Annotated in this window: 51 protein-coding genes and 4 pseudogenes (1 of these 55 running past the window's edge); 38 read left to right on the top strand and 17 right to left on the bottom strand. The window is 58.8% G+C overall.

The annotated features are described in order from the left end of the window. The 4 genes and pseudogenes from VH564_RS24475 to VH564_RS24460 form a co-directional block, all read left to right on the top strand. On the top strand, positions 1–712 hold the 3' portion of the coding sequence (locus tag VH564_RS24475) for an MFS transporter (protein WP_423342453.1). 623 nt of this gene lie to the left of the window's left edge; the window shows 712 of its 1,335 coding nt (coding positions 624–1,335); the start codon falls outside the window, past its left edge; it ends in the stop codon at positions 710–712. A 17-nt stretch (positions 713–729) separates the two neighbouring features. Then, complete coding sequence (locus VH564_RS24470; protein WP_423342452.1) at positions 730–1,500, top strand: alpha/beta fold hydrolase; 771 nt, start codon at positions 730–732, stop codon at positions 1,498–1,500. A gap of 189 nt (positions 1,501–1,689) precedes the next feature. Further along, positions 1,690–2,114, top strand: a pseudogene (locus VH564_RS24465) (ABC transporter permease subunit); the annotation flags it as partial. Next, positions 2,111–2,428, top strand: a pseudogene (locus tag VH564_RS24460) (ABC transporter permease subunit); the annotation flags it as partial. The pseudogenes VH564_RS24465 and VH564_RS24460, both read left to right, overlap by 4 nt. A gap of 188 nt (positions 2,429–2,616) precedes the next feature. Here VH564_RS24460 and VH564_RS24455 read toward each other — a convergent pair. Together VH564_RS24455 and VH564_RS24450 are read right to left on the bottom strand one after the other, a co-directional pair. Beyond that, positions 2,617–2,745, bottom strand: a pseudogene (locus VH564_RS24455) (type II toxin-antitoxin system RelE/ParE family toxin); the annotation flags it as partial. A 117-nt stretch (positions 2,746–2,862) separates the two neighbouring features. Further along, complete coding sequence (locus VH564_RS24450; protein ID WP_423342451.1) at positions 2,863–3,420, bottom strand: TetR/AcrR family transcriptional regulator; 558 nt, start codon at positions 3,418–3,420, stop codon at positions 2,863–2,865. 102 nt (positions 3,421–3,522) lie between these two features. On the opposite strand from VH564_RS24450, the gene VH564_RS24445 reads away from it, so the two are divergent. The 6 genes and pseudogenes from VH564_RS24445 to VH564_RS24420 all read left to right on the top strand — a co-directional run bounded on the left by VH564_RS24445 (position 3,523) and on the right by VH564_RS24420 (position 9,213). Then, positions 3,523–4,107, top strand: a complete 585-nt coding sequence (locus VH564_RS24445) for a sugar O-acetyltransferase (RefSeq protein WP_423342450.1) — start codon at positions 3,523–3,525, stop codon at positions 4,105–4,107. Between the two features lie 123 nt (positions 4,108–4,230). Beyond that, a pseudogene (locus tag VH564_RS24440) lies at positions 4,231–4,814 on the top strand (DUF1349 domain-containing protein). Positions 4,815–5,558: 744 nt separating this feature from the next. Next, positions 5,559–6,005, top strand: a complete 447-nt coding sequence (locus VH564_RS24435; protein ID WP_423342449.1) for a DoxX family protein — start codon at positions 5,559–5,561, stop codon at positions 6,003–6,005. A gap of 264 nt (positions 6,006–6,269) precedes the next feature. Continuing rightward, positions 6,270–6,668 (top strand): hypothetical protein, encoded by a 399-nt coding sequence (locus VH564_RS24430; RefSeq protein WP_423342448.1) that lies wholly within the window; start codon positions 6,270–6,272, stop codon positions 6,666–6,668. A gap of 324 nt (positions 6,669–6,992) precedes the next feature. Continuing rightward, positions 6,993–7,502: a cytochrome P460 family protein gene (locus VH564_RS24425; protein WP_423342447.1), complete on the top strand. Its 510-nt coding sequence runs from the start codon at positions 6,993–6,995 to the stop codon at positions 7,500–7,502. Between the two features lie 130 nt (positions 7,503–7,632). Further along, positions 7,633–9,213 (top strand): ABC-F family ATP-binding cassette domain-containing protein, encoded by a 1,581-nt coding sequence (locus VH564_RS24420; protein WP_423342446.1) that lies wholly within the window; start codon positions 7,633–7,635, stop codon positions 9,211–9,213. 59 nt (positions 9,214–9,272) lie between these two features. Here the strand turns inward: VH564_RS24420 and VH564_RS24415 are convergent, their stop codons facing one another. Further along, positions 9,273–10,028, bottom strand: coding sequence for an alpha/beta fold hydrolase (locus tag VH564_RS24415; RefSeq protein WP_423342445.1), 756 nt, complete (start codon positions 10,026–10,028; stop codon positions 9,273–9,275). A gap of 40 nt (positions 10,029–10,068) precedes the next feature. Next, a complete protein-coding gene (locus tag VH564_RS24410; protein WP_423342444.1) occupies positions 10,069–11,841 on the bottom strand; it encodes a cytochrome c biogenesis protein DipZ in 1,773 nt (590 codons plus the stop codon). 316 nt (positions 11,842–12,157) lie between these two features. On the opposite strand from VH564_RS24410, the gene VH564_RS24405 reads away from it, so the two are divergent. From VH564_RS24405 to VH564_RS24390, 4 genes are all read left to right on the top strand, one after another. Beyond that, entirely contained in the window at positions 12,158–13,204 is a 1,047-nt protein-coding gene (locus tag VH564_RS24405) for an alpha/beta fold hydrolase (protein ID WP_423342443.1), read from the top strand. Positions 13,205–13,294: 90 nt separating this feature from the next. Continuing rightward, a complete protein-coding gene (locus tag VH564_RS24400) occupies positions 13,295–14,035 on the top strand; it encodes a response regulator (RefSeq protein WP_423342442.1) in 741 nt (246 codons plus the stop codon). Further along, positions 14,032–15,342 (top strand): ATP-binding protein, encoded by a 1,311-nt coding sequence (locus VH564_RS24395; protein WP_423342441.1) that lies wholly within the window; start codon positions 14,032–14,034, stop codon positions 15,340–15,342. The genes VH564_RS24400 and VH564_RS24395 overlap by 4 nt, the downstream gene beginning before the upstream one ends. 141 nt (positions 15,343–15,483) lie before the next feature. Further along, positions 15,484–15,900: an organic hydroperoxide resistance protein gene (locus VH564_RS24390; RefSeq protein ID WP_423342440.1), complete on the top strand. Its 417-nt coding sequence runs from the start codon at positions 15,484–15,486 to the stop codon at positions 15,898–15,900. Positions 15,901–16,079: 179 nt separating this feature from the next. Here VH564_RS24390 and VH564_RS24385 read toward each other — a convergent pair whose 3' ends face one another. After that, entirely contained in the window at positions 16,080–16,979 is a 900-nt protein-coding gene (locus VH564_RS24385; RefSeq protein WP_423342462.1) for a LysR family transcriptional regulator, read from the bottom strand. Between the two features lie 115 nt (positions 16,980–17,094). On the opposite strand from VH564_RS24385, the gene VH564_RS24380 reads away from it, so the two are divergent. Together VH564_RS24380 and VH564_RS24375 are read left to right on the top strand one after the other, a co-directional pair. Beyond that, complete coding sequence (locus tag VH564_RS24380) at positions 17,095–18,513, top strand: aldehyde dehydrogenase family protein (protein ID WP_423342439.1); 1,419 nt, start codon at positions 17,095–17,097, stop codon at positions 18,511–18,513. A 328-nt stretch (positions 18,514–18,841) separates the two neighbouring features. After that, positions 18,842–20,071 (top strand): epoxide hydrolase family protein, encoded by a 1,230-nt coding sequence (locus VH564_RS24375; RefSeq protein ID WP_423342461.1) that lies wholly within the window; start codon positions 18,842–18,844, stop codon positions 20,069–20,071. Positions 20,072–20,124: 53 nt separating this feature from the next. Here VH564_RS24375 and VH564_RS24370 read toward each other — a convergent pair whose 3' ends face one another. The 7 genes from VH564_RS24370 to VH564_RS24340 all read right to left on the bottom strand — a co-directional run bounded on the left by VH564_RS24370 (position 20,125) and on the right by VH564_RS24340 (position 28,098). Further along, on the bottom strand, positions 20,125–20,814 hold the full coding sequence (locus VH564_RS24370; RefSeq protein ID WP_423342460.1) for a methyltransferase domain-containing protein: 690 nt from the start codon (positions 20,812–20,814) through the stop codon (positions 20,125–20,127). Between the two features lie 29 nt (positions 20,815–20,843). Beyond that, complete coding sequence (locus VH564_RS24365) at positions 20,844–21,518, bottom strand: YbhB/YbcL family Raf kinase inhibitor-like protein (RefSeq protein WP_423342438.1); 675 nt, start codon at positions 21,516–21,518, stop codon at positions 20,844–20,846. Between the two features lie 126 nt (positions 21,519–21,644). Then, the gene (locus tag VH564_RS24360) at positions 21,645–22,538 is read right to left on the bottom strand and encodes a helix-turn-helix domain-containing protein (protein ID WP_423342437.1); all 894 of its coding nucleotides are present in this window, start codon (positions 22,536–22,538) and stop codon (positions 21,645–21,647) included. 582 nt (positions 22,539–23,120) lie between these two features. Continuing rightward, positions 23,121–25,481: a hypothetical protein gene (locus tag VH564_RS24355; protein ID WP_423342436.1), complete on the bottom strand. Its 2,361-nt coding sequence runs from the start codon at positions 25,479–25,481 to the stop codon at positions 23,121–23,123. An 11-nt stretch (positions 25,482–25,492) separates the two neighbouring features. Beyond that, on the bottom strand, positions 25,493–26,206 hold the full coding sequence (locus VH564_RS24350; protein ID WP_423342435.1) for an ABC transporter permease: 714 nt from the start codon (positions 26,204–26,206) through the stop codon (positions 25,493–25,495). Positions 26,207–26,271: 65 nt separating this feature from the next. Next, the gene (locus VH564_RS24345) at positions 26,272–27,270 is read right to left on the bottom strand and encodes an ABC transporter substrate-binding protein (RefSeq protein WP_423342434.1); all 999 of its coding nucleotides are present in this window, start codon (positions 27,268–27,270) and stop codon (positions 26,272–26,274) included. A gap of 12 nt (positions 27,271–27,282) precedes the next feature. Further along, complete coding sequence (locus tag VH564_RS24340; RefSeq protein ID WP_423342433.1) at positions 27,283–28,098, bottom strand: ABC transporter ATP-binding protein; 816 nt, start codon at positions 28,096–28,098, stop codon at positions 27,283–27,285. Positions 28,099–28,243: 145 nt separating this feature from the next. Between VH564_RS24340 and VH564_RS24335 the strand changes: the two genes are divergently transcribed. Further along, positions 28,244–28,957, top strand: coding sequence for a GntR family transcriptional regulator (locus VH564_RS24335; RefSeq protein WP_423342432.1), 714 nt, complete (start codon positions 28,244–28,246; stop codon positions 28,955–28,957). 181 nt (positions 28,958–29,138) lie between these two features. On the opposite strand, the gene VH564_RS24330 is transcribed toward VH564_RS24335, so the two are convergent. The 3 genes from VH564_RS24330 to VH564_RS24320 form a co-directional block, all read right to left on the bottom strand. Further along, a complete protein-coding gene (locus VH564_RS24330) occupies positions 29,139–29,330 on the bottom strand; it encodes a hypothetical protein (RefSeq protein WP_423342431.1) in 192 nt (63 codons plus the stop codon). A gap of 363 nt (positions 29,331–29,693) precedes the next feature. Further along, positions 29,694–30,272, bottom strand: coding sequence for an RBBP9/YdeN family alpha/beta hydrolase (locus VH564_RS24325; protein ID WP_423342430.1), 579 nt, complete (start codon positions 30,270–30,272; stop codon positions 29,694–29,696). A 225-nt stretch (positions 30,273–30,497) separates the two neighbouring features. Further along, a complete protein-coding gene (locus tag VH564_RS24320) occupies positions 30,498–30,671 on the bottom strand; it encodes a hypothetical protein (RefSeq protein ID WP_423342429.1) in 174 nt (57 codons plus the stop codon). On the opposite strand from VH564_RS24320, the gene VH564_RS24315 reads away from it, so the two are divergent. After that, on the top strand, positions 30,670–31,023 hold the full coding sequence (locus VH564_RS24315) for a hypothetical protein (protein WP_423342428.1): 354 nt from the start codon (positions 30,670–30,672) through the stop codon (positions 31,021–31,023). The genes VH564_RS24320 and VH564_RS24315 overlap by 2 nt on opposite strands. A gap of 257 nt (positions 31,024–31,280) precedes the next feature. On the opposite strand, the gene VH564_RS24310 is transcribed toward VH564_RS24315, so the two are convergent. After that, complete coding sequence (locus VH564_RS24310) at positions 31,281–32,657, bottom strand: FAD/NAD(P)-binding protein (protein ID WP_423342427.1); 1,377 nt, start codon at positions 32,655–32,657, stop codon at positions 31,281–31,283. Between the two features lie 440 nt (positions 32,658–33,097). On the opposite strand from VH564_RS24310, the gene VH564_RS24305 reads away from it, so the two are divergent. From VH564_RS24305 to VH564_RS24210, 20 genes are all read left to right on the top strand, one after another. Further along, positions 33,098–33,931, top strand: a complete 834-nt coding sequence (locus VH564_RS24305; protein WP_423342426.1) for a transporter substrate-binding domain-containing protein — start codon at positions 33,098–33,100, stop codon at positions 33,929–33,931. Positions 33,932–33,957: 26 nt separating this feature from the next. Further along, positions 33,958–34,704, top strand: a complete 747-nt coding sequence (locus VH564_RS24300; RefSeq protein ID WP_423342425.1) for an amino acid ABC transporter permease — start codon at positions 33,958–33,960, stop codon at positions 34,702–34,704. After that, the gene (locus tag VH564_RS24295; RefSeq protein ID WP_423342424.1) at positions 34,701–35,483 is read left to right on the top strand and encodes an amino acid ABC transporter permease; all 783 of its coding nucleotides are present in this window, start codon (positions 34,701–34,703) and stop codon (positions 35,481–35,483) included. Before VH564_RS24300 ends, VH564_RS24295 begins: the two co-directional genes overlap by 4 nt. 13 nt (positions 35,484–35,496) lie before the next feature. Then, positions 35,497–36,285, top strand: coding sequence for an amino acid ABC transporter ATP-binding protein (locus tag VH564_RS24290; protein ID WP_423342423.1), 789 nt, complete (start codon positions 35,497–35,499; stop codon positions 36,283–36,285). Positions 36,286–36,294: 9 nt separating this feature from the next. Continuing rightward, positions 36,295–37,641: an MmgE/PrpD family protein gene (locus VH564_RS24285; protein ID WP_423342422.1), complete on the top strand. Its 1,347-nt coding sequence runs from the start codon at positions 36,295–36,297 to the stop codon at positions 37,639–37,641. A gap of 25 nt (positions 37,642–37,666) precedes the next feature. Further along, a complete protein-coding gene (locus tag VH564_RS24280; RefSeq protein WP_423342421.1) occupies positions 37,667–38,977 on the top strand; it encodes an LLM class flavin-dependent oxidoreductase in 1,311 nt (436 codons plus the stop codon). 318 nt (positions 38,978–39,295) lie between these two features. After that, a complete protein-coding gene (locus tag VH564_RS24275) occupies positions 39,296–39,880 on the top strand; it encodes a TetR/AcrR family transcriptional regulator (protein ID WP_423342420.1) in 585 nt (194 codons plus the stop codon). After that, a complete protein-coding gene (locus tag VH564_RS24270) occupies positions 39,877–40,479 on the top strand; it encodes a 2-hydroxychromene-2-carboxylate isomerase (protein WP_423342419.1) in 603 nt (200 codons plus the stop codon). Before VH564_RS24275 ends, VH564_RS24270 begins: the two co-directional genes overlap by 4 nt. A 70-nt stretch (positions 40,480–40,549) precedes the next feature. Next, positions 40,550–41,428, top strand: coding sequence for a 3-mercaptopyruvate sulfurtransferase (sseA, locus tag VH564_RS24265; RefSeq protein WP_423342418.1), 879 nt, complete (start codon positions 40,550–40,552; stop codon positions 41,426–41,428). Beyond that, entirely contained in the window at positions 41,425–42,801 is a 1,377-nt protein-coding gene (locus VH564_RS24260) for an FAD-binding oxidoreductase (RefSeq protein ID WP_423342417.1), read from the top strand. Before sseA ends, VH564_RS24260 begins: the two co-directional genes overlap by 4 nt. A 43-nt stretch (positions 42,802–42,844) precedes the next feature. Beyond that, on the top strand, positions 42,845–45,163 hold the full coding sequence (locus tag VH564_RS24255) for a molybdopterin guanine dinucleotide-containing S/N-oxide reductase (protein WP_423342416.1): 2,319 nt from the start codon (positions 42,845–42,847) through the stop codon (positions 45,161–45,163). 220 nt (positions 45,164–45,383) lie between these two features. Continuing rightward, entirely contained in the window at positions 45,384–47,036 is a 1,653-nt protein-coding gene (locus VH564_RS24250) for an ABC transporter substrate-binding protein (protein ID WP_423342415.1), read from the top strand. A 38-nt stretch (positions 47,037–47,074) separates the two neighbouring features. Continuing rightward, a complete protein-coding gene (locus tag VH564_RS24245) occupies positions 47,075–48,085 on the top strand; it encodes an ABC transporter permease (RefSeq protein ID WP_423342414.1) in 1,011 nt (336 codons plus the stop codon). Next, positions 48,082–48,930 (top strand): ABC transporter permease, encoded by an 849-nt coding sequence (locus VH564_RS24240; RefSeq protein ID WP_423342413.1) that lies wholly within the window; start codon positions 48,082–48,084, stop codon positions 48,928–48,930. Before VH564_RS24245 ends, VH564_RS24240 begins: the two co-directional genes overlap by 4 nt. Then, positions 48,909–50,639, top strand: coding sequence for a dipeptide ABC transporter ATP-binding protein (locus tag VH564_RS24235; RefSeq protein ID WP_423342412.1), 1,731 nt, complete (start codon positions 48,909–48,911; stop codon positions 50,637–50,639). Before VH564_RS24240 ends, VH564_RS24235 begins: the two co-directional genes overlap by 22 nt. Beyond that, positions 50,636–51,727 (top strand): LLM class flavin-dependent oxidoreductase, encoded by a 1,092-nt coding sequence (locus VH564_RS24230; RefSeq protein WP_423342411.1) that lies wholly within the window; start codon positions 50,636–50,638, stop codon positions 51,725–51,727. Before VH564_RS24235 ends, VH564_RS24230 begins: the two co-directional genes overlap by 4 nt. Before the next feature lie 168 nt (positions 51,728–51,895). Continuing rightward, positions 51,896–52,999 carry an LLM class flavin-dependent oxidoreductase gene (locus VH564_RS24225; RefSeq protein ID WP_423342410.1) on the top strand — a complete coding sequence of 368 codons (1,104 nt, stop codon included), beginning with the start codon at positions 51,896–51,898 and terminating at the stop codon, positions 52,997–52,999. A 97-nt stretch (positions 53,000–53,096) separates the two neighbouring features. Beyond that, complete coding sequence (locus tag VH564_RS24220; RefSeq protein ID WP_423342409.1) at positions 53,097–54,278, top strand: acyl-CoA dehydrogenase family protein; 1,182 nt, start codon at positions 53,097–53,099, stop codon at positions 54,276–54,278. Between the two features lie 11 nt (positions 54,279–54,289). Further along, positions 54,290–55,261, top strand: a complete 972-nt coding sequence (locus VH564_RS24215) for a ketopantoate reductase family protein (RefSeq protein WP_423342408.1) — start codon at positions 54,290–54,292, stop codon at positions 55,259–55,261. Positions 55,262–55,307: 46 nt separating this feature from the next. Beyond that, entirely contained in the window at positions 55,308–56,270 is a 963-nt protein-coding gene (locus VH564_RS24210) for a C-terminal binding protein (protein WP_423342407.1), read from the top strand. Between the two features lie 216 nt (positions 56,271–56,486). On the opposite strand, the gene VH564_RS24205 is transcribed toward VH564_RS24210, so the two are convergent. Then, positions 56,487–56,852: a hypothetical protein gene (locus tag VH564_RS24205; protein WP_423342406.1), complete on the bottom strand. Its 366-nt coding sequence runs from the start codon at positions 56,850–56,852 to the stop codon at positions 56,487–56,489. Between the last annotated feature and the right edge of the window lie 576 nt (positions 56,853–57,428).

Here is a 57,428-nt window from a genome sequence, read left to right as displayed (position 1 = left end):
CGCCCGCTGGTTGAGCGACCCGCAGAAGGAATGGCTTTCAGGGCAGCTCGCGGCAGATCGTATCGGTGAAGAGCAGTTGGAGAAGCCTTCGGTCTGGTTTGTCCTGCGACATACGTGGGCCGTCCCGCTTGCCCTCGTCTACTTCGGCGGCACGTCAGTGAACAACGGCGTCGTGCTGTGGCAGCCACAGATCATTAAGACCTTTGGACTTACCGACATGCAGGTCGGTCTCGTGACGGCGCTGCCGTTCGCGATCGGCGCAATTTGCATGATCACCTGGGGTCTATCCTCCGACAGACGCCAGGAACGCGTCCTTCACGTCGCGTTGCCGCTTGCTGCAGCGGCAATCGCGCTCGGCTGCAGTACAGCGACAGGCGGACTGGTAGGGCTCGTGCTGATCCTCTGCGTCACGATCGCGGGGTCCTACAGCTTCCTCGGCCCGTTTTGGGCACTTGTGTCAGAAAGGATCCCACCCGCTAGCGCTGCTATCGCGATCGGTCTGGTCAACTCTCTGAACCAGCTCGGTAATTTCGGCGCGACGTGGATCATTGGCTATGTCCGCACCACAACAGGCGATTTTCGCTTTGCGTTGCTGCCACTCATCGGCTTTGCCACGCTCGGTTTTGGAACAGTTCTTTGGGTCGGCCTTGCCAACCGGCGACAGGGCGCGGCTCTTGGCAAGCCAAACGCCGACAGCGCAACTCTCCATTGACCAAAGACGAAAGTACCATGCAAAATAAGTCACTTTCAACGCCCGATCGGCAGCCGACAACCATCGTAAGCGCACCCGATGGAACCGGTCTGGCGACCCATGAATTCGGCAATCCGGACGGGCCCGAAATTCTCTTCGTTCATGGCTTCTGCCAATCGCATCTGTCTTTCCGGAGACAATATATGAGCGAACTGGCGGAGCGGTTCAGAATCGTGTCGTTCGACCTGCGCGGGCACGGCGCTTCCGACAAGCCGTGCGAAATCGAATGTTACCGCTCGGATTCGATTTGGGCGCAAGATGTCGCCAGCGTCATTGCAGCCAAAGCACTGCGCAATCCGGTACTCGTTGGCTGGTCTATGGGCGGGCGCGTCCTACGGGAATACGTGCTGGCGAACCCGAAAGCGCCGATCGCCGGCATCAACTTTGTCAGCTCACAGGTTATTCAAGACGCTCGGTGTCGGGGACCGGCCGCACCCAAAGTGTTCCCTGAGACCTATTCGCTTGAAGCTGAAATCGAGTGGGCGATCACATTTCTGGAGAATTGCTACGGCAAGGCACCCGCAGAAAGGGATTTCCGGATTGAGCTGGCCTACAACATGAGGATACCGGACCCGATCCGTCGCGCAATTGCAGGCTGGCTCTCGGATCCGGCCAAGGCGATCGATCGGCTGAGAACGATCGGAATCCCGATCATGTTGTCCCACGGTCGAAAGGATCAGGTTGGTCCTTCCGTTTGCCTCGCAGCTAGCAGCCGAGACAATCCCGGCGGCAAAGATCTCGTGGTATGACGAATGCGGGCATTGCCCCTTCGCCGAAGATCGCGACCGGTTCAATAGGGAACTGGCTGATTTCGTTTTGTCCTGCAACCGCGTGATTTGACGTACCTTGATGCTGATCTGATCTTAGACGCGGGTCCCTCCCCCAATCCAGAGAACCGCTCCCTAGTCGCGTATAACGGTACCTTGTTACCTATATGGCAAGCCAGCACACTGTCGCCTTTCTTCTGGGTGGGGGCGTGGTCGGACTGCACGTCGCGGCCCTGCATGCCGAAGCCATCCGCGCCGGCATCGAGGCCGTTCCGGCGTCCACAGTGGAGGCAGCGCGCGGCATTGGTTTCACCCAGTTTGAGATCCTGCGCTTCGTCGAGATGCCGCTTGCCCTTCGCGCATCGCTGCCGGCCATCGTCAACAACCTCATCAACCTGGTGAAACTGACGACGGTCGGCAATGCGATCGCCGGTAGCGAAATCACCTACGCTTCGATCATGGTCTGGACCCAACGCGACCATGTCGTCGCACTGATGATCGTCATCCTGCTGTTCTTCAGCGCCATCAACTTGCTCGTTGCCCGCCTCGGCCGCTGGATCGAGCGCCGGCTGGCCGTTCCGGGGTATGGCCTATGAACGTTTCCACAGTTGCTTCGCGGACCCAAAATCGACTCCGATCCCGCATCGTCGTCGTCGGCGCGCTCATCATCGCCCTGCTACTATGGGTGTCGCTGGACCTCAGCCTTGGGCGAACCACGGTCGAGTGGATCCCGTATCTGGCCAGCGGCTTTCTGATGAACATCGTTATCAGCCTATTAGCCATGACGATCGGCACGGCGTTCGGCGTCCTCCTCGGCGTTCTGCAACTGACGCCGTTCCGGCTGGTTCGCTACCTCGTCGTGACTTATGTGCAGATTTTCCGCAATGCGCCGCATCTCGTGCTGATGTGGGAAGCGTCGAAATCAAGTAACGGCTTAAAAGCACTTCGCACATAGGTGGTTTGCTCTTAAAGGGTATCGAACCTGCGTTTCTCGTACCAGAGCGGGAAATAATTTCCGCTTAAGGCGGCCCCATATATGGGGGTCTTGAACCAATTCGAACCAAAGGCACACCAAACGCCACAGCTCCATACGCGGCGCTACATTGAAATACCTGCCCAATCTTCATGCGCGTGGCGAATTCGCACTACGAAAATTTCCTCTTCGTGTTCAACCCGATAGCCGATGAGATGTGCTTTGAATGGGTGAATTCTGACTGGCGGCTCTAGCGGCAGTGGCGGGCCTGGGTTTCACGCTCACCATCGCCTTAATGACGCTATCGCGGAAAGCGTAACACGCGCCCGATCGAAGCGCCGTCATCGATATGCACGTATGCTGGGGCATCCTCAAGCCAATTTGTCGATCATATCCTGCATCTCGTCACGCGAAATGAGGTGTGGGCTTGTTGCGTTATGAATAGTAACGCCTTCAATTATGGCGTCGATCGATCGTGCTTCGGCAGGGGTAAAGTGGAGTTCTAGGGCTCGGCGGCTCGCTTCCAACCACTCCAGCATGATACCTTTGAAAAACGTGCGGCGAGAAGCGTAAGCGTAGAGCTCAAAGCTTAACACCATTTCCTGTTCTTTGTGCTCAGTTTCATCCGCCAGAAAGTCGACCACGGCGATTTTCGCTTCTTCACGGTTACGCGCATTCGACAAGACCTCATATAACCGTCCGGAAACGCTTTTTGCAAATTTGCTGAAGGCCTCGCCAAATATCTCGTCCAATCCAGAAAAATAATAGGTCAAGGAGCCCAAAGGGACACCGGCTTCTTCAGCGATGCTGCGATGGTTGGTGTCGGAAACACCCAGCCGCGCAATCGTGAGAAGCGCCGCAGAAATTATGCGGTCCCTTCGCCCCGGATCGTTCGGTCGACGCCGACTTTTTTCTGACTTCTCATTCATCCCCGCTCACCTCACCTCACATTATTGACGTTGTGTACTTTTGTACATATATCTCCACTCGCCATTCCGGGCCATGAGCCGTGCAAAAATGAAGGAATAATCGTGAACGAAATCGAAAAAGCCGCTGCGGGCCTGCTGTATGACGCCAACTCCGATCCGGAAGCAATAGCGCAGCGTGATACTGCAAAGAACGCTCTTTTCGAGTTCAATCACACGCCACCGAGCCAGATTGAAAAGCGCCGAAATATCCTCCGGTCGCTTATTGGCAGGACGGGCAAAAGCTTCATTATCGAAGCGCCGTTTCATTGCGATTACGGTTACAATATCTCGTTAGGCGAGAACTTCTATGCCAACGTGAACCTCGTGATCCTGGACTGCGCCAAAGTGACGATTGGCGATAGCGTCTTCGTGGCACCAAACGTCCATGTCTGCTGTGCTGGACATCCCCTTGACGTTGAGCGTCGCAACAAGGGGCTTGAGTACGCCTATCCGGTCGTGATTGAGGACGATGTTTGGATTGGTGCTGGAGCGCAAATTCTTCCGGGCGTCACGGTGGGAAAGGGAAGCGTCATTGCTGCCGGAGCGATCGTGATCCGTGATGTTCCACCAATGACATTGGTAGCTGGAAATCCCGCACGGATCATCAGGAAGATTACCGATGCCGACGTCTTGAAGTATCGCGAATGAGCGTGCCCCAAGAGGGCGATTGCACATCGGCTGACGGAGATCGATCCGGGTATCGCAGAGCGCTTCTATCACTTCAACGCCGTCGCTGCTTACAGATTGAGCGACCAGAAAATGGAATACCTGATGAGCATCGATTTTAAGAATGGAATCTGGCTGAACGAACCTAATGACTGGAAGGCGGACGAAAGCCACTTGACCATGACGACGGACGCCAAGACCGATTTCTGGCGCGAAACCTATTACGGCTTCACCCGCGACAGCGGTCATTTTCTTGGCTTTGCCGCTGGCGACAGCTTTACCGCCACGATCCGCATTCGCGGGGAATTTCGCACGCTCTACGATCAGGCCGGCCTGATGGTGCGCATCGACGACACCAAATGGGTCAAGACCGGCGTCGAGTTCACCGATGGCGAGCTTTTCCTCTCGACTGTTGTCACCGACGGCAAATCGGACTGGTCGGTATCGCAGCCGTTCAAGGAACTTGAGGATTTCTACATCCGCGTCACTGTCAACAACGGTGCCATGCGCATCCGGCTTCGCGCGACGGCAAGTTCTGGCCGCTGCTGCGGCTCGCACACTTCCCGCTCGCGGCACGATATCAGGTGGGGCCGACCGCCTGCACGCCGGAGCGCAGCGGCCTGTCCGTCAATTTCTCCGAATTTACGATCGGTCCGGCGATAACTACCGATCTCCACGATCTGAGCTAAGGATTTCCCATACTGATAGGTATCGACCCCATTCTGAACGCCGATATCAGGCAACACCCTTCTACGGCAATGTCATCATCCGCAACAGCACGGTGAGCCTCGGCAATAATTGACCAAAAGATTGATGAGCCCTGATTCCTCGAGAATTGTTAGAACCCACCATTTAAAAACTGAAGGGAAGTTGGGGCTCAGGTCGATCGGGCTGCTATGGCAGCGATGGTGTATCTTATCTCAAGTGGTTGTTCGTGCCGTTCAATTTCACGACGTATAGGCCGTACTCATGCGCTCCTCGATTTCCCTGCTTCTGCTTGTAGTTATTGCTCTTGGCCTCGTCTTCACTGCGGAAGGCGTGTTTGAAGCCACCAGCAGCGCCGGGGTAACAACAGGCTCCCGTCCCGAACAGGTTATAATTAACGCATGTATCTATAACACACAGCGTGATGCTGTCGTTCCGAGAGGTTCGCCTTCGATCGATACGAACTGTCTCACGAAGGCAATAGTAGTTCAATCGACATCACTTAGCGTTCCAACGGCTTGCCGCGCCATTGTCTTCGGATCCGTTTCGTTGGATTGGTCCAGTTGGACACCGGCCATCCCTGTTCGACCTCCGAAGTCTTTAGGCTGAACGCGCACCGCGCGGAAAAAATACCTTAAACTCCCAGCCCAAATTTGGTCGTAACCCGCCGCAAGCAACTGGCCGGCCGGTCTGTGCGCCTGAAAGGCGCTTTATGAACAGGATCATCAATGTCCAGCCCCACCCCCCGCAACTCACTTTTTATTCCGATGCTCGGAGGTCTCTATTCTCGCCTTGATGCAAGCGCCGAGACGTTACTGCGTGTCATCTGCGGCCTCTTACTCGTCACCCACGGCCTTCCCAAGATGATGAACCCGTTCGGTACCATCGACATGGTCGAAAGCTTAGGTTTTTACCCGGGTACCCTATGGTCGCCTCTGCTCGCCGCCACCGAGTTCTTCGGTGGTTTGTTCCTAGGGCTGGGTCTTCTCACCCGCCCTGCCGCATTGGCGACGACGATCGTCCTTCTCGTCACCGTCTGGTTTAACGGGGTGGTTCAAGGCGGAGGATACTCCGGCTCCGAGACATCGATTCTTTGGGCCGCGATAGCTCTGTTTTTTGCAATCCGTGGCGGCAATAGACACTCGGTAGATGCCTTAATCGGCCGCAGTTTCTAAACCACTGTAACGTTCCACCGTCGTCCTACGTCTTTGCGGCGGCGGTGGAGTGAGTATTTACGCGGATCCTGGCAGAGCGGACGTCATTCCTTCGAGTGTCGTGTGATGCGACGGTCCTATGGGTGGGACCGCTCAAACCAATCAACATGGCAAATTTGTAAATAGACCACCCCGCATGGAGCCAGTCCCCTCCCAAACTATGCGGGGGGCCGGATCCGGAAAACCGATAATTTATCCAAACCGAAATCTTATGGAAATGTAAAAATGAAAACGGTAGCGATACTGCTTATGCTGTCCCTGGTCACCGGCTGCGCCACAACACAGCGGCAAGAATTCACGGCGGATCTGCAGAAATTACGCGGAGATCCGCAACAGACTGCAGTCAAGGTGTTCGGAGAGCCGAATAAAACCGTCAGAAATGGCGGTGGGGCGTCGCTCTACTGGTTGAAGGTCCGTGTGGAGGACTATGCGGGGCCTAGCAACATCAGAACAATTACGGAACAGGACGGCAAGCGTATCGTCAGCGAGACGTATGGGATGAAGATGAAGCAGCATCGGTACGATTGTATCGTGAAAATCGACGTCGACACTGCCTCGGTTATCCAGAATGCCGAAGTGATAGGCGATGTCAGAGGGTGCGAGCCGGAGACTCCGGGCAAGTGAATTGGGCATTGATCGTTCGCTTCGCCTTGGGAGGTGCTTGCGGGTCTCAAAGCCTACGACGCGCGACCAGTTAGGGAGAGCAAATAAGAAAGCCAGTTGTCGAAACGATTTCTCGTTCCTGTGCTGGAATCCGAGGCCGATATGCATAGGTCCGGATTCAACAGGTAAACATCTTTCGCCTTGAACCACATTGGACCGTTGACCAACCAGTCGGCGCGGCGATGTGCAGCACTACAATACGATACACTAAAGTTGATTTCTGAAATATCCGGGACACTTGAGCCGGTAAATACTGCCTGAGAAAACTCAAAAGGCAGGACTGTCATGAAGGGCTCACTGTTGTTTGCGATCGCAATGTCGATCACGGGTGTCGGCATCGCCGCTGCTTACTCAGCAGCCGCAGAACGTCAGCCAGAAAACGCGTCACCGATCTATGGTGTCACGCTTCCCGAGGGTTATCGGGACTGGAAGTTCATCGCGGCTGCGCAGGAAGCGCCTCCTCTGGACGAATTGCGGGCTGTTCTCGCAAACGATATTGCTGTCGATGCCTACAAGAAGGGGACACTGCCCTTCCCTGATGGCTCTGTCCTCGTAAAGCTTGCCTACAAACGCCAACAGTCGACGGAATTCCCGCCGGCAACGGTGCCTGGAACTCCGACCACTGTTCAGGTCATGGTGAAAGACTCGAAGAAATATCCGGACAGCCATGGATGGGGCTTCGGTCGTTTTGTCAACGGCAAGCCCGTTGACGTGGCGCAGCATGAGACCTGTCTGTCGTGCCACGTAGGCAACGTCAAGGATCACGACTACGTCTTCACGCGCTATGCGCACTGAGCTCCTGACAATTTCATGCCATTTTTCATTTGTAAGGCAAAGCGAGCAGAAACACGCGCAGGATGGTGAACCATGGATTTGAACCCGATCACAAAGCCAAACAGCCTTGTCATATCGGGAAATCGTACCCATGCCTCACTTCATTACCCTGTCTCACATCTCATGGTCTACGCCTGACGGTCGACCACTTCTCAAAGATATCAACCTCCGCTTCGGGCAAGAACGTGTTGGTTTGGTCGGCCGCAACGGCGCGGGTAAAACAACGCTGCTCAAGCTGATTTCGGGCGAATTGGCTCCTTCCGACGGCTCGATCGTCATCTCCGGGGCGCTCCATGTCCTTCGGCAAAGCCTTCAGGTCACGGCGGGCGAAACCGTCGGTGATCTCTTTGGCGCGCGTGATGCTCTCGACGTGCTTGCAAAAGCACAGGCCGGACACGCGACGATAGAAGAACTTGGCGACGTTGACTGGCTGTTGGAGGATAAGATTGCTGAAGCGACGTCTCGCTTCGGTTTAGATGCATCGCCTGCAACTCCGCTCTGCGAACTCTCAGGTGGCCAGCGGACGAAGGTCGCGCTAGCCGCGTTGAACTACGTGTCCCCTGATATCATCCTTCTTGATGAGCCGACCAATAATCTCGATCATGAGGGCCGCAGGGCGGTAGCCGAATTCCTCCATGCCTGGCGCGGTGGTGCCATCGTTGTCAGTCATGATCGTCAATTACTCGACACCATGGACGCGATCGTTGAGCTGACATCACTTGGAGCGAGCCGGTACGGTGGCAACTGGAGCCTCTACAGGCAAACCAAGGAGTTGGAACTCGCGTCCGCGCAACGCGACCTGGACACTGCAGAGAAAAGCGCTTCCGATGCCAAACAAAACGCGCAGGATGCCTTGGAACGCAAAGCCCGTCAGGATCGCGCCGGCTCCAGAAAAGCTGCCAAAGGAGACATGCCTCGCATCGTTGCCGGAGGGCGGAAGATGGCTGCGCAACAAACAAGCGGTAAAACTGCAAACAGGACTGCTCAACAGCAGGGCGAGGCAGCGCAGCAGTTGCAGAAGGCGCGCGAGCGCATGGAGATCCTGCAGCCGCTGACCATTAGCCTGCCGAGCACCAAGCTGGCTGCTACAAAAGTCGTTCTCAAGTTGATGAATGTCACGGGGGGCTTTGCGGCGGAAGCTCCCGTCATCCGTGATTTTTCGTTCGAGGTCAGAGGTCCTCAAAGGGTGGCAATTACCGGGCCGAACGGCTCCGGCAAGACGACACTCCTGTCGCTGATCACCGGTGGGCTTCCACCCTGTCAGGGCGAGGTGAGAGTGGGCGTAGATCTGGCGTACCTGGATCAGGATGTGAGCATTCTTGATCGGCAAATGTCGATCAACGACAATTTCCTTCAACTGAATCCGGAAGCGGAAGAGAACCAATGCCGAGCTGCACTGGCCCGCTTTATGTTCCGCGCTGACGCTGCTCTGCAACGTGTCGAGTCGTTATCTGGAGGACAGATATTGCGAGCAGGGCTTGCCTGTGTCCTCGGAGGCCCTGCTCCCCCGCAACTGCTTGTCCTGGACGAGCCGACCAACCACCTTGATCTTGACGCCATTGCTTCGGTCGAGGCGGGACTGACAGCCTATAACGGTGCCTTATTGGTGGTAAGCCACGATGAGGTGTTCCTGTCCAACGTTGGGATCGACCGGCGCCTGGACCTTGGCTGATTTCCCCCGCTCAGCCGCTCCGAAACGGAGCGGCTGAGGTTCAATGCTTTTGCCTGTTGCTACTTCCCGGATTGCCGAGCAGCTTCTTCGATCACATCAGCGACTTTTTCCGGCTGAGACGCGAAGACCGCATGGCTTGCATCGACTTCCGTTACCAGGCTGCCGGCGCGTTTGGCCATATCGCGCTCGAGCTCGGGGTTGATCGAGCGATCCTGCGTTGCAACGATCGACCAGCTCTTTTTCGACTTCCATGCCGGTTCGCCAACCTTTGCGGCGAAAGCTTCCTTAGCTGCGAATACCTGGCTTTTCGCGAGGAAGGCCGCATCCTCCTTAGGCAGATCAGCGGCAAAATCCATAGCGAAGGCTGCGGGATCGAGGTACAGGAATTTGCCATCCTTGGTCTGTTTGATGGAGTTCCCTGCAGGCGGCCTTGATCCGGCAAGGTCGAGGAGGCTTTCGCCCTTTTCAGGCTGGAACGCGGCGACATACACCAGTCCGGCTACATCCCCCCTGTTTCCTGCCTCTGAGATCACCATGCCGCTATAACTGTGGCCGACGAGCAAGCTCGGACCATCCTGAAGATCCAATACCCGATTGGTCGCGGCAACGTCGTCGGCAAGTGACGTTATCGGTTCCTGAACGATGGTGACATTGAAGCCGCGGCCTTCGAGAATTTCCGTAGCTTTGCGCCAGCCGGAACCGTCGGCGAGGGCGCCATGGACAATGACGATATTCTTCACATCGGCGGCCTGTGCCGCAAAAGCGATGATACTGGTGGCGAAGACGAGAGCGAGCGTTGACACGAGTCGTTTCATCAGAGTTCTCCTTAGGTTGATGAGTGTGGTTGATCCGGCTTCAGCCGAAGGTGAAGGCGTAGGCCTGCACGCCAGGATCGAGGAAGCGGATGGCGAAGGTTTTTTCCTCGGCGTCGCCGGCCTGGCGGACGAGTTGATAAAGCCGAGTTGACGAGACGATGCCGTTACCGTTGGCGTCGATATCGGCGCCATGATCGCGACCGGGCGGGTGACCATCGATCGTTACCTGGAACCGAACTGGCTTGCCATCAGCACTTGGCCCGATCACCAGATGCAGATCGCGAGCGCTGAACTGGTAGGTGATCCCGCCATCGGCCGTGTCGAGCGTCGCCGCTTCAGCACCGACTGTCCAGGTGCCAAAGAGGCCCCACTCGTTCAGGCCTGGAGCCGCAATCGAATAGTCCCGGGATTGGTTTGCGCGCAGGCTCTCTTTCGAAGCAAAGCCGGTGGCTTGTTGGTAGCCTATATAGGTCTCGCCGGAGCGGATATGCTTGAGGTCCGGACTGGCTTCGGCGCCTTTTGCCTCCGGAGTGACCGGTGCGCTTGCCGTTGCAGTACTGCCAGCCTCGCGCAGCAGATCCTGAATCGCCTGCTCGGTCTGTTGATAATTCCCTTCACCGAACTGGTGGTAGCGGATCTGACCCTTTGCATCGATCAAATATTGCGCTGGCCAATAGCTGTTGTCGAAGCTGCGCCAAAGCTTGTAATCATTGTCGATCGCGATGGGGAAACCGATCTTGAAGTCACCGATGGCCTTCCTGACATTGTCGACCTTTTTCTCAAAGACGAATTCAGGAGAGTGCACGCCGATGACAACAAGTCCCTGGTCCGTGTGTTTTTCCGCCCAGGCACGGACGTAAGGGATGGTTCGGATGCAGTTGATGCAGGAATAGGTCCAGAAGTCGACAAGTACGACCTTGCCACGCAACTGTTCGGTGGTGAGCGGCGGCGAGTTGAGCCATTCGACCGCACCATCCAGGGATGGTGCGCGGCCCTCAATGGTCAGTTTCGATCTGAATGGGGCAGCGTTCGCAGGAAGAGCATTGGAATTGCTCGCCATTTCAGTCGCCGGCTCGACACCCTGGCCGGCATGAAAACGATCAAGAACAGCTTGTTCGATCGATGCGGTGCTGGCGTAAGACAATTGCGCGAGAGCGCCGGTATCCAGTCCAAGTGCGATAGCCATGACACCCGCAAGAACCGCTACGCCGACGAGCTGTCGGACGCGCTCGCTAAAACCGAGGGAACGCTTTATGCCTGTAAAAACCTTGCCTCCAACCAGCAAGGCTATCGCAAGCGAGGTCGCTGTGCCGCTGGCATAGGCGGCGAGCAACAAGCTTGTTTCGAGATTGGCACCCTTGAGCGCGGCTCCCGTGAGCACGAGGCCCAGGATCGGCCCTGCGCAGGGTGCCCAAAGAAGACCGGTTGCAATACCCAGCACCAGAGAGCCCGCAATGGTCGGGATAGTCCCCGGCCGCCCGGAAGCATTGGCAAGACGGTTGCCCAGCTCGACGATTGGTAGGGTGACGATGCTGGCCGCACGTGGTGAGATCAGGCTGACACCAAAGATCGCAAGAAGCGCGAGAGCGGCAAGCCGCCCATATTCGTTCGCGTTGATTGCCCAGCTTCCGCCCACTGCAGCGAGTGTTGCAATGGCGGCGAACGTGGTCGCCATGCCTGCGAGCATAGGCAACGTGCTGCGAAGAAATGACTGCCCCGCACGTGCAAAAACGAAAGGGAGGATGGGCAGGATACAGGGGCTGAGGATGGTCAGAGCCCCTCCCAGATAGGCAATGATCAAGAGCGTCATCATCTTTTCCTTTGCAAGAAGATTTCGGGGCCCTGGACGGCGATGGCGCTGCCAGCGATGGTGCCAGTCTCTTGACCTCACGTATCTCGAGTGTGTCTGGGGGTGGTGGGATTTGTACCCAAATGTAGAAGAGGCGCCTGGGCGAATGTCCGCGCATGCTGAGCCATCGCCCTTTGTCCCAAGAGGAAGAATTGTATCTGAGTGTATCCGGGGAGCCGGTTGCTACAGAAACATTCACAATCGATCTGCTCAAGACACATCGATGATACATGTGCCAGGCTTCTTGCCCACCGTATCAACATGGATCGGAGAGAACACCATGAGCAATCAGATTGATCTTCAACGCCGCCGCTTTTTCGGCATTGCAGCCATGACCGTTGCGGCCGTCGAACTCGGCGCTACCGGACGGGCTAACGCCAAAGCACCCGCAGCGACGGTTCCAGCAACATCCAAGTCTGGCGGACACACGTCCTTCGGCTCATTGAAACAGATCGACGCCGGGGTCCTCAATATTGGCTACGCAGAAGCGGGCCCAGCTGACGGCCCCGCCATCTTGCTCCTGCACGGCTGGCCTTATGACATCTATAGCTATGTCGACGTCGCACCCATTCTCGCCTCGGCAGGATATCGCGTGCTCATCCCTTATCTGCGCGGCTATGGCACGACCCGCTTCCTTTCGGCTGACACCCTGCGCAACGGCCAACAGGCCGCGCTTGCGGCGGACATGATTGCTTTTCTAGACGCGCTCCAGATTAAACAAGCCGTCGTGGCAGGCTACGACTGGGGTGCTCGCACCGCTGACATCATGGCGGCTCTTTGGCCGGAACGTTGTAAAGCTCTGGTTTCGGTGAGCGGCTACCTCATCGGCAGCCAGGAGATCAACAAGAAGCCGCTTCCTCCCAAGGCAGAGCTTTCCTGGTGGTACCAGTTCTATTTCGCAACGGAACGCGGTCATGCCGGTTACGCGGCGAACACCCTCGACTTTGTCCGCCTGATCTGGGAGACGGCATCGCCGACCTGGAAGTTCAGCGACGAGACCTTCATGCGCTCAGCGTCGGCCTTCGACAATCCTGATCACGTGGCTATTACCATCCATAACTACCGTTGGCGGCTCGCTTTGGCCGATGGGGAGACCAGGTATGATGCGTATGAGCGGCAGCTTGCCAAACTGCCGGTGATCGCAGTTCCGACGATCACCATGGAGGGCGATGCCAATGGCGCGCCTCATCCCGCGCCCTCGGCATATGCTTCGAAATTTTCCGGCAAATACGAACATCGTGATGTCACCGGCGGCATCGGCCATAATCTGCCGCAGGAAGCACCCGAAGCCTTCGCCAAGGCCGTGCTGGACGTTGCCAGGCTTTGATCTTGCCTACGCTCGCGAACCGTTATCTTACTGCGATCTAAAGCGGGTCTGTTCGCGGGCCCATTATAGCTTGGGGAGTGAAAGCTTCGAATGGAACACATCGATCATATTCTTGTCGTTGATGACGACAGGGAAATCCGAGAACTGGTCTCAAGCTACCTGAAGAAGAGCGGTTTGCGCGCGTCGGTAGCCGCCGACGGGCGACAGATGAGAACGTTTCTGGAGGGGAATGCTGTCGATCTCATCGTGCTTGATGTGATGATGCCGGGTGATGACGGCCTAGTCTTGTGCCGCGAACTACGTGCTGGCAAGCATAAAGCCACACCAGTCCTGATGCTGACCGCCCGTGATGACGAAATGGATCGCATCATCGGGCTAGAAATGGGCGCCGATGACTATTTGTCGAAACCATTCGCGGCGCGCGAACTTCTTGCACGGATAAAGGCGGTGTTGCGTAGAACACGAATGCTGCCGCCCAATCTTCAAATCAGCGAGGCTGGCCAGCTCTTGAGGTTTGGCGACTGGCGTCTGGATACCGTGGGCCGACGCCTGTTGGACAACGAGGATACGGAAATCACCCTGAGTGGCGCCGAATATCGCCTTCTCAGAGTCTTCATCGACCATCCACAGCGCGTCTTGAATCGCGATCAGTTGCTCAACCTCACGCAAGGGCGCGACGCCGAGGTCTTCGACAGGTCGATCGATCTTCTGGTGAGCCGCGTGCGCCAAAGGCTGGGTGATGACGCGCGTGAACCGACCTATATCAAGACTGTACGCGCCGAAGGTTATGTGTTTGCGGTTCCGGTCGAGATCTCGGAGCCGCGATCATGACATCTCCTCAAATTGGGCTGTGGCCGCGGTCGTTACGGTCCCGGTTGTTTCTGATCCTTTTTGTCGGCCTTGCCATTGCCTATGGTCTGTCATTCAGCATCTTAGTTGCAGAGCGCTACATGTCCGCCAAGGCGGTTATGCTCGGTACGTTGGAAAGCGATCTGGCCACCTCAATCGCTGTGATTGATCGCCTACCCGCAGACGAACGGCCAGATTGGGTCGATCGTCTTAGCCGTGGCAATTATCGACTGGTTCTCGGGCCCGGGCTTCCGGGTATTTCCGACATATCCGGCCGCGGCGCCGAAATCGCAGAACGGATCGAAGAAGCAGCCGGTCACAAGTTTCCCATAAGGGTTGAATCCATCCCGGGCGACAGCAAACGGCTTCAGGCCCATCTAACGTTGTCCGACGGCGCGCCGCTAACGATCGATGTCACTCCGCGTGGTGTAATGCCGCTGGCCGAGTGGTTGCCGTATGTCTTTGCGGCGCAGATGGCGCTTCTGGTTCTGTGTACCTGGTATGCGGTGCGGCAGGCGATCCACCCTTTAAGCGTGCTGTCAAATGCCGCGGAGGCACTGGATCCGAGTAAGCAGGGATTACCGATGAGCGAAAGCGGACCAACCGAAGTCGCCCAAGCGGCTCGCGCCTTCAACGCCATGCGCGACCGGATTGCCCATTATCTGGAGGAGCGGATTCAAATTCTTGCAGCGATCTCGCATGACCTGCAGACACCAATCACCCGTATGCGGCTACGCGCCGATATGGCGGATGATACACCGGAAAAGGAAAAACTCGTGAGCGACCTGCGTGAGATAGAACGGCTCGTGCAGGATGGTATCGCCTACGCCCGCAGTTCGCATGGCAACGGAGAGAAGACAGCGCGGATTGACCTTGCTTCCTTCATCGACAGTATCGCCTATGACTATCAGGACACCGGAAAGGCAGTGTCGGTGCTTGGCGTTGTAAAGGGTACGGCGACCACCAAACCGCACGCGCTTCGCAGAATTCTGACAAACTTTATAGACAACGCGATCAAATTTGCAGAAAGCGCAGAAATCTCCGTCACAAGGGGTGACGAAGGCGAGGTCATCGTGACGGTGCTTGATCGCGGACCGGGTATCCCGTCCGATATGCTCGAAAGTGCCATGCAGCCGTTCTTCCGGATCGAGACTTCGCGAAACCGCGACACAGGCGGAACTGGTCTCGGGCTTGCGATTGCCCATCAGCTCGCCGCGACCATTGGCGGCTCCGTGCGCCTGTATAATCGGGAAGGCGGCGGCCTGGCGGCTGAGGTAAGCTTCCGTTGATCAGAAGAGATGGAGAAGGCATCCGACCTGTGGCTACGTTTCGATACATTTCCGCAGTTTTGAGAAACATGCCCGATACGCTGGTCCCGCAGAACAAGGGTGTCAACAGCGCCGCCAGGCGGTTAGCGAAAGGAGCCCACTATGACCACCATCGACAAAGTCCTCTATACCGGCAAGACGCACACGACCGGCGGTCGCGACGGAGCGGCACGCAGTGAAGATGGCGCGCTGGAAATCAAGCTCTCTCCTCCAGGGAGTGGAAAGCCCGGCACCAATCCCGAGCAGCTTTTCGCGGCGGGCTGGTCGGCCTGCTTTCTCGGTGCGATGAGCCGGGCCTCCGGCAAGCATCAGGTCAGGCTGCCGGCTGACACCTTCGTTGATGCCGAAGTCGACCTCGGCACGACGGATGGGGAGTTCTTTCTACAAGCTCGTCTTACTGTCACGCTGCCAGGCGTCGAGCGTGACGTCGCGCAGGCGATCATTGCCGACGCTCATCAGATCTGCCCGTATTCGAAGGCGACGAGAGGAAATATCAATGTCGAGTTCAAAGTCGGCTAAGGCAGTGCTTAACCGGCGAGCAATTGTCATTCTCGTGATGGCCGCAGCGATATTTGCAGCACCATGCGTCTACGATGTTGCATCCACAGAGCCCTCACCCTTTGTGGGTATTCTAACCGCCGTATCAGCAATATAAATGCACGGGAGAACGGCTCAACCATAGGCTCAAGCCGTTCTCCTCAGGCATTTTCTCGCCTGACCCCCCTGATCAGTTCGACAAACGTCCTCAACTTCGCCGGCACGTGACGGCGGCCGGGATAATACAGGCACAGCCCCGGATATGGCACGGTCCAGTCTTTGAGCACCCTTTTTAATCGCCCGCTCGCAAGATCATCCGCAACCTGCCACTCATTCAAGTAGGCCAACCCGGCCCCTTCCCTTGCTGCCCGTAACATCAGGTCACTGTCATCGAGCGTGAGCATGCCGGGAACGGCAAGGCTGAACTGCTGTCCCCGACGTTCGAATTCCCAGCTATACAAGCCTCCATTGGCCATTCGCGCGCGGATGCATTGATGAGACTGAAGATCCGCCGGGACCATCGGTAGGCCGTGCTTGTCAAAATATTCCGGCGAGCCGACAATCGCTGGATGAATGCTGTCGCTGATGGGTACGAGAACCATATCGGGAGGTACCGCCTCGCGCACGCGGATTCCTGCATCGAACCCTTGAGCATTGATGTCGATGAGTGCGGCATCCGTCATGATCTCCACACCGACTTTTGGAAATCGACGCATGTACTCGACCACCAGGGGCGCCAATATCATTCTGATCGCGCCGATTGAACTGTTTATGCGCAGCGTTCCCGCAGGCTCAAGCCGATGTTCATCCACTTGATCGATCGCGTTGCGGATCGCGGCAAGAGCCGGGGTGATCTCGGCAACAAACCGCTCGCCGGCTGCCGACAAGACAACGCTACGGGTCGAACGATTGAAGAGCCGGAGGCCGATCCGAGCCTCCAGGGTCATGATCTGTTGGCTTAGCGCAGATGAGGAGATGCCGAGGTCACGAGCGGCGGCACGAAAGCCTCCGCGCGCTGCAACCGCCACAACAGCTTCAAGTTCCGAGAGAGACCCTCTCATCATTGTCCGCAATTCCTTATCAGCCTGTGCGATTTTGATCGTCTTATCTACGCAATCGGTCAAGCTAAAATTGAAGTCAGCAAAAACCCTATTCCGAACATCTTGAGGCCTGATCATGCGATCGATCGAACACATTTACATCAACGGAAAATTCGTGGTGCCCCACGGGGAAGATCGGCTGGACCTTATCAACCCTGCCACTGAAGAAAGAATTGGCGATGTCCGTCTGGGCAATGAAAATGACGTCAGGGCGGCTGTGGCAGCCGCCAAGCGTGCCTTGCCTGCGCTAGCTGGGTCTACAAAGGCAGAGCGGATCGACATGCTGCACAGCCTGCGCGACGCGATCGCTGCCAACCCGGATGAACTCATCCAGACAATGACGGAGGAATATGGAGCCCCCTCATACTTCACGGCCTTTTCGGTACAGAATACTGCGTCGGTTTTTGATGTCATGGCTGAAACCGTTGCTGAGTACGAGTTCGATCGCGTTGTTGGCAAAAGCGCGGTTCGGATGCTACCGCGCGGCGTTCTCGCTGCTATAACCCCATGGAACAGCAATTTCGGCTTCATCGCGACCAAGCTTGCTCATGCGATTGGCTCTGGCTCCCCTCTCGTGATCAAACCGGCCGAGCAGAGCGCTTTGCAGACCGAAGTTCTGGCAAAGCGGCTTTATCAAGCGGGATTGCCTGCTGGTGTCCTTAACATCGTCAATGGAACGGGGCCTGTGGTTGGTGCTGCTCTCACAAGCGATCCTGATGTTGCAACGATCAGCTTTACCGGATCCACTCAGGCCGCGAAAATCATCCAGCGAGCTGCGATCGACGGCATGAAACGAGTTATTTTGGAACTTGGAGGCAAGGCACCGACGATCATTATGCCGGACGCCGAATTGGACAAAGCAATCCCTGTTGCCTTGATGTCCGGTTTTGCAAACAGCGGACAGGCCTGCGTTGCCGGAACCCGTATTCTGGCACCGAGGTCTCGGATGGCGGAAATATCAGAGCGACTGAAGGTAGAAGCCGAAAAACTGAAAGTCGGCGCACCTCGTGATGCCGAGGTGCGAATTGGGCCGATGGCCAGCCGAGCTCAATGGGAGAGGATCCAGATGTATATCCGGTTGGGCATAGAAGAAGGGGCGACCCTTCTGACCGGCGGGACCGGCCGACCCGCCGGGTTGGACAGAGGTTGGTTCGCTCGCCCAACGATCTTCGTGGACGTGCACAGCAATATGCGTATCGCACGTGAAGAGATCTTCGGGCCGGTCCTATGCCTTATTGCCTACGATGATGAAGACGAGGCCGTCGAGATCGCCAATAACAGCGAATACGGGCTCCAGGCATATGTCCTGGGGGCCGATCAAAAGCGCGCTGTACAAATCGCGGAGAGGCTGTTGGTTGGGCGCGTCGTCGTTAACGGCGCGCCCCATGATCCACGAGCGCCGTTCGGCGGCTTCAAGCAGTCCGGCATTGGACGTGAGATAGGCGCGTTCGGTCTCGACGGGTTGCTGGAGCCTCGCGCTATCCTAACCGCGTGAGACGAATGGCACTGGTGAAACAGTGTTTCTGAACCACCCGCAAATCTTAAACCCGACGCCATCATCTGCGCCGAGCAGGAAGCCATTTCCGCGTGACCCGCTACCGATTTGTATCAGCAAGTGTCGCTTCCTGGGAAAGCGACACTGCGTAACACGACAGCGGTATCGAGAAACAGCAGGGATACGATCGCTGCCTAGTTTCGGAATCGCGAGATGGTCGCGAACGTTTGATTAGGAGAGAAGCATGAACAACGCTCGACGAATTGGAAGATGGAGCCGCCGGACCGCTCTTGCCCTTGGCTCCACCTTCCTGGTTTCGGTTGCCTGCATGCAGCCTGTGTTGGCAGAGACAGCGCAATCGCCGGTCTCCAGCGCCGATGATAGTATCCGGCCCTTCCATGTCCACGTGGACCAGGCGAAGATCGACGACCTGATGAACAGGATCAAGAACACGCGTTGGCCGGACAAGGAAACTGTTGGCGATATTTCCCAGGGCATTCAGCTGGCACGCGTGCAGGACCTCGTGCGCTACTGGGGGACCAAGTACGACTGGAGGAAGGCGGAGGATCAGCTCAACGCCCTTCCGCAGTTCGTGACCAAGATCGATGGCGTCGATATTCACTTCATACATGTTCGCTCCCACCATCCCAATGCCCTCCCCGTTATTCTGACCCATGGCTGGCCCGGGTCCATCTTTGAGTTCACCAAGGTCATAGGCCCGCTGACTGATCCCACTGCCTACGGTGGCAAAGCGGAAGACGCGTTCGATGTCATTATCCCTTCGATTCCAGGCTATGGCTTCTCTGGCCATCCAACCGAGCTGGGCTGGGGGCCAGATCGCGTCGCACATGCGTGGGACACGCTTGTGAAGCGTCTCGGCTACACGCAGTATGTCTCCCAGGGCGGCGACCATGGCTCGGTAATTTCCGATGCGTTGGCCCGGCAGGCACCGAACGGTCTGCTTGGCATTCATCTGAACATGCCTGCAACGGTCCCGGGTGCTCTGATAAAGGGCATCAATAGCGGCAACCCGGCGCCGGCGGATCTTTCGCCGGCAGAACGCGATGCATACAATTCATTGAGCGGCTTTTTCGGCAGGAACGCGGCCTATGGTGCGATGATGGTCACGCGGCCTCAGACGATCGGATATTCACTGTCCGACTCCCCGGTCGGTCTCGCATCCTTCGTCTACGAGAAGTTCGTGCAATGGAGCGACAGCGATGGGGAGCCGGAACGGGTGCTCACCAAAGATGAAATGCTGAATGACATCACGCTTTACTGGCTGGCCAACAGCGGGGCGTCCGGCTCGCGCTTTTACTGGGAAAATAACAACAACAACTTCAGCTCGGACGCCCAAAAGACCAAGGACATCAAGATCCCGGTTGCGATTACGGTCTTTCCGAAGGAAATCTATCAGGCGCCTGAAAGCTGGAGCAAGCAGGCTTACCCATCATTGAACTACTATCATCAGGTCGATCACGGAGGCCATTTTGCAGCATGGGAACAGCCTGACATCTTCTCAGAAGAGTTGCGCGAGGCGTTCCGGAAGGTTCGCTGAGTTTTCAATAAGTGAAACGCGGCCCTTGCGCCGCGCTTCTCTATTTTAGGCCTTTAACGTCGACCGCTGAGCACCGCGAAACGCCATGCTTTGAAGTTGCAGTCGACCTGGGAAAGTCCGGCGTCGCGCATCCACTGCAACTGGTTTTCGACCGAGGAGCAACGATCGTGGGTCATGCGTTCGTGCGCCTTTGCAATTTCCGCGTCGGACACTCCAAGCCTTCTGACCTGCTGCAGCCAGATACGAGCGTACCGGGCCTCTACCTCGGGATCATGGCCAAGGACCTGCTCGGCGTTGACGAACAGGCCGCCTTCGGACAAAGCGCCTCGAATGTCACCGAAGAGGTGCCTTTTCGCGGCGTCTTCCAGATGATGGATAGCCAGTGCCGATATGATGAGATCCCACGGACCGCCGAGTTCGGCATCGGCCATGTCGGCCACGGCATAGGTAATGGCCGGATTACCATCGAAGCGTTGCCGGGCCTGCTCGAGCATCTTTTCGGAGGCATCGACGAGGTGTATCTGAGCATCGGGGTGGCGGGCAAGCAGCATGTCGGCGAAAAGCCCGGTGCCCGCGCCAAGATCAAGTATCCGCAGTTTCTCAGCGTCCCGCCAGTCATCGATCAAGTCGAGTGCTGTGCCGTAAAACGCATCGAAACAGGGAATAAGGCCGCGCCGAAGGACGTCGTAGCCGGACGCATCCCGATTGAAGACGGGTAAGGACGAAACGTTTATTGGTGACATGGCGTGGCTCAACCTTTTGGGATCATGATCTACTTCGCCGTGGCGGTGGGGATCAGACTTGGGTTCAATGAATAGGTCGCTATCGCCTCGTCGCTTGCAAGGATGTGGCCAGCCATGGCTTTTTCCACGTCTTCGCCAGTGAACGGCCCCGAAAGGCCCAGTGTCGCAACGTCGAGCGCGACCACTTTGAGGGTGTAGTGGTGGATGCGCTGGTCGTTTATGGGCGGGCAGGGGCCGTCGTACCCGCCGTAGGTACCGCCCATGCCATCAGTTTTGGCCAGAAAACTCGTATAGACATTGGCGCCGCGCAGTCCGTGAGGCGTCATGCCGACTGGCTTGCCGCCCAGCACGAGACCTTCGCTTTCCGCACCTTCGCCGATGGACGTGATGCCGGCGGGAATATCGGCCAGAACCCAGTGGAAAACGGTGATCCGCGGCGCGTCATCCGGAATCATGGTGCCAAGTTTATTGATGAGGCTAAAATCCTGCGGTACGTCCGTATCGGTCATCAGCAACGCATAAGACCTAGTGCCTTCGGGGCCTGCCGACCATGAGACGCCCGGGCTTACGTCCTTGGGCCCGATCCCGGGCGGGCAGAAGGCGGCGGAGTCTGCAAACCGGCCAGAGGCGTAAAGCCCGTCGAACTTTACGGACAGCGTGGAGTCTGCGGCCAGAGTCGCCGTCGCCGAAAATGCAGCCGCCATAGTGACGGCGACCCATATGCTTCTATTCCTGGTCATTGGTCATCTCGCCTGATTGATTTCAGTCGAGCATACGGACCAATGGCAGCGCGGGCGGGCCCGATCTGATCAGGAATGAGCCTGAAGCGGTCAGGCCATTGATTTTTTACGCCCCCTGCGAACACTCGATGGAGCTTGTCCGAAGGCATCTTGGAAGTGCCGCGTGAAGTGTGAACGCGAAGCGTAGCCCGTTGCGGCAACTGCGTCGGCGACATCGGCATCGCGATCCGAGAGGATGAGATAAGCGGCTTGCATTCTTTCGGCGAGCAGCAGCGCGCGGAGCGAGTGGTTTTCGTCCCGAAGTCGCCGCCGCAAAGTGGCCTCTGACATCGACAGAGACGCGGCGACTGCAGCGGTGGACCATGCCCGATCAAGCCGGTGGCGGATCAAGAGCCGCACCGCCTCTGTTACTGAGCCGTCGACATATTTTGGCGTCAATCGCAGCGCCCCCTGTTCGGCCAGGATAAGCAAAACCTCTAGAACACGGTGATCCACGACTCGCCGGGAGAGTTCGAGCGGCCTTGCCAGCGCCTCGCCACTATGGATGATCGCCGAGCAGAGCGTCGGACTGATCGTGATGGACGAGACGAGAGGCACGTCTCGCGTCGTGAGTTGTGGCCAAAGGCGCGCCGCCTCAATGACCAGAGCGCGAGAGAAACGAACGAACAGGGCGCGATAGATACCAGTGTCGGTGTCTGGCTCGTTGACAACATCGATTTCGGAACCGGCCGGCAGTACGAAGGCGTCGCCGGCTTGGTAGATATTGCGTTTCGCGCCCCACAGCACTTCTTTGCGACCTTCGATGACGATGACGAGGCCGGCGGCGGGCATGCTGAGCTCGGAAATGGTTTCCCGGTGACGGGCGACGAAGGCCGAGATGAACGGTGGATCTTCGTTTTCGAGCAGTAAGCGTGTGTCGCGCTCGGCCAGCGGGCGCAATGCATCAATCAAGTGCCGCCCCAGTGTTTTGTCGCTGTCGCGCATTGAACAATGCAATCTCCAACTTGGATCGAGCGTCATTGCTACGTCGAAATCAATTGGCTGTCGATATGCCGGCAAACGGAGCGGAAACCGGAAGGCAGTGTCTGCTACTGGCGACCTTTTGGAGGACTACAGGCTGGCATTTCATGAACGATTGCTTTCTAGATGACGCTGGCCTCTCAACGCCGCATATCCGTTTTTCTATCATCGTCAGGGGGGCATTGCTCGGCTCAACCCGCCGATGGTAGGTTCTACGATGCCCGGGTGCTAAGCTTAAAAGATGAGATTAATGTTGCGGCAGATGATGCTCCAACGCCTTGAACGGATCTAGACCTTCGACCCCATTACGGATCAAATTTTATTCCAAGGAAATCAAAGAAATGAAGCGCAAGGCCGATTTTGGAACTCCACGACTTCTAGCATAAGCCAAAGCGGAGGTCGGTACTGTCGTCCGCAGCCCTTTAACTTTCAACTACCATCCAACCAGCTTACGAGGAAGCCGCTACCATACTGGGTGTTTGCTAAAGTGTGTTTAATGGTGGGATAGGTGGACTTGTCTTCCCACCATTCAACACAAGCGCGTGTTTACGCGGTCAAAAACAGCGGTGACGTCCATATGCGTGCTTGATCACGCTCACGAGCCGTCAGGAAGAGCGCATGTTCGCGACCGGATTCTAAGTTCAGCTCGTCAAGCGCAATCGTGCCCGACACGTCGCGCGAAAGTGCTGCATCGGTGACGCACTCCAAAACGAGATGCAGCTCCACACCCGGAAGGTCAAGCTTTATCGCGCCTTGTTTCAGCAACTCTGCGCCATTTGCGACGAGGTTTGCTGTCGGCGCATGAACGTGTGGCGGCGGCTGCAGGGGATCTCCGACCTTCGTGTATCCATGAATTGCCACAGATACGGCAATCGTAGCTGTGCGGAGGTCGGAAGTTGTCATTTCTATCGTGTCCACGTCACCATGGGTCGCAGTCGAAAAACCGAGCTTGCCCAAACCTTTCCGCCAAACCGTCTGTTCAGGATGGTCGAAGCCAAACCCCTCGACATCGAGGAGAGCTGCGCCCGTCACAGAGATCTCCCCGGTCCAATAAGCTCCACGGTAGCGGTCCTTGATGCGCGCGCCGCCGATCCGCAAGCGCAGTTTCCGCTCGCTGAGGCCCGCCTCCGAATGCAAATGTCTTTCCCAGCAAATGCGATCGCCGTCGTAGAGGGCAATCCATTCCCAGCCGGCATGCCCGAGAAGACGGTATTCGATTGGGACACCACGGTCGGCTGCAATGACCTCGCCCATGACCCGATCGCCGTGGGACAGAGTCGCAACATTCCGTTCGCCGGTTGTCGCGAAGGTCCGTCTTGCTCGCAGAGCCTTCCCGACGCCGGCCCTGTCGAAGCTTGCTGCCAGAACCCCGGTCAGGCCTCCGCGCGAGCCAAATGTGCCGGTCGCGGGCGCACCGCCACCGCAGCGGCCCTGATGTTCGTCGCTGGCTGCGGAAGCACCGACACGATGACCGCGCGCGAGTGCCTCGGCGTAGAGCCAGTGAAACTGCCCCCAAGCCGACCCGATCTCGATCAGCCTCTCCAGTTCCGGATGGCTCCAGTCGAGAATGCAGCGTCTTCCGCCGACATGGGGGATCAGAAGATGACCCTCGGGATCGTCCTCATAGGCAGCAAAAAGCCGATTGACGGGCCAAAGGCTCGGCCTGATCGATCCCGCCGTGTTCTCGTTCCACTCGAATGAGCGAAGCGACTGTCCGCCATCATCGAAAGGAAAGCGCGGTTTGCCGTCCCTTAGAAAGACAACGTTTCGGTCGCCGCCGGCAGCCGAATTCCCGCACCATTCGGTGCCTGGGAAACACACATAGCGGCCGGGTTCGTTCAGGCCGTGAATGATATCGACTGCTGCGTTCCAGTTTGCTTCCGTGATGTTGAAGTCGTTGACCGTATAGCCAACCACGTCGAGGCCGGCTATGTCGCGCCCATATGTGAGATTGTAGGTGGCGTCGTTGGTTCCGACCGTGTCATCAGAGTGAACGTGCAGATCGGCATAGAGCGGCCGTTTTGCCCCTTCCTCCACCTGGAGATAGCCCGTTGCGACAAGTTCGGGCATACCGTCAACCCGCCCGACGATCGTCCATTCCCCGGCTTTTTCGAACGATTGGCCGGCGAGACGGGCAACCGTCCAGCCTTCGGTGGCGAAAGAGACCGCATGTGAGCGCTCGCCACCCGGTCCCTCGATCTTTATCGTGCCGTTCACGTCAAGGTCGCGGCAGGTATTACCCCATCTGTCGTCGACGCGAAGGATGAAATCGAGTTTCTCTCCCGGGCCCGCCAGTCGAGGACCGATCAGACGCAGCGTCGATGGTGCGCCAGGTGTGATGTTCAGCGTGCAATCGCCCGGAACCTCGGCGAATTTCGAACTGCCGAGAGGGTCAATGAACATACGGAACCGGAAAGCGTTCTCGACAAAGGTCTGGACGCGGGTTCCAGCTCCGCCTTGCCGCCGATCGCCGAGCCGGATGACGATCCGGTCGCCGGGGTTGAGATAGCCGTCGACGACATCGATGATGACAGCCTTCTGAAAGGGTCTTTCATGGCCTTTCTGGTCGAAGCGCACCTTCAGTGCCTGCACGCTCGATGGGCTCTGGCCGCTCAAGAGCGGGCCGGCATGATATTCGGCGGAAACGTAATTTGCCGCCGTCGGATCACTGGTCTGGAACAGCGCCCAATCCGAATAGAATTTGAATGCGAGCTTCAGCCATGCGCCGTCGGCAAGCCCTACGGCGCCAACGTGATAGACCAGTTCGAGCTCGGTCCATTCGCCCGCAGTCAGCTCGGTTAGGGAGCATGAGAAATGGCCAAGAAACGGCAACGCGTCCAGCCGTTCGGTAATGCCTTCGGGTGAACGAGACGTGCCTGGTGTCAGGTCGGAAGCGAAATATGTCATTGAACGATCCGTCAGTGTCCACGCCAGCTTTCGTAGCGGCGCTCGAGGCGTTGAAAAACCAGGCTCTCCATGAGCCAGGCGATGAGACCAATAACCGCGATCCCCAAGAGGACCTGATTGGCGTTGCCGATCTGGCCGCCTACGGCAACCATCCAGCCAATGCCTTGCGAGGCCCCGATCATTTCGGCGGCAACCAGCGCGCGCCAGGCCTGCGCAAATCCGATTCTGAGCGCGGATGTCAGAAATGGCAGGGCGGCCGGGAGATAGACATGGATAAGGAGCTGCGTCCGGCGCGCGCCAAGAACGCGTGCGGCCTTCACTTCGCCATCACGAATGGCAAGAACGCCATCCTGGATCGCCACCGCCATCGGGAACGCCGCTGCAATGAAGATCACCACTGCAATCGATAGATAGCCGAGGCCGAAGAAAATCAGCGAAAGCGGTGCCCAGGCGATTGGCGGGATCGCCATGAACAAGCCGAGCAAGGGCTGGGCGAACTCGCGAAACGGCCGATAGATGCCGGCAGAGACGCCAATCACAAGTGCGGCGAGAGTGGCTGCGCCAAAACCGCCTGCTTCGCGCAGGAGGCTAGCCCACACCTGTGGCCAGAGCCGGCCCGTGACGATCCAGCGCCAGGCTTCGGCAGCCACGGCCCAGGGTTCGGGCAGCACATAGGATGGAACACGGCTTGCGGCAATTGCCCATACAGCAAGGAGAACCGGCAATGAGGCCCATCGCCAAGAGGGTCGCAGTCGCCACACGCGTGCTGTCTTTGCGGTAGATCTCTCGTTCATTGCGGCTTTGAACCACCGGATGCGAAGCTGTCGTCGATAATGTCGGCAACATTGATGGTCCGGTCGAGGAAGCCCAAATCGACAGAGTAGCCTATCAGCCGCTGGATAAATGCCCGGTCAGTTTGGCCGATCGTCGCGGACCAGCCAATCCGTTTGCGGGCTTCAGCAACAATCGCTTCGGGTGAAACCTTGGTCCCATCCTTTGCGCTTACCGCTTCGAGATTGAAGTGCTGTGCAATGATCCGGTTGGCTTCTTCCGTCTGCTTCTGCAGGAAGTCGATCGCTTTCGCATGGGCACGCAAGAGCTTTTCGAGGTCGCCACGGCGTGTTTCGATCGTCTTTTCTGGAGCGGCGATGACGTACCAGGGATAGCCCGGCAGTGCCTGGTTGACATCAAGGACAACGCGTCCCGCGCCGCGCAGGACCGACTGGCTGACAAAGGGCTCCCAGAGGAATGCTGCATCGACAATGCCGGTATCGAGCGCGCCGTTCATGTTGCCGACAGGTATCTGCGAGAGCTGAACGTCGGCATCCGGATTCAAGCCTGCGGCTTCCTTCAGCACGTAGCCGCGCAAGAGCACATCCATTCCGCTGCCGCGATTAAGCCCGGCAAGCCGCCTTCCCTTGAGATCGGAGAGGGTCGAAATCGGTCCATCGGCCTTGGCGATAAGAGCCGCCTGTCCATAGTTTACCTTTGCTATGATCTTGGCCTTCAGGCCTCTTGCTGCCCATTGGTAGACCGGCGGCGCGCCGATAAAGGCGACATCGATCTCTCCGCTGGCAACCGCCTGCTGGATCACAGGTCCATCGCCGAAGCTGCGCAGGTCTACCCGCAAACCTTCTTCGGCAAAGAAGCCCTTCTCCTTCGCGATCAGTGCCGGCGCGTTTGCCATAGCCTCCACCCAGCCGACGCGGAGCGGCCGCGTGGCCTCTTGGGCATGAAGCGCCGTGAGCATGCTCAGAGAGGCGATGAGGGCATAGAAACTAAGTTTCATGGGGATCTTTCTTCAATTGGACCGGGATCTGGACGTTGTGACTGCGGCAATCTGCGTCGCGAGCGCGGAGCGCAGTTCCTCAAAACGAGGTTCGCTTCGAGAACGGTGCTGGTCGCGTGGCCGCGGCAGGTCGATGATCAATTCGGCTCGGATTCCCGTTGGTGGATAACCGAGAACAAGGACGCGATCGGCGAGATACACGGCCTCGTCGATGTCGTGGGTAATGAAGACGACGGTCTGGCCGAGAGCTGCCCACAAACGAAGCAGCTCGTCGTTGAGGCCGGCCCTCGTGATAGCATCGAGTGCGGAAAAGGGTTCATCCATGAGCAAGAGACGTGGCTCGAGCACGAGCGCGCGCGCCAATGCAATGCGTTGACGCTGACCACCCGACAGGTGATGCGGCGACTTGCCTGCGAAATCCGCCAGCCCAACGATGTCAAGGAGGTGTTCCGATCGGGCATATTGCTCTGCCTTGGAGATCTTCCCCGCCATCCGCAAGCCAAAACGAACATTCTCAATGACGTTCAGCCAAGGGAAAAGATTGGGCGACTGGAAAACATAGCCAAGCACATCTTGTTCAGGTGCAACCGGTGTTCCGTCGACAGCGATCCGGCCCTCCTCCGGTCGAAGAAAGCCCGAAAGAAGGTTGAGCAAAGTGGACTTGCCGCAGCCAGAAGGACCAAGGACCGCCACGAATTCTCCCGGTGCGACATCGAAGGAAAATCGATCAAAAACAGGCTGGCCGCCAGGATAGCCGAAATGCAAATCGCCAACCTGGAAGGATGCTCCGCGGGTCCTGGATGGGTGTTCGATGACTGACACTGGCATGACAAAGCCTTTGAGATCCTGTACAGGCAATATAATACATTATAATACATGTTGACCAATGTTGGGTTTGTCTCATTTTTTCCCGTATGGAGGAATGAGCTTCCAAACGCGGAGCCTGCTGTAGTCGTTTTTCGCCGGATTCATGATGACCCTTGTTCGCAACAGCCCCGTCAGCCTTTACCAACAGATCGCGGATCAACTACGCGCAGACATTGCGCGTGGCGAGTTCGACCCCGCAGGCCGACTGCCGTCCGAAGCAGAAATGGGGGCGAAATTCGGTGTCAGCCGCGTCACCGTACGCCTTGCTTTCGACGATCTGGAACGAGAAGGCCTGATCGAACGGCGCAAAGGCAAGGGCACTTTCGTTGCCGGAAAGCAGGTCAGACACCGGATCGACACGCTGCGAAGTTTTCACGAGACCTTGAAGATGCAGGGGCTTGAGGCGAAGATGCAGGTGATCGATTTGCGCGCTATAGAGACGCCAGAGGCCCTGCAGCTTCATTTTGGAAAGCGATGCTCGCTGTTGGAACGATTGCATATCGTTTCTAACGATCCGATCGCCGTTGGTCGTAGTTTCCTGCCAATCGGCATTTCCGAGATCGCAAAGAAAGATATCGAGAAACGTCCCACCTATGCCCTGATAGAAGACTATGCAGGCCGGCCGATCGTGAATGCCGAAATTGCAATCGGCGCTCGCGCCACCGACAGGCGCATTGGGTCACTCGTTCAGGCCAATTCGGGTGCCATCCTGCTGGTGATGGAACGAAATTCCTATTTCGCCGATGGGGCCTGTGCGGAGTCTTCGGAGTTCTTTATCAGGCCGGAGCGGTACAAATTCGTGCTAAGCAATCACAACTGACCGGTTTCTATACAATGCTACGACCCTTTTAAGTGTTTGTGATGCTTGTTCACCGCACTCTCGGGCTTGATTGCATTCCACTGCAAAAGACGACTCTCCATGCCAAGTGTTGCGCATTACCGGCGCACATAATCGGCGAGACGGATCACGTTGCATTGATCGCGCAGGCATCGGCCACGCTTTAGCGGGGACGCCGATAACGCAGGGAAGACAGGCTGCCGTCGAGTTCGGAAATCTGCACCAGAAGTTCGTCGGTGGTGCCGTCTTCGCAGTCGTCGCTTCCAAAGCAGCGGCGCGCCTCGTGCATATGCAATCTGTCTTCTGGGCTGTCGCGGCGAGACCGAAGACGACCGAAATAGCGCAGGACGCTCATAGTGTTCTCCTTGTTGGAAGTGGATGTCTCCGCGGAAAAGGTCCTGTAAGACTGTGCCATGAGATCAGTAGACTAAAGAATTGCGGCCCTGTCCTTGTCGCAATTTTTGAAAAAGATGACTGCCCGGTGCCAGCACCCGCTCGCCCATGATAATTAAAGTGTTGTAACCAGCCTGAATGAGCCGGGTGTCCGGGCGGCATCTGTCTAATGATCGTCTCCGTTTTTCAATATCTTATATGCTTGATTACCGCGCTCGGCCGCAGAAAGAATTCGCCGGATCTACTTCGTCTCTCGCGACGCGTAAGGCCCATGAGCCTGCTCCTATTCGATGATCAGAGAAATATTGGATGTCGACAAGATTGATCATAGAAACAAGGCTGCCGGCGACTGCATGGGCTTTCGATATCGCGCCCGCGCCATTAATCCTTGTAGCAAGAGATAGCCACCGTTCCAGCGACCGAAGCCGCTTGCTACATTGATGTGCCCGGCATTGCCGATGTTTTTGACCTCGGTGTTCCAACAGCGTCCAAGCACGGTGAGCCGATCCAAAGACATATAGCAGTCGTTTAGGCTGCCAACGACGATGCTGGGGAAAGGCAATCGCTGCACCGGCATGTCGCCGAAGTCGATCCGACCGGGGTGAAGAAGGTCGGTGGCGCGCAGATCACAGGGAGCAACGAGCAAAGCGCCTTTGACACGAACCGCCGAATCTCGGCCTGCGAGCTTTGCGGCCAGCAGACACCCGAGGCTATGGGCAACGATATAAGCCTCTCCGGCCTCGTCTAGAGCCTCTTCCAATCTTGAAAGCCAATGATCGAGTTTCGGATTGTCCCAATCGTCCTGGACGACACAGCGACTGTCGGGCCGGTCGTGCAGCCAATGCTGCTGCCAATGTCCCTCTCCGGATCCGAACAATCCTGGCAGGATAAAAACTGCTGTCATGTCATTCGTTCCCCCGCAGACCGGCTTCAGATCGCAAGTCATGCCTGGACCGTCGCCTTCTGCCGCCGCTCAAAAAAGCCCTATGACGAAAGCGAAGAGAAATGCGAAGGAGACGATGGTGGCACCTACTTCGGCGCCCCGCACCAGATGTATTTTGAACTCGGCGGACGATCGTCTCTGCAGCCTCCGAGAATATCCATCGACATATGCCATTGACGATGATCCTTAGTACCAGGGGGCAGGCGAAAAGCCCCAATAGTACATCTCATACTCGCTCAGCGAGCGTTCCCGCTCGTGCCCCTCAAAGACAAGCCGGTTTTCCACCGGTCGATCCTGCGCCTGCTGTGCCCACAAAAACTGGCTGAGGCGCCAGGGCAAATGTCGGAAGATGTTTGGCATGATGTTGATCTCCATCTGGCTTTTCACAGCTTTTGGGGTGCACTCAAGCTGGCTGGCGGTATTCGGCGGTGCTGAGAAGACCATTGAATGGGGGGAACGGCCTAAAAAGCGTCAGAAGACGATTCTCCTCCCTCTTTTGAAGCAGATAACGGCGCGCAAAGTCTGGGAAGCTCCAGAGATGGCCATTGTCGAGCGGGCGCTCGGGTCGAGCCAGTGCAACGCCGTTGTCGGAAATCACTGGAGCATCCGTCATTTATCGTCGCCTGGCTCTCATGGACCGCCTGTTTGCAGCAATCCCGACACGTGGAAAGCAACCATTGCCTGCCTCTCTATGCGTCCTAATATTGTCTAAATTGATCGGCTAAAGGAACAGTTACCCAACATTGTCCGCTTGGATGGAAAAATGGTCTTTAGGCAAACGTTTGACGCAAATGAGGGCGAGAATTTTCTCGCCCAACGCGGTGGGAGGCGAGACATCGTCAAAAAGCTTGGTGTCATTTCAGGTTATCCGCGGTGTCGTCGCTGATGCCTGCCCTGCTCCAGTGTCACGGACTAAAGTCCGAGGCTTTAAACGGACACCATAATTCCAATCTCGGAATGCAATGGTACTCAGCTTGCAGAAGCTTCAGCCAATTCATCAAGCCAAACTGTCAGGGCATCTGCCGCAGCAGTGCTCTGCAATACGATTTCTGGTACTAGGTCGATATCTGGAAGGCTTCCCAAACCCAGCGGCCCCATCGCGAATAGACCGGAAAAATGTCCCGTCGAACCAACGGCCCTGCCGCAACGGTCAACGAGAATGCCAAGATCAACCTCGTCACGCCGTACAAGGCCGGCGGTAAAGAGCGACTGGAACAAGGGTGAGGTGACATCCGTCGGCCGAAAACGACAGTCAATCGTTCGATCCGCTGGAACGAGCTCAAGGCCGGCAGCCGTCGAAAGAAGGACGCCGTTGATTGCGATACGATCGACCTTGCCTTTCTTGACGGAGATCCTACCCCTAGCTATTGCCTCGAATAGGCGTCTGTAATGCTCGGGCGGCAGACGGTTGCGATGGCTGTCATAGATTGCTTTGACGTGGCGTTTGAAACGGCTTCGTTCTGCAGGCGTCAAAGCCTGCCAGAGATCGCGGGCGCCTTGACGAAATCCATTCATAATGCCCTGCCATCCTGAACCCTCGGCCTCCGCTACCTTCGCCGCCTCTCGGAGAAATCGAAATGCGCCGCGCAGCGTATGAGGCAATGGATGTCCCGAGGTCACAGGCCCAACGGCTGCGCGCGTGTGGGATTGCGGCAGGAAACCGGAGGCCGAGATTAGCGTCACATGAGAAGTTTCACCTTCCTTCAGCAACCGGAGAGCCCTGTCGACGGCATGAATGCCCCCGCCGATCACCAGCACACTACCACTCCCTTCGGGCGTAGGCGACGCCTTTTCGGCGCAGCGCAGACCGTAACCGGTCGCCAGAAAAACCGCATCAAAGCGTGTCGTTTGCTGGTCGGCGGACGAGATTGAAAAGCCGTTTTCCGGATGCCGGTCAATCCCGGTGACACTTTCAAGCCGGACCTGAACCACCACATCGGTGCGCGCTCTTAACGCTTCCGAAAAGCGGTGATACACATAGGCGCTAAAGATCTCGCCTGGCACAAAGGAGTGTTCGATACTGACGTCACCGGCCCTATGCGTCACTTGCCATCTGTCGTCTTCTTCGAGCCATTTCTGAAAATCATTGGCGGTATTCGGATCGATCGACAGATCCCTCACTCTACTGTTGAGCAAATGCGCCGCTGATGGGCTCGTCCCCTCGCCGCCATCAATTTTTGGATTAGGATCGAACATCACCAAATGGAATGGTCGGTCGATTTCCTTTAGCAAGGAGATCGCCGTCATCATTCCCGTAAATCCCCGTCCGACGATAGCCAACTTCACAAGATGTCTCTGGCCCGTTGGCTGCCAGTTCTCCGGAGAAATGGTTGGGGTAAAGGTCATGGGTTGGCTCCTTTGCGTTAACCCAGTCGATTTTACTCAGGCATTCTCTGGTATCGCTCTCATCGTCTACTTAAATCATAGAAATTCGATTGCGTGACGCAAGGACAATTTTCGCTTTCACCATTGCCGCCTCGGATGGATTAACCATTTCTTTAGATCCTCTATCCGCCGCACCTATGGGAATAGGGCAGTCGACACCTGGGTTCGAGGTCTACACACTCTACCCGTCTCGATATCAAAATCACGACGCGAATGGCTCGTGCTGTCGCCCTTCGTTGGCCCATGTTGCCTACAGCGACGCATCCTATCATTAGTATAGAAATACAAAAATAAGCAGTTGTATCCAACTTTTGTCTATCGATTCGATCTACGATAGAACAATGTTTCTGGTCATGCCAGCAGCACTCAACTAGCTTTGCCCCCGAAAAGGAGCCGTTATCATGCAGTTCGCACAACCTACCAGGCTTGCCTTAGGGCTCGGCTTCGCCCTATTGCTACTGATTTCAACGCAGGCTTTTGCTGACGCCACGCTTGATCGCGTAAAGGGACGCGGTGCTTTGACCGTAGGCGTCATCTTGTCGGGAGCGCCGTTCGGTTACATCGATCCGAAGACTCAAAGCCAGAAGGGCTACAATCTCGATATCGCCCAGGCGCTCGCCGACAAACTCGGGGTCAAGCTGGAGACGGTAACCGTTACCCCGCCGAACCGCGTGCAGTTCCTGCAGCAGGGCAAGGTCGACATCCTGATTGCCAACATGCAATATACCGAAGAACGGGCAAAAATCCTCGATTGGGTTCCTACGCCTTATGACCGCAGTGGCGGCGCAGCCATCGGCCGCAAGGACAGTGGTTTGAAGGACTGGGCCGACCTCAAGGGGAAGCCGGTTTGCGTCTCGCAGGGTTCGAATTTTACCCAGCCTCTGATCGAGCAGTACGGCGCCCAGGTCAAGGCTTTGCCAAGCCAGCCTGAATCAGTTCTTGCCCTGCAAGGTGGCAATTGCGTTGCAGCCGTTCACGTCAGCGCAACACTCGGACTGCTGCTTCAGGACCGCCCCGACGAGTGGAAGGACTACACCATCCTGTTTCCGACCGAGCTCGTTCCGTCGGACTCGGTGATCTGGCTGCGCAAGGGCGACAAGGATACCCAGCAGGCCCTAGATAAGGCGGTCAAGGACCTGCATGCGTCTGGCAAGCTCCTGGAATTCGCCAAAGCCAACAGGCTACTTAACACCACCTATCTCGAAGAGCAGCACAAGACACTTTCCGCGAAATAACGGCTTGATGCCCAGAAAATATCGATATGCAGCATAGCGGTTGGCTCGACGTATTCATCGCATTGATGGACAAGATCGGCCTGAACTACGAGTTTCTTGCGACAGGCTATGAGGCGCAGATCTGGCGTGATGGCTTCGTCACCACGCTGTATCTGATCGCCATCCTGATGCCGGTCAGCCTCGTGGTCGGCTTGCTCTTTGCCGCAGGCCTCAAGTCCGGACGCCCTTGGCTCTCTACGCCGATCCGTGCCTTCATCGAAGTGACGCGCAATACACCGACGCTGGTCCAGCTGATGTTCAGCTTTCTGGTTCTGAACACGTTCATCTCCAACCTGGTGGGCGGTCAGCAGAACAATCCGCTGTCGCCTTTCTTCTGGGTGGTGGCCGTGGTCGGACTGCACGTCGCGGCCCTGCATGCCGAAGCCATCCGCGCCGGCATCGAGGCCGTTCCGGCGTCCACAGTGGAGGCAGCGCGCGGCATTGGTTTCACCCAGTTTGAGATCCTGCGCTTCGTCGAGATGCCGCTTGCCCTTCGCGCATCGCTGCCGGCCATCGTCAACAACCTCATCAACCTGGTGAAACTGACGACGGTCGGCAATGCGATCGCCGKTAGCGAAATCACCTACGCTTCGATCATGGTCTGGACCCAACGCGACMATGTCGTSGCACTGATGATCGTCATCCTGCTGTTCTTCAGCGCCATCAACTTGCTCGTTGCCCGCCTCGGCCGCTGGATCGAGCGCCGGCTGGCCGTTCCGGGGTATGGCCTATGAACGTTTCCACAGTTGCTTCGCGGACCCAAAATCGACTCCGATCCCGCATCGTCGTCGTCGGCGCGCTCATCATCGCCCTGCTACTATGGGTGTCGCTGGACCTCAGCCTTGGGCGAACCACGGTCGAGTGGATCCCGTATCTGGCCAGCGGCTTTCTGATGAACATCGTTATCAGCCTATTAGCCATGACGATCGGCACGGCGTTCGGCGTCCTCCTCGGCGTTCTGCAACTGACGCCGTTCCGGCTGGTTCGCTACCCCGTCGTGACTTATGTGCAGATTTTCCGCAATGCGCCGCATCTCGTGCTGATCTTCGCCACGACCTACATCTTTCCCTTCGAGATCGTCGCCTTCGGCCATTATCTGCCTTTCCCCGACTGGCTCAAGGCCGTCATCGGCCTCGCCATACCGGCCAGCGCCTATGTGGCCGAAATCACCCGCGGCGCGATCGCTTCCATTCCCAATACCCAGTGGGAAGCGGCCCAGGGGCTTGGATTTTCGCGTGCCCAGGCACTGCGTTGGATCATCCTACCGCAATGCGTGCGCCGCTCGCTGCCGCCGTGGATGAACCTGTTCTCCTCGATCACCATGGCGACGGCCCTGGCGTCGCTGGTCGGCGTCCACGAACTTCTGCATGCGGCGACGGACGCGAGCACCTCCGTCAGGCGCCTGGATTTCACGATTATCGCCTATATCGTCGTTATGGCCGCGTTCTTCGTGCTTTGCTACCCGATATCACGCCTGACGCGACGCCTGGAACGGCGCCTGAAGGCAGCCTGAGGACATTTGCGCCATGAACAAAACCGCCAGCAATGTTATCGTCAGCCTGGAGGATGTGCATCTCTCCTTCGGCTCGACCGAGGTGCTCAAGGGTATCGATCTGTCGATCAACCGGGGCGACGCCGTTTCAATCATCGGCCCGTCGGGCTCCGGCAAATCGACTATTCTGCGCTGCATCAACGCCCTGGTGAAACCGCAGAGCGGCCGCATCACCGTCGGCGATACCCGCGTCGATCAGTTAACCACGGAAAAGGAAAGGATCGCCCTGCGTAAGCGGGTCGGAATCGTCTTTCAGCAATACAATCTGTTTCCGCACCTGACGGTGCTCGACAACATCGCGCTCGCGCCCATCCGGATCCTCGGTGTAGACCGGCAATCGGCAGCAAAATTGGGGCGTGAACTGCTTGAGCGCGTACGCCTGTCCGACAAGGCGCAGTCCTATCCGGGACAACTGTCCGGCGGACAGCAGCAGCGCGTCGCCATAGCCCGGGCACTGGCGATGAAACCCGACCTCGTTCTATTCGACGAAGTCACCTCGGCGCTGGACCCTGAGACCGTCGGTGAGGTGCTCAGCGTCATTCGCGACCTGGTGCGGGAGGGCATGACCAGCATCCTCGTCACCCACGAGATGCGCTTTGCCGAAGAGATCAGCGATACCGTCGTCTTCACCGAAAACGGTCTCATCGTCGACCAGGGAACGCCGGAGCAGATTTTTCACCAGCCCGACAATCCGCGCATCCGCCAGTTCGTCAGCGGGCTCGGCGGCGCGCGCGACGCGGTGCGCGACGGCGAAGGAATCTAGGAGATCATCATGACAGCGTCCTCGCACACCCTGACGACCCGCTTCGCCGAGGCGATCCTGTCAGCCGATCCGTTGGCGGACAGCGCTGCCGTCACTGCCGCGCGCACGGCGATCATCGATTATCTTGCCTGCGCCATTGCCGGCGCCGGCGACCGCACCACCGAAATTTTGCGCACCGCGCTCGGCGGCAGCACATCCGGCAAGGCGGTGTTGATCGGCAGGCGTGGAGGCAGCGATCCGCTGACCGCGGCGGTCATCAACGGCTATGCCGGTCATGTGCTCGACTATGACGACGTGCATGCCAGCGTGCGTGGCCACCCGACCGCCGTCATCATCCCGGCCCTGCTAGCCTTTGCGGCCGAACACGAGCTGCGTGCCGATGCTTTCCTGTCGGCCTATATCGTCGGCCTGGAAGCCATGGCGAGACTGGGGCTGTCGATCGGCGTTAAACATTACGAGAACGGCTTCCATGCCACCGCCACGCTCGGAACGATGGGAGCCGCCGCCGCCCTGTCCTCCCTGACGCGTGCCTCCGTCAAGGAAACGGCCGTGGCGCTGGGGCTGGCGGCAACGCAGTCGACCGGCCTGCGGCTGCAGTTCGGCTATGATGCTAAACCCTATCATGCCGGCATGGCGGCTCGCGCCGGCCTGCTGGCTAAGCGCCTCGCCGCAGCCGGATTTGGCGGCGCGTGCGATTTTCTCGACAATCCGGTCGGCTTCTACTCGGCCTTTGCCTTCGGCGCAGCCCAGCCGCCGCTGGTGGTTGAGAACTGGGGAACGCCTTGGCAGATCGTCTCGCCGGGCCTGACACTCAAGGCCTATCCCTGCTGCACCGCCAGCCATCCCGTTGCCGCGATCGGCGTCGACCTGCACCGCGAAGGCACAGCGGCTGACATGGTCGAGCAGGTAACCTTCACCTTCCCGCCGGGCGCCGACGCCGCGTTGGCGGTCACGCATCCGAACACCGGCATCGAGGCGCGCTTCAGTCCCGAATATGTCTTCGCCGCCGCGCTAACCGATGGCGCCCTGCGCCTCGACCATTTCGATGACCGGCCGGTGCAGCCGGGTCTGCTGGCGCTTTCGGCCAAGGCCCGTCGCCGGCACGACGACAGCGCGCCGCGCATGTCGAGCGACCCGAAAACCCGCTTCGTCGTCGTTGACGTCACCTTGCGCGATGGCAGCACGCTGTCCCGCCGCTTCGACGGCCTCCCTGGCGTCACCGACGCGACGACGAAGTTCCGCGATGCGACGGCAGACAATGCTGCTTTCTCCGAAATCCCCACTCTTGTTCGATCGATGACAACCTCCGCGGACCTGCAGCGGCTGCTCCAGCTGCTCGGCCAGAACGCTGACTGAACATACCTCTCGAAGGAGACCGACCATGAGCCGTAAAAGACAAATCCACCTCGGCCTATTCCTGCAAGGTGCCGGCCATCACGTCTCGGGCTGGCGCCATCCGGATGCCGAGGCCGGCAGCGAGAATTTCGAGCTTCTGCGCCGCGTCACGCAGATGGCCGAGGCGGCGAAGTTCGACATGGTGTTCCTGGCCGACGGGCTGACGAGCGGCGTCGATGCACATCCGTCGATGATTGCCCGGTTCGAACCGCTGACGCTGCTCTCGGCGCTTGCCATGGTCACCGACCAGATCGGCCTCGCCGCAACCGCATCGACGACCTACGGCGAACCCTACCACATTGCCCGCGCCTTCGCGTCCGTCGACCATCTGAGCCATGGCCGTGCCGCCTGGAACATCGTCACCACTTCCTACGCGCGGACAGCCAACAACTTTTCCAAATCCCATCCAGAGCATGACGAGCGGTATGCCGTGGCTGGCGAGTTTGTCGATGTCGTGTGCGGCCTTTGGGACAGCTGGGACGACGATGCTTTTAAGAAGGACAAGCAAAGCGGCGTCTACGCCGATCCCGCCAAGGTTCACGTGCTCGACCACGCGGGCAAATACTATTCGGTCAAGGGGCCGCTCAACATCCCCCGCTCGCCGCAGGGTCACCCGATCCTAATCCAGGCCGGCTCGTCGGGTCCGGGCCAGGACCTGGCCGCCCGCACCGCCGACGTCGTCTTCACTGCGCAGCAGAGTCTAGCCGAGGCGCAGGCCTTCTACAAGAGCCTGAAGACACGCGTTGTTGCGTTCGGACGCCGGTCGGAGGACGTGGCGGTGATGCCAGGCTTCCTGGCGGTGATCGGACGTACCTCGACCGAGGCAGCCGAAAAGCTGGCTGAGCTTGATCGTTGGACGGACATCAAGAGCGCGATGCCTCTTCTCGAGGAACGGCTCGGCCATAGTCTGGCAGGCCACGATCTCGATGGTCCCCTGCCCGATCTGCCAATCTCGGATCAGCTGCGCAGCCGCGCCGAATTGCTGACCGAACTGGCGAAACGTGAAAAGCTGACCATCCGTCAGTTGGCGCTGCGGGTTGCTGCGGGACGCGGCCATCACATGCTGGTCGGAACGCCGGTCGAGATTGCCGACCGGATGCAGCAGTGGTTCGAAGCTGGCGCCGCCGACGGGTTTAATGTCATGCCGCCCTTCTTTCCGCAGGGACTGGAAGATTTCACCCAGTTGGTCGTGCCCATCCTGCAGGAGCGCGGCCTGTTCCGATTGGACTACAGCGGTTCGACGCTGCGAGACCATCTCGGCCTCGATCGGCCCGCACTCCCCGCTGCTGCAGGGTGATAAACCGGAAACGTAGCGCGCCGCAGGTGGCCAAGGCGTTTTCGACTGACGCCGACAATACCGCCCCGACGCCGCAGCTTCGACCGAGCAAAACCATTTCCTTAAGGCAGGAAGAAAAAGAACAACCTGTCTTTCTCTGTGGCCGTTTCACGCTTAGATCCATTGTTTGATCGGCGGCGGGGTTATTCGTGAAACGCGTACCATGCAAATCGATTTGCCCGGCGGCTGGACACGGTAGACTCGTATCGAAAGGCACGGCAGGCGGATCGACCGGTCTGCCGGACACTATCAACCCCTCCTCTAGCCCGAAGTCGTTTCATGAAAGAGCCAATATCCGACCAGATTCTCACCGCGGTGGGAGCGCTGTTTTATCGCGAGGGCATACGTGCCGTTGGCATTGACCGGATCATCGAGGAGGCCAAGGTTGCCAAGGCCACCCTGTATCGGCATTTCCCTTCCAAGGACCATCTTGTCGCCGCCTATCTCGAAGATCGCCATCACCGCGTCGTCCGATCGCTTCGAGAGGTTCTTGACGAGGCGGAGACGCCGCGGGATCAGATCCGAATGATTTTCGAACAGCTGCACCAGAAGGCCGACAGTCCGGAATTCCGCGGCTGCGCATTCGCGCTCGCCGTTGCCGAACATGGCGATTCGGCGCGCGTTACGACGATCGCGCGTACGCACAAAAAGACGGTGAAGGATATTTTCCGCGCCGTCATGGCAAATGCCGATCTGGGCCCCGATCCGGCGGCAGCACATCTTTCCCTTCTCTACGAAGGCGCGCTGGCAACGGTCGCCGTCGAGCGCAATCCCGGTGTGGTTCTCATCGCGCGCGATTGCGCCATCGCCGTCTTCGACACGGCCCTTCATTCGAACAGAAAAGCTGCAAAGAGCATTCCATGACCAAGAACATCGACTATTTTTTCGGCATTGGTTCCCCCTGGGCGTTCATCGGCCTTGAGGCCTTTACGGCGCTTGCCGCCAAACACGGCGCCTCGATCCGCCCCTTCGTGATCCCGCTCGTTGAGGACAACGGCGCCATCTATTCGCGCAACCGGCCGGAAGCCCGCCGCGCCTACTGGACCAAAGACCTGAAGCGCTGGGCTGCGGTCCGCGGCAAGGCCCTAGATTTCGACAACCGCTCCACCCTGTCCGATCCCACGCCGGCAGGCTTGATGGTCATTGCCGCAATCAAGCGTAGCGACGACTGGTTGAAGCTGACGGCCGCGCTACAGGCTGCGTTCTGGGAACGCGGTGAGGATATCGGTCAACCAGCGGTCCGCGTTGCCATTGCCGATGCTGCCGGGCTCGATGGCACTGCATTGGAGCAACGGGCCCAGGCCGAAGACGTAAAGGCCACCTGGGAATCGAACCTCGAGATGGCCAGAGCGGGCGGCGTCTTCGGCTTTCCGACCTTCCGCTACGATGGTGAGCTCTACTGGGGGCAGGACAGCCTGCCATTCCTCGATCGGCATCTGAACGGCGACAAGATCGTCGCCTGACGCATTGCTAGCGGGTGATGCGGCATGGCTGCCGCCACCCCCTCACCAACAGCACTGCTGGGAGCAATCCATGCCCGCTACATTGCCAGGTTCGCTCGTGTCCACCGAATGGCTGTCGGCCCATCTTGACCAGCCAAATCTCGTCATTCTTGACGGATCGTTCAAGCTGCCGGGCGTCACGCCGCTGGCATCGGAGGACTTCGCCACACGTCACATTCCCGGCGCCCGCTTCTTCGACATCGACGCAATCGCCGACGATGGGACGACGCTTCCCCACATGCTACCGTCCAGTGAGGCGTTCGAGCGCCATGCCTCGGATCTCGGCATCGCCAACGAGAGCATTGTCGTGATCTACGACACGCCCGGCTTGATGTCGGCGGGACGGGTCTGGTGGACGCTGCGAACCTTCGGCCACGACAGGGTCGCCATTCTCGACGGCGGGCTAAAAAAATGGCTGAGCGAGGCGAGGCCGGTGACCGACGAAGTTACCCGTCCGGCCAGCACCTCGTTCCGTGCCAAATTCGCGCCGGCTGCCGTCCGCTCGAAGGCGCAGCTTCTCGACAATCTGACGAGCCAGGCGGAGCAAGTCATCGATGCCCGATCGGCCGGCCGTTTCACCGCGGAGGAAAAGGAGGCGCGGCCCGGTCTGCGATCAGGACATATTCCCGGAAGCCTCAATCTGCCCTTCAACGCGCTGACCGATCCGCAATCCGGCGAAGTCCGCCCGTTGCCCGAGATCCGCGCGGCCTTCGAGGATGCCGGTCTCGATCTCGCCGAACCTGTCATCGCAAGCTGCGGCTCCGGCGTTACCGCGGCGGCACTCGCCTTTGCGCTGCATCTCGTCGGCAAGCAGGACGTCGCGATCTACGACGGCGCCTGGACCGAGTGGGGACAGCCCGGCGACACACCGGTGGCCACCGGCGCGGCAAAAACCGGAGGCGGCGAATGACGCACCTCTCGACAGGACTTTCCGACAAACTCCGCGCCATTTTCGGCGATCGCTTCTCGACGTCGCCTGCCCTGCGCGAGCAGCATGGCCGAGGCGAATCCTACCACACGGCCGCGATCCCGGACGGCGTCGTATTTGCGGAACAAACCAACGAGGTGGCGCAGACCGTCCGGCTATGTGCGGCCGAAGGTGTGCCGGTGATCGCGTTTGGGGCGGGCACCTCGCTGGAGGGGCATCTGACGGCGATACGCGGCGGAATCTCCATCGATCTTTCGCGCATGTCGCGGATCGTTCGGGTCGGCGCCGAAGATCTCGATTGCACAGTCGAAGCCGGCGTCACCCGCGAGCAGCTGAACGCCCATCTGCGCGACAAGGGACTTTTCTTCCCGATCGATCCCGGCGCCAACGCCTCGATCGGCGGCATGGCAGCGACACGCGCCTCGGGCACCAACGCCGTCCGCTATGGGACGATGCGCGAAAACGTCCTGTCGCTGACCGTCGTCCTGCCGAGCGGACAGGTTGTGCGCACCGGTGGGCGGGCCCGCAAATCCTCGGCCGGCTACGATCTCACTCGGCTGTTCATCGGCTCGGAAGGGACGCTTGGTATCATCACCGAGGTGACACTTCGGCTTTACGGCATTCCGGAGACAATTTCGGCGGCGCTGTGCTCGTTTGCGAGCGTCGAACAGGCGGTCGATACTGCGATCGCTGTCGTCCAACTGGGCATCCCCGTCGCCCGCATGGAACTGATGGACCGTGGGCTCATCGCTGCGGTCAACGCCTATTCCAACCTGACGCTGAAGATCGAAGACACGCTTGCCTTCGAGTTCCACGGCTCTCCCGCCGGCGTGCAGGAGCAAATCGACATGGTGGCGGCGATCGTCGAGGAGCATGGCGGCCGGGATTTCGAATGGGCCAACGCAGCGGAAGATCGAAACCGGCTGTGGAAGGCGCGTCACAACGCATTCTATGCAGTGGTTTCACAGCGTCAGAATGCCAAAGGCTGGTCGTCTGACGTCTGCGTTCCCGTCTCGGAACTGAGCGGCTGCATTCTGAAGACGCGCGCACTGCTGCAGGGCTGCAGCGTCCCGGCCGCCATTCTCGGCCATGTCGGCGACGGCAACTATCATGTCGTCTTCGCCGTCGATCCGGACAACAGGGCAGAGCTCGACGAGGTCGCGGCGATCAACAAGGCGATGGTTCTGCACGCAATCTCGGTCGGCGGCACGTCGACCGGTGAACACGGCATAGGAACTGGCAAGATCGACTACCTGCGCCGCGAACACGGCGATGCCGTCGATCTGATGGCCGTGATCAAGGCCGCGATCGATCCCATGAACATCATGAACCCGGGCAAGATTCTGCCGGAATGAGTTTCTTGGCCTCGGCTGCGTTAAGAGTGAAGAGGGATTCCCGATGAACGACTTCCAAACCCACAGCTCTCATTGGGGCGCATTTTCGGGGCGCTATCGCGACGGCACGCTTGAAATCCGACCCCATCCGGCCGACCCGCATCCCTCGCCTCTTCTTGGCAATCTGCCGGCTATCGCCCACAGCCCGATGCGCATCAAACGTCCGGCCGTGCGGCGTGGCTGGCTCGAGGGCAAGAAAGGCAATGCGCTGGACCGTGGCGCCGACGACTATGTCGAGGTGAGCTGGGCGAGGGCAATCGAGCTCGTCGCGGCTGAGCTCGAGCGGGTCTATGGTGACTTCGGCCCGACGGCCGTGTTCGGCGGTTCCTATGGCTGGTCGAGCGCAGGCCGCTTCCATCATGCCCAGAGCCAGGTCCATCGCTTCTTGAATGTGCTCGGCGGTTATGTCCGTTCTGTTAACACCTATAGCTCCGGCGCTGCAATGGTGATCATCCCTCATGTGCTCGGACCCTACGATCACTTCGACCGCAAGAGCGTCACCTGGGACGCGATCGAGCGGAGCAGCGAACTGATCGTCGCCTTCGGCGGCATGGCTATCAAGAATTCGGACGTCCATGGCGGCGGTAACAGTCAGCACATCGTGCGTGACAAGCTGATGGGCGCCACCACGCGCGGCGCGCGTTTCGTCCTCGTCAGTCCGTTGCGAGACGACTTTCCCGTAGAAGCCAATGCGGAATGGCTGTCCATCACGCCGGGCACCGATGTCGCGCTGATGCTCGCCCTTGCCTATGTGCTTGCCACGGAAGGGCTGCACGACCGCGACTTCCTTGATCGCTATGCCGTCGGTTACGTGTGCTTCGAGGACTATCTGTTCGGCGGTAGCGATGGCCAACGGAAAAGCCCTGGATGGGCGTCTGCCATTTGCGGCATCGACGCAGGCGTCATCGAAGAGCTGGCACGGGCGATGGCGGGGGCGAGAACACTGATTACCGTTGCGCATGCCCTCCAAAGAGCCGATTATGGCGAGCAGCCGGTTTGGATGGGCATTGTGCTGGCCGCGATGCTCGGCCAGATGGGCCTCGACGGGGGCGGCTTCTCTTATTCGCTGGGCGCCCTGGGCAACAACGGCAAGCAGCAACTCGCCGTGCCGCTGCCGACCTTCAACCAATTCCGCAATCCCGTGGCGGATTTCATTCCCGTCGCCCGGATCGCCGACATGCTCCTCAATCCGGGCGAGGCGTTTCAGTACAACGGCATCGATGCGCGCTATCCCGATACCAAACTGGTCTACTGGGCAGGCGGAAATCCGTTCCACCATCACCAGGATCTCAACAGGCTGCGCGAGGCCTTTCGCCGGCCGGAAACCATCATCGTGCACGAGACGGCGTGGACCGCCTCGGCGCGCCACGCGGACATTGTCCTGCCGGCGACGACGACACTCGAGCGCGAGGATATCGGCGCTTCAGCCGGCGATCCGCTGATGGTGGCGATGAAGCGCCTGATCGAACCGGTGGGCGAGGCGCGCGACGACTACGAGATCTTCGCCGCGATAGCGGAACATCTCGGCAAGGCGGAAGCCTTCACGGAAAACCGATCGTCGCGGCAATGGCTCGCCTTCCTGTATGAGACGACCCGCACGGCGCTGGCGGCCGGCGGCCACGAGGCTCCGGACTTCGAGGAATTCTGGCACCGCGGAGAAATCCGCCTGCCGCTGAAAGCCGATGTGGGCGGTCCGGCGCGGGCCTTCCGCGACGATCCGCTCGCATCGGCCCTGCCGACGCCTTCGGGTAAAATCGAGATCTTCTCTGAAACTGTCGAAGGCTTTGGCTACGACGATTGCCGCGGCCATCCGCGATGGTACCCGGCCCGGCACTCAGGCGACGACCGCTATCCGCTGCACCTCGTTTGCAACCAACCGCATCAGCGCCTGCACAGCCAGCTCGACTACGGCAATTTCAGCCGTTCGACAAAGATCAAGGGCCGTGAACCGCTCCGCATTCACCCGGCCGACGCTGCCGAGCGCAGCATTGTTGATGGGGACATCGTGAGGCTGTACAATGACCGTGGCAGCTGCCTTGCGGCGGCGATCCTCAGCAAGGACCTGCGGCAAGGCGTTATGCAGCTTGCGACCGGCGCGTGGTTCGAGCCGGACGACCGGAGCGCCGACAAAGCCATGTGTATTCACGGCAACCCCAATATTCTAACGCATGATATCGGCACCTCAAGATTGGCGCAGGGCTCGACCGGGCAAATAACCCGCGTGCAAGTCGAACGATTTCACGGCGACCCGCCCCCAGTTCGAATATTCGAAGAAATGAAGTTTACCGATGGCGCTCATGGCCCCGATATGAAGAGGGATTGACGGCAATCACCCACCCTTCCTTGCCATCGATTGAAGCTACCGTCCCGTAAGCCTGATCGCCGCCAATCTCGGCGCCCGAAAAAAGCTGACCCCTCCGCACCTCGAAACCGAACAAAATAATCCATTAAATTGATAGAATAAGAATAACTAGTCTTTCTCTGCTCGGCTGCCCTGCATACCCTAAGCGCATTGATCCGCTTGGCAAAATACAGGACACAATATGACCGAACGCTCCGCTTTCTTTTCCCTTTCCCGACGTCGTCTGCTTGTCGGCACGTCCGCGCTGGTAGCAGCTGCGTTTGTGGCGACGGTCGGCATGACCCCGGCTTTGGGTGCCGAAAGCCCGCGTGAAGGCGGCGACATCACCTTCCTCATCGATTCGCTTGGTGACACATGGATTCCCAACAATAGTGCGATTTCCAGCTTCCAGGGCCATATTTGGGGTCATGTGACGGACAAGCTTATCTACGTCGATGCTGAAGGCAAGGTGAGCCCATGGCTGGCCGAAAAATGGGAACAGAACGACAAGGCCACCGAATTTACCCTCCACCTGAAGAGCGGCGTGACCTTCTCCGACGGCACCCCGCTCGACGCTGTGGCGGTCGTGGCCAATCTCGACATATGGTATGCCGGCCGAAAGAAGGAAGGCATCAACCCGATCGGGCTTTTCCCCAAGACCTACGATCATTCCGAAGCAGTAGATGCGGCCACGGTCAAGGTCGTCTTCAAGAAGCCGACGCTCGGCTTCATCCCGACCCTCGGCTACCACGGCTCGATCCTCATCTCTCCGAAGACGATCGCGCAGCCCGCGACTGACCAGGCGGATTTGAGCAAGACCTCCGGCAGCGGTCCCTATGTGGTCGACTCCTGGAAGGAAGGTGATTTCGTCAAGCTGGTGAAGCGCAAGGATTATAACTGGGGGCCTGCCGCCGTCGGTCACACCGGCCCGGCCTATATCGACTCGATCACCTACAAGCTGGTATCCGAGCAATCTCTGCGGATTTCCGCCGTCCAGTCCGATCAGGCCGAAATTGCCTATAACGCTTCGCCGCAGGAGCTTCAGTCTCTCAAGGCGGATGGCTTCACCGTTTCAACGCCGCGCTATCTCGGCTTCGTCAACGGCTGGGCAGTCAACACCAAGCTCGCACCCTACGACGACGTGAAGGTACGCCAGGCTCTACAGGCCGCCATCAATCGCCAGGAGATCATCGACACCGTCTATACGCCGGACTGGAAGCTCGCGACGTCATTCATCCAGAGCAACGTGCCCGGCGCGACCGACCAGAGCGCGCTGCTGGCCTACAATCCGGACCAGGCCGGAAAGCTCCTCGACGAAGCCGGCTGGGTTAAGGGCGCCGACGGCATCCGCGCCAAGGACGGCAAGCCGCTGGTGCTAACACTCTATTCAAACCCCTATCTCGCAACATCGAAGTCGATCGACGAACTGATCGCCCAGCAGCTCGGCAAGATCGGCTGGAAGGTCGATATCCGCGCCTACGACGTGGTCACTTTCGGCCAGAAGGTGGCATTCGGCGGTCCGGCCGTGCCGGCTTACGAGGTGACGCGCAGCTTCATCGATGCGGGAACAGTCGCCAGCATCCTCACCAACGCCAACAACGGCGAGAACTGGTTTGCGCTCGACGAGCGCGACACGAAGCTCAACGATCTACGTGACAAGATCGCGGGTGCAGCCACCGTCGAAATCCGAAAGCCGCTCCTCGACGAACTGCAGAAATACATTCTGGAGCAGGGCTACTTCATCCCGCGCACCCAGATGGTCCAGCGCATCTACGTGCAAAGCCCGAAGCTGAAAGGCGAGACGTACAATGGCGTCGCCTACGCCAGCTACTACACGGCATCCCTGAGCGAATAGCCGAGAGCACGAAGGATAAACGTGAGGATATGATCGGCATGACCAACCCCTACCTGAATTACGCTGGAAAGCGCCTCATCCAGGCCGTTGTCGTCGTCCTGCTGGCCTATGTCTTTACGTTCATCGTCGTCAGCATCCTGCCGGGCGACCCGATCACCAACGTTCTGCGCAACCCGCAGAACGGCTTCACCGAGGCCGAGATCCAGGAGATCATCGCAGCCCAGGGTCTGGACAAACCAGTGCTGGTGCAATTGTCCAACTCCTTCTCGCATTTTATCATTGGCGACCTCGGTATCTCGATGAGAACCAACCGGCCCGTATCGACCCTGATCGCCGATGTGCTGCCCTCGACGCTGATCCTTGCGTTCACCGGTCTCGTCGTGGCGCTGTTACTAGCGATAACCATTGCCTATGGAACACGCTTTCTTCGAAAGGAATTTGGCCAGGGGCTGCTGCGCGGCTTTCCTTCCCTGTTCCTGTCGGTGCCCAATTTCGTGATCGGCCTGGTGCTGATTCACATCTTCGGCTTCCAGCTGGGTCTTTTCCGGGTGATCAAGCCGGACAGCTTCTGGGCGACCTTCTTCGCAGCCCTTGCGCTCGGCATTCCCATCTCGGCGCAGATCGCGGAAGTGCTCATCGCCAACCTCGATCACGAGGCCGGGCAAGAATACGCCGCGGTCGCGCGCAGCCGCGGTCTGAGCCAGATGCGGCTCTTTGCCAAGCACCTGCTCAAGCCCTCCTCTCTGCCGGTCGTGACCGTAATCGCGCTGACCATCGGCGAACTGCTCGGCGGCTCGCTGATCACCGAAGCGGTGTTCGGCCGCAACGGCGTCGGCAGCCTTGTGCAGCGCTCTGTCAGCACGCAGGACCTGCCGGTGCTGCAGGCAATCGTCTCGCTGGCGGCAGTCGTCTTCGTGGTCGTCAATCTGCTGGCCGACCTTGCCTACCCTCTGCTCGATCCCCGCGTGAAACTGCTCGGCTCTGCCGAGCGGCGGCCGGTCACCGCCGACGACAATTCGGCCGTTCTTTCTCAAGCGGTGAAATCATGACCTTTGTTTCCGGCTATTCCAGCCCACGTTTCACCATTGCCGCTTGGCTGACATCTATCCGGATGCCGGCGACCGTGGTGTTATCCTTCGCAATCGTCGCGCTGGTGCTCGCGTGGTCACTCGCCCCCGGCCTGTTCACAAGCGAGAACCCGGCCATCGGAACGCCTGCCCACAAGCTGCTTGGCCCCAGCGCCGCGCACTGGTTTGGAACCGACCAGCTGGGTCGCGACCTCTATACGCGTGTTGTCTATGGCGCAGCCTCTTCCGTCAGGAGCGCGCTCATCGCTGTCGTCATCGGCGTTTTCGCCGGTGGTTTCATCGGGCTCCTCGGCGGCTTCTTCGGCGGCCGGCTGGACACCCTGCTCGCCCGCATGGTCGACGTGCTGCTGGCGATACCGAAATTCCTGCTCGCCGTCATCGTGGTCACCGCAATCGGCTTCGACACCACCAACGCCGCGATCGCCACCGGCGTCTCTGCCGTGGCGATGTTCGCCCGTGTCACGCGGTCGGAAGTCATCAAGACCCGCCAGGCGACCTTCGTCGAGGCATCTTTTCTGCTCGGCGGCTCGCGCTGGCACATCCTCTGGCACCATGTGCTGCCAAATGCCTCGCGTTCGGTTTTCCCGCTGGCACTGCTGCAATTCGGCGATTCCATCATGCTGATCGCCGGTCTTGCCTTTCTCGGATATGGCGACCCGCCACCTGCCTCGGACTGGGGCCTGCTGGTGTCGATCGGCAAGGATTACCTGAAATGGCCATGGCTGGTCTACGCGCCCGCCTTCGTCACGATCGCGACCGTCCTCTCTATGAACAGGATTAGCCGATGGCTCCGCAAGACAGACTAGCTGCAGCATACAGCCGTGCCGATGCCTCACCGCTGATGTTGAAGCGTTCAACGCCGCTGCTACAGGCCGCCGGGCTTTCGGTTTCCTACGGACAAAAGGAGGTCGTCTCAAGCGTCGGTTTCGAACTTGGTCGCGGCAAGAGCCTTGCGCTCATTGGCGAATCCGGCTCGGGCAAATCGACCATCGCGCGTGCGGTTCTCCGGCTGCTGCCCCATGGCGGGCGAGCCAGCGGCCGCATCGCCTTCGAAGGCCAGGAAATTCTCGGCCTGCCCGAACGTCGCTTTCAGCCATTGCGCGGGCGCGCCATCGGCTTCGTTCCCCAGGATCCGGGCAATTCGCTGAACCCGGTGCGCATGATCGGTGTTCAGGCGATGGAAGCGGCCGCCCTCCTCGATGAGCCTGACAAGGCCATCCGCAAGGCTCTGGTCCTCGATACCTTTGCGCAGGTCGGGCTCGACAATCCACAGCGTGTTTTTGACTCCTACCCGCATCAGCTGTCCGGCGGCATGCTGCAGCGCGTGCTGATAGGCCTGGCCGTTCTGCCTCGCCCGACACTGCTGATCGCCGACGAGCCGACATCCGCGCTTGATGTCACCATCCAGAAAACGATCCTCGATCTGCTTTCACGGCTGCAGCGCGAGTTGGACATGAGCCTGCTGCTGATCACCCACGACCTGGCGATTGCCGCGGAGCGAACCGATGCTCTGGTGGTGCTGAAGGACGGCGTCGTGCAGGAGGCCGGCAGCACCGCCGCGGTCTTCTCCTCGCCGACATCGGCTTACACGAAGAAACTGCACGCGGATGTGCCTGTTCTCAATCCAAACCGGTATGCCGCACTGCGCGACCCCGGTTTCCGGCTGCTCAAGGCTGCCGGCGGCAACTCGCCCAAGATCGAGGTAAGCGCCGTCACGAAGAATTTCACCGTCGGTAACAAGGTGGTGACAGCTGTCGATAACGTTTCCTTCAGCGTTCCGGCCGGCACCACGCATGCGCTAGTCGGCGAGTCCGGCTCGGGCAAGACAACGACGATCAGGCTGCTGCTGGGGCTGGAGCAGCCCGATACCGGTCAGATTTCAGTGGCCGGCGAGGAACTCACGGGGCGTACTCAGGCTTCACTGCGCTCTGTTTGGCGCCATCTGCAGATCGTCTACCAGAACCCCTTCACGTCGCTCGACCCGTCCTGGAAAGTCGAGGAGCTGGTTCGTGAGCCGCTCGACCGGTTCAAGATTGGAACACGCAAGGAGCAGGGCGACAGGGTTTTTGCAGCGCTGAAAGATGTGGGGCTGGCCGAAGACTTTCTTTCCCGCAAGCCAGGTGAGCTCTCAGGTGGCCAACGCCAACGTGTGGCGATTGCCCGCGCGCTCGTTCTGAAGCCGGACATCATCGTGCTTGACGAGCCTACCTCTGCACTCGACGTCAGCGTCCAGGCCGGTATCGTCGAGGTGCTGCTCTCGCTGCAGGCCAAGCTGGGCCTGACCTATGTCTTCGTGTCGCATGACCTGGCCCTCGTGCGCCAACTCGCGCACACCGTCTCGGTCATGCAGCGCGGGCGGATCGTCGAACACGGGACTGTCGCCGACATCTTCGACAATCCCCAGCAGCCCTACACTGTGTCTCTGCTGGAAGCGATCCCGTCGGGCGCTGCGAATATCGCACCGGTGCCGCATCTGGAACCGCGGCGGGCCTTCCAAAAGGAAAATATCGCATGAACATCACCGTGCCCTCCAGCACTCTGCCAGCATCATTCCGGGCGAAGAAGCGGCTTGGCTTCAACACAAGGGTGTCTTTCAACGACGACGCCGGCCCGGCACAGGGACTGCGCGACGGGATCGAGCTCTTCAAGGCAGCCGAGCGACTGGGCCTGCAGTCGGGCTGGGCCTACCAAAGGCACTTCGACCACTATCTCTCCTCGCCGCTCCCGTTCTTTGCCGCGACCGGCCAGCACACATCCCATATAACGCTCGGCTCGGCCGTCATCCCGATGCGCTACCAGGATCCGATCCTGCTTGCCGAGGCAGCGGCCACGACCGATCTCCTGATCGATGGCCGTTTGGAGCTTGCCATATCCACCGGTGCGAACGCCGCGTTCGATGCCGTATTCGGCACGGTCGATACCGACGCCCGCACCGAGGCAAAGCGCCGCCAGTCCCGTTTTCTCGCCGCCCTTTCGGGCGAGGTCCTGCACACCGTTACCGAGCCGGGCCTTGGCGCGCCAGAAGGCGCCGAACTGCGCGTCACCCCGCACAGCCCGACGCTGCGTTCGCGCATCAGGCAGGGCTCGGGCAGTTTTTCATCCGCAGTGCAAGCTGCGGAAATCGGTATCGGACTGATCTCAGGCACCGTGCTCCACGACCATGAAGAGGGCGAAACCTTCAGCGAATATCAGGCGCGCAGCATCACGGCTTACCGCACCCACTGGCGCAACATATGGGGAACGGAGCCGCCACCGGTGATCGTGGCCGCATCCATCCTCGTCGGCAATACCGCGGACTTACGGGAGAAATATGCCGCCTACGACCTGGAGCGACGCACGCTCGGCATTGCCGCCTCCCGGCCCAAGGGTGCGCTTCAGCCCGCCGAGCGCGTGAACCAGCCGCCTGGGACGCAGATTTCGCCTGTATTTCATGGCGATCCCGATCAGGTTCTCGAAGCGATTTACAACGATCCCGGCCTCAGCACCGCCGATGAAGTCATTCTTTTTCTGCCGCCGGCATTTGGCCTACAAGAAAATATCCGGCTGCTCGGCGACTTCACGGGCACCGTGGCTCCAAGCCTCGGCTGGTCTCCCAGCTTCTGATCCCAAAGCCTGACCCGACGCAGGGTCGGAACGCCGATTAACTCCACACCGCTGTCCTCGCGCGAATATTTTCTACAGTTTCTATGGAATAAGAATGACCTGTCTTCCTCCCCGGGTTGCCAGGTTCTACTTTCCACCCACGGATAACCCTCAGGGAGACAGGCTCACATGGCCGCAGAATTCATCAGCGTCACGTTTCCAAATGAATCCAATGACCTCAATCCCATTCCAGATGCGCCGGCGGACCCGCTTTTTCTTAAACGATACGCACGCTCTCTCGACGATTACGGCTTCAATTATACGTTGATCCCTTATTCATCATCGTCCTTTGATCCCTTCACCATCGGCGCGACGATCCTCGCCCATACGACAAACATCAAGATCATCGTCGCCCTGCGTCCGAACACCGTTTATCCGACGGTTGCGGCAAAATCGCTGGCCACACTCGATCAGCTGAGCGGCGGGCGCGTGGTCGTCCACTTTATCGCGGGTGGCAGCGACGACGAGCAGGCGCGCGAAGGCGACTTTCTCGACAAGGAGGAGCGCTATGAGAGGCAGGAGGAATACATCCGCATCCTGCGGCAGGTCTGGACGTCGGCCGAACCTTTCGATTTCGATGGCAAATATTATCAGTTCAAACAATTCCGCAGCGCTGTGCGCCCGACAAGGGGTCTCATCCCCATCTCGCTGGGTGGCTCCTCCGATGCCGCCTATCGGATCGGCGGTTCGCTGGCCGATATTTTCGGGCTGTGGGGCGAGCCGCTTGCCGAGACCAGGCAGCAGATCGACCGGATCTACGCCGAAGCCGCAAAGGCGGGCAGAACGGATCGCCCGCGCATATGGGTCACCTTTCGGCCAATCGTCGCCGAGACCGATGAGCTCGCCTGGGTAAAGGCGCACAACGTGCTTGATCGTCTGAACGAGAATCGCGAGAAGGGCCTCAGCCGTTCACCTCTTTCCGCTCCGCGGCCGGCCAATGTCGGCTCGCAGCGGCTGCTGGACATTGCATCCCGCGGCGATGTGCATGACCGCGCCCTCTGGTACCCGACGGTGACGGCCACCAATGCCGGCGGCGCGACCACAGCGCTCGTCGGATCGCCGCGGACCATCGCCTACTCGATCCTCGACTACGTCGATCTTGGTGCCGACCTCATCTCGATCCGCGGCTACGACAATTACAACGATGCCGTCGATTATGGTCGATACATCCTGCCGCTGGTGCGCGAAGGCATTCGTGAGCGGGAAGACTCGAAAAAGAAGGCCGCCGCCTGAATTCTTCGTGAAGCGCGCACCGACGGTTCGCAAATCAAGCAATTTGTCTCGCGGCAGAGAAAACCGCGCTTATCCTACAGTCAGAAGGCCCCAGCCCATGCCCCACGATACAGGCAGTCTCGACGCAACGGTTCGGATTGTTGCAGAAGCCGCTCCCGATGCTGATCGCAGCGGCTCGTTTCCCTGGGCAGGCATTCGCGCCGTGCATGAAAGCGGCCTTCTGGAAACCACCGTCGGCACCCGCTTTGGCGGCAAGGGCGGCAGCCTTTATGATGCAGCCCACATTCTGGCGGCGATAGGGCGCGGAGATCCATCCGTTGCGCTGATCACCGCCATGACCCTTTTCAACCATCTCGGCCAGGCCAGCAGAAACCATTGGCCGGAAGATCTCTACAAGCGCTTGCTGGAAGAGGCAAAAGCACGTCCGCTGCTGCTGAACGCAGCTCGCGTCGAACCGGAACTGGGCTCACCCGCACGCGGCGGCCTGCCGGCAACGATTGCCCGCCTGACAAAGACTGGCTGGGCGATCAACGGTCACAAGCGGTTCGTGACCGGTGCTTACGGGCTTACCCACTTCCTGGTCTGGGCGCATACCGACGAAACGCCGGCGCGGGTTGGAACATTCATCGTGCCTAACGGGCTTCCCGGCATCGAGGTGATCGAAAACTGGAAAAGCCTCGGCATGCGCGCGACAGGCTCCCACGACGTCAAATACCATGACGTGATAATCCCTGCGGAAAATGTGCTCGATCTCGTCGATCCGTCCTTGGCCCAGCAGGACAATCGCGCCCACGCGGCCATGACGCTGGCACTGACCGCGATCTATCTGGGCGTCGCGGAGGCGGCGCAGGCAGAGTTCATCCGCTTCGCGCACGAACGGGTACCGACCAATCTCGGCCATCCCATCGCCCGCACCGAGCGGTTCATCACACTCTCGGGTGAAATCGACCTGCTCGTTTCCGGCGCCCGCCAGATCATCTTCGATACGCTCGAGAGCAGCCAGAGCAACCCGGAAAGGCTGATTCGTGCCCGGATCATCGCTGGCCGGCAGCTCCGCGATGCGGTGCAGATCGCGGTGCGCGGCATCGGCAATCCGGGGCTGGGCGGCGATCTCGGACTTGAGAGGCATTTCCGCGACATCCAGGCCGTGCTCGTCCACGCTCCGCAGGAAGATACGTGCATATCCATTCTCGGTCGATCGGCGTTCGATGGATGGAGACAGGACCAATCCGCCTCGTCGCATCATCCGACGGATATCCCGGTACTCAAGACGGCCTGAAGCATAAGCACATGACACGCTACATCATCATCGGCGCAGGCGCGGTCGGCGCCAGCCTCGCCGCACAGTTAGAAATCAACAATATTTCCTACATTCTGGTGGGACGCGGAGCCCAGATATCTCATATCGCCCTCCACGGCCTGTCCTATCGCAGGCCGAAGGAGACAGGCGTTATCCGGCTCAATGCAGTCGATACGGCAACACCGCCTGATCTCAAGCCGGACGATATCCTCCTCCTGACGGTGAAGGCGCAGGACGTCGAAGCGGCAACCAGTTTCTGGGCGTGGCGCGATGTGGACGGCGGCGGCCTTGCATCGGATCTACCGCTGGTGACATTCCAGAACGGACTGGCCGCCGAAAACATCGCGCTGCGGCGCTTCAATCATATCTATGCCGCCAGCATTCTCGTTCCCGCACGCTATACCGTCACCGGGGAAGTCGTCGTTGGCGGTGCCCCAAATATCGGCGTGGTGACGCTTGGGCGCTATCCGAACGGGCTGGACGAGACAGCGTCCACTATCGTCTCTGATCTGACGAAGGCCGGATATCTGGCGGAAGCCCGCGCGGACATTCGCCGCTGGAAAGCCGCGAAGCTGGAGCACAATGTCACCAATGCCGTAGAGCTTTTCGCCGGTGCGCCGGAGGCGCGCGCCAGGGCCGCTACCGAACTCGCAAACGAGGCGCGCATCGTTTTGAGGGCTGCGGGATATGACCCCGCGGTCGCTTCGGAAAGAGTTGTCGATATTTCCGGCTGGCACGTCGCGGAAGGCAGCGGCATCGAACGCGGCCAGCAATCGACCTGGCAGAGTTTCGTGCGTGGTACATCCAGCGAGGTCGATTATCTGAATGGCGAGATCGTAAGCCTCGGACGTCTTCATGGCGTCGCCGCGCCCATCAATGCGGCCTTTCAGAAAGCGGTAGCCAGGCTTGCTCGCGACGGGGCACTGTCGGGTTCGGTGGATATCTCCACCGTATTCGGCTGATACAATGACGAAACCCCAGAAATATGTGGTCGGATTGACCGATCACATGATCGGCATGCCCGATCTCGAAGCGGAACTGCTCGGCAACGATGTGGAGATCGATTTTTTCGGCACCACGGACGAAGCGCTCTTTGCTCCCGACCGCCTGGCCCGTCTCGATGCGCTGATGGTCTGGGGTGCCCGGTTGGGTCCCAGAAGCATTGGCCACCTGACACGCTGCCGGGGCGTCGTGCGCTATGGGGTGGGTTATGAAAAGATCGATATCGCCGCGCTGGAGAGGGCCGGCATCCCCTTCGCGAACAATCCCGACTACGGCACCGAGGAAGTCGCCGATCACGCGATAGCAATGATCCTGTCGCTGCACAGGCGGCTCTGGGAGCATGACGCCCGCGCCCGATTCTATACGTCCGGATGGCAGACCCATAGCCTGACGCCACTTTCCCGTTCGAACCAGGCCACCGTAGGCGTGGTAGGTGTCGGGCGCATCGGTACCGCTGTCGTCAACCGGCTGAAGCCGTTCGGCTTTCGAATCCTCGGCTATGATCCCGGCCAGCCGCCCGGTCACGAAAAGGCGGTCGGGTATCAGCGCGTCCACAGCCTGGATGATCTGCTGGCGCAATCCGATATCGTTACGCTCCATTGTCCCACGACAACGGAGACGCGCAGCATGCTAGATGCCGAGGGGCTCGCCCGGCTCAAGCCGGGGGCAATTCTGGTCAATACGGCCAGGGGCGAACTGCTTGATGACTTCGACGCACTTGAAGCGTCGCTCAAAAGCGGCCGGCTGAGAGCGGCGGCCATTGACACTCTGGCGCAGGAGCCGCCCCTCGACCATTCGCTGCTATCCGCCTGGCGCAACCGTGAAGATTGGCTCGCGGGACGGCTGGTGATAACGCCGCACAACGCCTTCTACTCAGACCATGCCGCCATCGAGATGCGCCAGAACGCCGCGCAAACTGTCAAAATGTTGCTTGAAGATGGGAAGCTTCGAAATCAAATAACGGCTTAAAAGCACTTCGCACATAGGTGGTTTGCTCTTAAAGGGTATCGAACCGGCGTTTCTCGTACCAGAGCGGGAAATAATTTCCGCTTAAGGCGGCCCAAATATGCGGGTCTCGAATGGATCTGAACCGGCGACACCTTACCCAGATGGGTTAAGTGCTTGATAGCACGGACTTCTGGGCATAACGCCGAGTTATGGAAGGTGCCGAAAAATTGATTTTGCTCATCCCAGAGTGAAGTTGCAGTCCGAGAATATAACGATCATGTCTCCTCCCGTAATCGGTCGAATATAGCAGACCTGATAGTTCCCAACAATTCGCTCCAGATCATCAGTTAAACTTCTTGAGCGCACGAATTTTTCGAAGGCAAGATCATTTCTGGCTAAAGAAATATTTTCAAACACGCTCAGCTCGCTGATAACATTTTGGAGATGATCCGTTTCGAATATACAGAACGCGACATCTAGGAAGGTAAGCGCATAAAAATTGACCTCCGTAGAATCGAATAGTTTCAGGAGAAGATCAGGGTGATCGAAACCAATAGTTCTGATCTCAAAGTCGGCGAAAGATGTAAAATTTTGTTTTTCCATTAGCATTCTCACTCTTGGGGCATGAAACGGACACCTGGCTGTCGCTGGCCGTTCTCCCACATATGATATTCCCATCCTCTTCCATGATGGCCATGATCTATATCATATCAGGCGTTCCCCTGTCCGTCGTAGATGCGGGTAGTGTCGTATCCATTCGTCCACATTCCCCAAGGTTCGCCCTGGCGAGGAGTGCCAACCGGCACTACAAGACCAGAGTCCGGGCCCTGTGGCAAATTCCCGAAGCATTGCCCCCCCGCTGGAGAAGGGAACAACCCAAGCTCATCGGTCTGACTGAGCGGAGAAAGTGATGCATAAATATATAGGTTATAAGATGAATCCGTGAATTCGCCTAAGTTATCGCGGGAAAGCCAACGCCCCGTTTGAGAATGATACCTGTCAACGCCGGAGCAAATTAAGGCCAGGCGGCGGAGTAAAACCAGGCCACTTGTGGCGCACGCATGAGACCTCCGGGAGGGCGTAGCCCGAGCGGGGGTCTCATGCGTGCGTGGCGATTTTCAAGGAGGGTTTAGCCGGCCTTTCTGGCGCGGCTTTGGGCGAGACGATAGCTGTCGCCGT

The organism is Rhizobium sp. HT1-10 (assembly GCF_049472505.1).
GTDB lineage: Bacteria > Pseudomonadota > Alphaproteobacteria > Rhizobiales > Rhizobiaceae > Rhizobium.
The sequence above is the reverse complement of the archived record's forward strand: the minus strand, read 5'-3'. Positions and strand labels throughout refer to the sequence as shown.

Excerpts from the sequence above, each read along its gene's own strand:
- VH564_RS24365 (WP_423342438.1), bottom strand. The coding sequence starts at position 21,518 with ATGGCGGCTGCATTTTCGGCGACGGCGACTCTGGCCGCAGACTCCACG.
- VH564_RS24255 (WP_423342416.1), top strand. The coding sequence starts at position 42,845 with ATGAACGACTTCCAAACCCACAGCTCTCATTGGGGCGCATTTTCGGGG.
- VH564_RS24260 (WP_423342417.1), top strand. The coding sequence starts at position 41,425 with ATGACGCACCTCTCGACAGGACTTTCCGACAAACTCCGCGCCATTTTC.
- VH564_RS24235 (WP_423342412.1), top strand. The coding sequence starts at position 48,909 with ATGGCTCCGCAAGACAGACTAGCTGCAGCATACAGCCGTGCCGATGCC.
- VH564_RS24390 (WP_423342440.1), top strand. The coding sequence starts at position 15,484 with ATGACCACCATCGACAAAGTCCTCTATACCGGCAAGACGCACACGACC.
- VH564_RS24385 (WP_423342462.1), bottom strand. The coding sequence starts at position 16,979 with ATGAGAGGGTCTCTCTCGGAACTTGAAGCTGTTGTGGCGGTTGCAGCG.
- VH564_RS24340 (WP_423342433.1), bottom strand. The coding sequence starts at position 28,098 with ATGCCAGTGTCAGTCATCGAACACCCATCCAGGACCCGCGGAGCATCC.
- VH564_RS24295 (WP_423342424.1), top strand. The coding sequence starts at position 34,701 with ATGAACGTTTCCACAGTTGCTTCGCGGACCCAAAATCGACTCCGATCC.
- VH564_RS24325 (WP_423342430.1), bottom strand. The coding sequence starts at position 30,272 with ATGACAGCAGTTTTTATCCTGCCAGGATTGTTCGGATCCGGAGAGGGA.
- VH564_RS24380 (WP_423342439.1), top strand. The coding sequence starts at position 17,095 with ATGCGATCGATCGAACACATTTACATCAACGGAAAATTCGTGGTGCCC.
- VH564_RS24410 (WP_423342444.1), bottom strand. The coding sequence starts at position 11,841 with ATGATGACGCTCTTGATCATTGCCTATCTGGGAGGGGCTCTGACCATC.
- VH564_RS24405 (WP_423342443.1), top strand. The coding sequence starts at position 12,158 with ATGAGCAATCAGATTGATCTTCAACGCCGCCGCTTTTTCGGCATTGCA.
- VH564_RS24250 (WP_423342415.1), top strand. The coding sequence starts at position 45,384 with ATGACCGAACGCTCCGCTTTCTTTTCCCTTTCCCGACGTCGTCTGCTT.
- VH564_RS24210 (WP_423342407.1), top strand. The coding sequence starts at position 55,308 with ATGATCGGCATGCCCGATCTCGAAGCGGAACTGCTCGGCAACGATGTG.
- VH564_RS24320 (WP_423342429.1), bottom strand. The coding sequence starts at position 30,671 with ATGCCAAACATCTTCCGACATTTGCCCTGGCGCCTCAGCCAGTTTTTG.
- VH564_RS24400 (WP_423342442.1), top strand. The coding sequence starts at position 13,295 with ATGGAACACATCGATCATATTCTTGTCGTTGATGACGACAGGGAAATC.
- VH564_RS24470 (WP_423342452.1), top strand. The coding sequence starts at position 730 with ATGCAAAATAAGTCACTTTCAACGCCCGATCGGCAGCCGACAACCATC.
- VH564_RS24245 (WP_423342414.1), top strand. The coding sequence starts at position 47,075 with ATGACCAACCCCTACCTGAATTACGCTGGAAAGCGCCTCATCCAGGCC.
- VH564_RS24335 (WP_423342432.1), top strand. The coding sequence starts at position 28,244 with ATGACCCTTGTTCGCAACAGCCCCGTCAGCCTTTACCAACAGATCGCG.
- VH564_RS24310 (WP_423342427.1), bottom strand. The coding sequence starts at position 32,657 with ATGACCTTTACCCCAACCATTTCTCCGGAGAACTGGCAGCCAACGGGC.
- VH564_RS24305 (WP_423342426.1), top strand. The coding sequence starts at position 33,098 with ATGCAGTTCGCACAACCTACCAGGCTTGCCTTAGGGCTCGGCTTCGCC.
- VH564_RS24275 (WP_423342420.1), top strand. The coding sequence starts at position 39,296 with ATGAAAGAGCCAATATCCGACCAGATTCTCACCGCGGTGGGAGCGCTG.
- VH564_RS24425 (WP_423342447.1), top strand. The coding sequence starts at position 6,993 with ATGAAGGGCTCACTGTTGTTTGCGATCGCAATGTCGATCACGGGTGTC.
- VH564_RS24280 (WP_423342421.1), top strand. The coding sequence starts at position 37,667 with ATGAGCCGTAAAAGACAAATCCACCTCGGCCTATTCCTGCAAGGTGCC.
- VH564_RS24430 (WP_423342448.1), top strand. The coding sequence starts at position 6,270 with ATGAAAACGGTAGCGATACTGCTTATGCTGTCCCTGGTCACCGGCTGC.
- VH564_RS24370 (WP_423342460.1), bottom strand. The coding sequence starts at position 20,814 with ATGTCACCAATAAACGTTTCGTCCTTACCCGTCTTCAATCGGGATGCG.
- sseA (WP_423342418.1), top strand. The coding sequence starts at position 40,550 with ATGCCCGCTACATTGCCAGGTTCGCTCGTGTCCACCGAATGGCTGTCG.
- VH564_RS24270 (WP_423342419.1), top strand. The coding sequence starts at position 39,877 with ATGACCAAGAACATCGACTATTTTTTCGGCATTGGTTCCCCCTGGGCG.
- VH564_RS24330 (WP_423342431.1), bottom strand. The coding sequence starts at position 29,330 with ATGAGCGTCCTGCGCTATTTCGGTCGTCTTCGGTCTCGCCGCGACAGC.
- VH564_RS24220 (WP_423342409.1), top strand. The coding sequence starts at position 53,097 with ATGCCCCACGATACAGGCAGTCTCGACGCAACGGTTCGGATTGTTGCA.
- VH564_RS24360 (WP_423342437.1), bottom strand. The coding sequence starts at position 22,538 with ATGCGCGACAGCGACAAAACACTGGGGCGGCACTTGATTGATGCATTG.
- VH564_RS24435 (WP_423342449.1), top strand. The coding sequence starts at position 5,559 with ATGTCCAGCCCCACCCCCCGCAACTCACTTTTTATTCCGATGCTCGGA.
- VH564_RS24415 (WP_423342445.1), bottom strand. The coding sequence starts at position 10,028 with ATGAAACGACTCGTGTCAACGCTCGCTCTCGTCTTCGCCACCAGTATC.
- VH564_RS24240 (WP_423342413.1), top strand. The coding sequence starts at position 48,082 with ATGACCTTTGTTTCCGGCTATTCCAGCCCACGTTTCACCATTGCCGCT.
- VH564_RS24230 (WP_423342411.1), top strand. The coding sequence starts at position 50,636 with ATGAACATCACCGTGCCCTCCAGCACTCTGCCAGCATCATTCCGGGCG.
- VH564_RS24285 (WP_423342422.1), top strand. The coding sequence starts at position 36,295 with ATGACAGCGTCCTCGCACACCCTGACGACCCGCTTCGCCGAGGCGATC.
- VH564_RS24215 (WP_423342408.1), top strand. The coding sequence starts at position 54,290 with ATGACACGCTACATCATCATCGGCGCAGGCGCGGTCGGCGCCAGCCTC.
- VH564_RS24420 (WP_423342446.1), top strand. The coding sequence starts at position 7,633 with ATGCCTCACTTCATTACCCTGTCTCACATCTCATGGTCTACGCCTGAC.
- VH564_RS24315 (WP_423342428.1), top strand. The coding sequence starts at position 30,670 with ATGATGTTGATCTCCATCTGGCTTTTCACAGCTTTTGGGGTGCACTCA.
- VH564_RS24355 (WP_423342436.1), bottom strand. The coding sequence starts at position 25,481 with ATGACATATTTCGCTTCCGACCTGACACCAGGCACGTCTCGTTCACCC.
- VH564_RS24395 (WP_423342441.1), top strand. The coding sequence starts at position 14,032 with ATGACATCTCCTCAAATTGGGCTGTGGCCGCGGTCGTTACGGTCCCGG.
- VH564_RS24290 (WP_423342423.1), top strand. The coding sequence starts at position 35,497 with ATGAACAAAACCGCCAGCAATGTTATCGTCAGCCTGGAGGATGTGCAT.
- VH564_RS24225 (WP_423342410.1), top strand. The coding sequence starts at position 51,896 with ATGGCCGCAGAATTCATCAGCGTCACGTTTCCAAATGAATCCAATGAC.
- VH564_RS24205 (WP_423342406.1), bottom strand. The coding sequence starts at position 56,852 with ATGGAAAAACAAAATTTTACATCTTTCGCCGACTTTGAGATCAGAACT.
- VH564_RS24450 (WP_423342451.1), bottom strand. The coding sequence starts at position 3,420 with ATGAATGAGAAGTCAGAAAAAAGTCGGCGTCGACCGAACGATCCGGGG.
- VH564_RS24345 (WP_423342434.1), bottom strand. The coding sequence starts at position 27,270 with ATGAAACTTAGTTTCTATGCCCTCATCGCCTCTCTGAGCATGCTCACG.
- VH564_RS24375 (WP_423342461.1), top strand. The coding sequence starts at position 18,842 with ATGCAGCCTGTGTTGGCAGAGACAGCGCAATCGCCGGTCTCCAGCGCC.